We start from the raw sequence: 50,456 nt of genomic DNA on the forward strand, positions 1-50,456 counted from the left end.
ACGTTAGTCACTTGAATGCTGAAGCTTTGCTCTGCCGTTAAACCGTCCGTGTCGGTGACTTTCAGTGTCACCGCATGGCTGCCCACATCGGCATTGCTGGGCGTGCCGCTTAACAATCCAGTGGCAACATTGAAGCTCAACCAGCTTGGTTTAGTCACCGCGCTCAATGTCAGTACATCGCCCACATCGGTATCACTCGCCGCAAAGGTGTAGCTGTACGCCGCATCTTGAGTGGCAGCAGTGATAGCTGTTGAACTAATCGTCGGCGCATCGTTGACGTTGGTCACTTGAATGCTGAAGCTTTGCTCTGCCGTTAAGCCGTCCGTGTCGGTGACTTTCAGTGTCACCGCATGGCTGCCCACATCGGCATTACTTGGCGTGCCACTTAACAATCCAGTGGCCGCATTGAAGCTCAACCAGCTTGGTTTAGTCACCGCGCTCAATGTCAGTACATCGCCCACATCGGTATCACTCGCCGCAAAGCTATAGCTGTACGCCGCATCTTGAGTGGCAGTAGTGATGGCCGTTGAACTAATCGTCGGCGCATCGTTGACGTTGGTCACGGTAATACTGAAGCTTTGCTCTGCCGTTAAGCCGTCCGTGTCGGTGACTTTCAGTGTCACCGCATGGCTGCCCACATCGGCATTACTTGGCGTGCCACTTAACAATCCAGTGGCCGCATTGAAGCTCAACCAACTGGGTTTAGTCACCGCGCTCAACGTCAGTACATCGCCCACATCGGTATCACTCGCCGCAAAGGTGTAGCTGTACGCCGCATCTTGAGTGGCAGCAGTGATAGCTGTTGAACTAATCGTCGGCGCATCGTTGACGTTGGTCACCGTGAGATTGAAAGCTGGCAGGCTCGCACTGAGCACTCCATCACTCACACTGATCACTATTGCCGTCGTCACACCGACATCCGCATTCGTTGGCGTACCGCTTAATTCCCCTGTTGCCGTATTAAAGCTCGCCCATGCAGGTCGATTCGTAATGTCAAAGAGCAGGCTATTACCATCCGCATCTGCACCTGTTGGCACAAAGCTATAAGGTGCACCTTGAGCCACATTCGTCGCGGGTATTCCCAAAATAGTCGGAGCACTATTCACCACAACCTCGAAGGTTTGAGTACTAGTATTACCCGCACCATCTTCGAGCGTAAGGGTGATGGTACTGGTACCCGAGCCAAGCGCAGTCACAGTCACACTTCTATCGGCATTGCTTCCTGCTAATACAACATCCGCCAGTGGGACCACTGTGGTATCTGAACTCGCTGGCGTCACAAGAATATCCGTCACAGCGGTTACATCATCGGCAATAGTAAACGCGAGCGTAGATGAACTCTCGCCAGGTTGAATGTTTTGATTATCAATTACTGAGGAAGTGGGCGCACTCGTATCAATAGTCACAGATAGAGCGCTCGATGCGACACTGCTATTTCCTGCGATATCAGTAGCAACCGCTGTGATGCTATGGGTGCCCGCACTCACGTTGGTCGCACTAACGCTCCAATCACCACTGCCATCCGCATTGACAGTGCCAAGCTCACCATCAAGTTGGCTGCTAAGGACGACACTGGCACCAGCCTCTGCGGTCCCCGTCAACACGAGTGTTGTATTCTTGGTGATATTATCCGCGAAACTCGTCCCCGAATCGCTTGCTGCATCCAGATCTGGCGTAGATGGAGCAGCTGGCGCCGTTGAGTCTTGAGTAATAGTAGGGACATTCTGGGGTGCGGAAACATTGCTCGCTGCATCGCTGGCAATCACAACGAAATTATTGTCGCTGTCCGTCGATAATGAGGCACTCAGAGTCCAAGTGCCCGCGACCACTATAGTGTCATCCAGCACGGTCGCGTTATCGGCAACACCGTCATTATCCACATCGGCATAGAGGCTGATTGTCACCCCATCGTCAGGGTGCGTTCCGCTGATCAATGTCGTTGCCAGATTGGTACTTATAGTGCCAGCAGGCGCAGTAACAATAGGATCGACGGGAGCCGTCGTATCGACAATCACATCGACACTGCTCCACTGGCTGTAGCTTAAGTCGGCATCATTGCTACCCGCATCCCGCATAGTGTCGCCATTAAGTGCTATGCCATTGGTATCGACAATTAAACCACTCGCCCCCGTGTTATCACCCGCTTGGACTGTATATCTATAGGTCAGCACACCGCCGGTAGCAGACACGAATACCGCTTGACGAGCCACACCATCGATATCGAGCGACAGTGTAGAGAGTGTGCCAGAAACAGTCACATCCTCGGTCAAGGTGACAGTGATATCGATAGTGCTGCCGACACCATAATGCCCATCGCTAACGGCGACGACATCCACTGTAGGCACTGTGGCATCTTTCGATATGGTATCGGTCACGGCGGGGCTAGAAACATTACCCGCCGCATCTGTCAGGGTCAGGCTCACTGTCAAAGTACCATCCCCTAAGCCACTCACATCTATATTGATGGGCTGTTGTGACGCACTCACGACGGCAATAGTGCCAGTGACAGGCGTGCCTGAACTGCCGGTAATAGTGTAATTTGCGCTGGTTCCCACCTCCGCACTCGCTAAGGTCAGGCTAATCGCATTTTGATTTGCCTGAGTCACCGACGTCTGGTCAAAACTGACGCTCGAAATAGTTGGTGCATCCGTATCGACCGAGTGTGCGGTGCCGGCACTATAGGCACCGAGTGCATTACCCGCATCATCGACAATATCACTCGCAGTGTGGCCGACCTTCAGACTACCCGTACCCGATATGCCATTAACAGTGACGGCAATACCGGTTCCAGAGCTAGCGGAAACGCTCGAAATAGTACCAGATACGGTGCCTGTGCTCACCAGGGCAAAATCATCCGTCGTCAGGCTATTCACCGATTCGCTAAAGGCGAGGTTGAATATCACACTGGCATCCGCCGCGGCACCTCCTGCAGGGGCCGAGCTGGTTATCGAGGGAATTTGTGTATCGAGCGTAAGCGCAAGTGCCGTCGACACCGCGCCAGTATTGCCCGCAACATCGGTCGCAGTGGCCGTAATATTATGCGCTGAATTACTGGTTAATAGCGGCGTGGTAAACGACCAATTTCCAGAACCATCTGCCGTTGTTGTACCCAATACACCATCGATGCTGCTCGTGAGCGTCACAGTACTATTCGCCTCGGCGCTGCCTGTGACTGTCGGGGTGGTATCGCTGGTTAAATTATCTGTACTGATGATCCCGGAATCGGAAGCCGTGGCAAGATCCAGCCCCGAAGGTGCTAAAGGCGCATCGCGATCGACAGTATGACTTGCACCACCGGTATAAGCGGCGGTATAGCCGTTGGTTCCATTACCGTTACCGGAAGCATCTTGGATATTGGAATTCGCCTTGACATCGAGTCTCAGGCTACCCGTGCCGCTCACAGTATTCACAGTCACATCAACACTGTTTCCAGATGCCGCAGAAACGCTGGCAATACTGCCACTGGCCGAGCCTGTTGCCGTGAGCACAAAATCATCGGTAGATAGATTGCTCGCTATCTCATCAAAACTCACAGTGAACACTAGACTAGCCGCATTCGCTGCGGGCGATCCCGTCACGACAATCCCAGTCACCACCGGTGGTGTAACATCGGCAACGGTAAAGTTCCAATCGGTTTTATTGCTAATCCCAGCGTAAAGGTTACCCACCAAGTCGGTAATAGCCCCATTAGCGATTTGAATGTAATAACTGGTGTTTTCAACTAGATTCGCGGTTGGGTTAATAGTCAACATGCCACCAGCTGTACTTAACTGTCCCGCATGTGCAGTCACATCAATGGTCGCTACGGCCAGATCATCGGCGTCGTAGATCACTATATTGCCGGTACCGAGTTGAATATCTTCATTCATAGTCAGCACAAAATTGGCACTAACTGCCACCCCAATATCGCCATCTAGTGGGTTAACACTCTGTACTGTTGGCGTGGCTGTATCTATCGCATAGTTATTGGAATCCGTTGTGCCTGTGCCTGCATTACCAGCCGCATCGGCCACCCCAGTGTTATCCAATGTAATGATGTTGGTTGCATCCGTCACACTGGCGGTTGGCGTCAAAGTCGCCGTCCAGGTAATGCCCCCGTCACCGCTGCTGACCACAGTTAAAGTGCCGTTGGCAATAGTCAGATCCGCATTGGTAAAACCAGTCACTGCCTCATTAAAAGTGAAGGTCACCAGGGACGTTTCACCAACCGCTAATGCAGTGTCCGCGACGACTATTGTGGCCGTTGGGCGTGTTGTATCTATGGCATAGTTGTTGGAATCCGCTGTGCCTGTGCCTGCATTACCAGCCGCATCGGCCACCCCAGTGTTATCCAATGTAATGATGTTGGTTGCATCCGTCACACTGGCGGTTGGCGTCAAAGTCGCCGTCCAGGTAATGCCACCGTCACCGCTGCTGACCGCAGTTAAAGTGCCGTTGGCAATAGTCAGATCCGCATTGGTAAAACCAGTCACAGCTTCACTAAAAGTGAAGGTCACCAGGGACGTTTCACCAACCGCTAATGCAGTGTCCGCGACGACTATTGTGGCCGTTGGGCGTGTTGTATCTATGGCATAGTTGTTGGAATCCGTTGTGCCTGTGCCCGCATTACCAACCGCATCGGCCACTCCAGTGTTATCCAATGTAATGATGTTGGTTGCATCCGTCACACTGGCGGTTGGCGTCAAAGTCGCCGTCCAGGTAATGCCACCATCCGATGAACTCACCGCACTTAATGTTCCATTCGCGATGGTAAGGTCCGCATTGGTAAAGCCAGTCACTGCCTCACTGAAAGTAATGGTGACCAATGACGTTTCACCAGCACCCAAAGCTGTATCAGCAACAACCAGTGACGCGGTTGGCCTTGTACTGTCAATTGCATAATTGTTGGAATCAGTTGTGCCTGTTCCCGCGTTACCTGCTGCATCTGTGATGCCAGTATTATCCAATGTGATGACATTAGTAGCATCGGTAATACTGGCCGTCGGTGTTAAAGTTGCAGTCCAAGTAATACCACCATCACCAGAACTCACCGCGCTCAGTGTTCCATTGGCAATCGTTAAATCTGCGTTAGTAAATCCTGTCACCGCTTCACTGAAAGTAATAGTGACCAACGAGGTTTCACCAATCGCCAGTGCAGTACCGGCAACCACTATTGAGGCTGTGGGGCGAGCAGTATCAATTGCATAGTTATTGGAATCAGTCGTTCCGCTTCCTGTATTACCAGCAGCGTTTTGTACACCGGTATTAGCTAGAGTGATGACATTGCTGGTATCCGTAATACTGGCTGTGGGTGTGAAGGTGGCCGTCCAAGTAATGCCGCCATCACCAGAACTCACCGTACTTAAGCTTCCATTAGCAATGGTTAAATCAGCATTGCTAAATCCAGTCACCGCTTCGCTGAAGGTGATTGTGACTAACGAAGTTTCACCTGCTGCAAGAGCTGTATCAGCAACGACAATTGATGCCGTAGGGCGCACAGTGGATATGGCGTAATTGTTGGAATCAGTAGTACCCGTTCCTGCGTTGCCTGCAGTATCGGTCACACCAGTGTTATCAAGTGTGACCAGGTTAGTGGCATCCGCAATACTGGCTGTCGGCGTCAATGTCGCCGTCCAAGTGATGCCTCCATCGCCAGAACTCACCGCACTCAAAGTACCATTCGCAATCGTTAAATCGGCGTTAGTAAAACCTGTCACCGCTTCACTGAAGGTGATTGTCACCAGAGAGGTTTCACCGGCTAACAAACTTGTATCCGCCACAACCAGCGAAGCCGTTGGACGCAGGCTGTCAATTGCATAATTATTGGAATCAGTAGTTCCGCTTCCTGCGTTACCTGCTGCATCTGTTACACCGGTATTATCCAAAGTGATCAGGTTGGTGGCATCGGTAATACTGGCGGTAGGAGTCAATGTTGCCGTCCAGGTAATGCCGCCATCACCAGAGCTCAGCGCACTCAAAGTACCATTGGCAATGGTTAAGTCGGCGTTGGTAAAACCAGTCACCGCTTCACTGAATGTGACGGTGACCAATGAAGTTTCATCTACAGCCAGTGCGGTATCAGCAACCACTATTGAAGCAATGGGACGAACCGTATCGATTGCATAATTGTTGGAATTAGTAGTACCTGTTCCTGTATTGCCTGATGCATCGCTTACACCCGTGTTAGCAAGCGTGATGACATTGGTGGCATCAGTAGTACTGACCGTAGGTGTAAAGGTGGCTGTCCAGGTGACACCACCATCACCGGAACTCACCGTACTGAGTGTGCCGTTGGCGATGGTTAAATCTGCGTTAGTAAATCCTGTCACCGCTTCACTGAACGTAATGGTGACCAGCGGGGTTTCACCAATCGACAGCGCTGTATCAGCCACAACAATTGATGCTGTGGGGCGGGCGGTATCTACGGCGTAATTGTTGGAGTCTGTTGTACCCGTTCCAGCATTGCCTGCCGCATCGGTCATGCCAGTGTTGTCCAGTGTGATCAGGTTACTGGCATCAGTAGTACTGGCTGTGGGAGTCAATGTAGCCGTCCAGGTAATGCCTCCATCACCAGAACTCACTGCACTCAAAGTACCATTCGCAATCGTTAAATCCGCATTGGCAAATCCCGTCACCGCTTCACTGAAAGTGATGGTAACCAGCGAGGTTTCCCCAACCATCAAGGCGTTATCGGCAACTACAATTGTTGCTGTTGGTCGCGATGTATCAATAGTGAAATTACCGGAATTGGTGGTGCCGCTTCCTGGTGTTGATGTAGCAACGCTGCTGACGCCAGTCATGTTAACCGTAAATACGTTTGTTGCATCGGTAATACTAGCTGTTGGTGTGAAAGTTGCCGTCCAGGTAGTGCCACCATCACCAGAGCTTACAGCGCTCAGTGAACCATTTGGAATAGTGATATCAGCATTGGTAAAACCGGTAACCGCCGTTGAAAATGTAAAAGTGACTGTGGAGGTTTCGCCTGCTCTCAGTGCTGAATCCGATAAGTTAACGCTGCTGAGTGTTGGGGTAACAGCAGGCGGTGTATTAACAGCGCCTTGGATGGTAAAACTTCTGAACTCAAACTTGGCGACGTCAGCCGCTTGGGTACAGTTTGTACTGCAATCAAAATAGAGCTTAAAACCTGTCAGCTTAACCCCGGAAAATGCGGTTAGTTGCCCCGATTCGAAAGTAAAGGATTCACCGAAAGTACTAGTGCCATTTATTGTAGAAGAGTTGACCGTGCCCCCCCCCCGAACCATACCCACAATCCGCACATTGGTGAAGTTATGGGTATACTCTCCACTACTTAAGCCTGTGAGCTCAAACGCAGTAGTATTGGTTCCGTCTGCCTTTAAATAGAAATAGTGATTACTATTAATATTGGGAGCACCGGTCAAGATATAAGCAATGTCTCCATAAATTCCAACATTCCGTACACTATCATTTCCATCCGTTGCCGTTAATCTGAAATCGGTAGTACTAAGTTCTGTAGTGAGATTTCCTGACCAACCAGAAAATGTTTTTGTACCATTCGAAGCCGCTAATACACCCGAAAAATCCCTTAACGCCTTCTCAGAAAACGCCAACGTAGATTCAACATTTCCGCTTGTAACTTCTAAATCCCAGTCGCCCTGTAATTCGGCATTACCGGTTAAATTATTGGAGGCGGCAACATCCAAACCGGTGTTATTGCTGATGATATCCAACAGCGCTTCACCGGCTTCATTCGCGGCCAGATCGCAACCGTAAAATAATAAATCGCCACCTTCACGCACCGCGCCTTTTAGCGCGGCAAATGCGTGCACTTCATGCTGGATTGTCTCCGGGGTAATACGTGAATTACCGAGCAAAATAGCACCCGCTTGTGCGTGGGAGACCACATGAATAGCGGCGAGATTTTTGTGACCTTCAAGGGCATTAATGAATTGCGGTAATCCAGCGATAGAAGAATCTAACTCCACCAATTGCATGCCCGGTTTAAGGGCGCGACGCAATACCAATTTATCAGCCTCAGTCACTGCGCCATCAACAATCACCAGCTCACGCACCGGATGTGCACTCTGGATATCCAGTTGATCGCCAGATAAATCAATTAGATCCTGTGGTAGAGAGGTGTCTGAACGCAATGATAGATCGGTCGATGCACTTATCGATGCATTCAAATAGGATCGCTGATAACTCGGCGCTGCAATAGCACCAGCACCATAGAGTCCGAATGGTAATAACAGCGAGGAAAGCCCACTAAGCAGTGCGTGTCTCATGATAAGTGATTCCCTTCATTTTTTGCATTAGGTGCTACAGGTTTTCTTACTTGCCAGATTTTTACTTGCAATAATATTGGCTGCAGTGCCAGTACTATCCAGCCAGAAGTCCATCTCTTGATATTTCATAAATAAGTCAGGCGGTAAAATACTGCGCCGACTTTTGTATTCCACTTTCTGTTTAACGCTGTGCAAACCTTTGACCCCGAGATTGTGGTCAAACTCATTTTCAGCATAGTCGACATGATTAAAATCGTGCTCAAATTGCGGTTCGCCAATAAAACGATAGATTAATTCCAGCGTGCGTGCCGGATGCTGAGTAAGCAGGTCGTAATCCACTAATAGCAAGCGATCAGAAAACTCGCCGTAATAGGCTTCCTTGAGTGCCGTCCATGCACTCCCTACCGAACCACCAGCGTTGATTAATGACTCACAGCGGCTATACACAGTCTGACGCGAGGCCGCGTTAAACATGCGACTATAGTCAAATGGGTTTTTACGGTAAATCACTTCAAAACTATCCATAATCCAAGCCGGATTGCGCACACAACAAATCACTTTAAAATCATCAACCAGCTCTACCAATTGGTGCAAACGGGCAGTCCAGTGACGGTTGGTGTCGAAAATCACCGGATGGCTTTTATCTTGGTAATAAGCATCAATTAATGCCCGACAAATGACCTTACGTTTATGTTCATCGAAAAATGAATAGGACTCACTACCCGCCCCCATTTGTTCGAGGGCGCCATTCACAAGCCCTGCCACAGGGCTACTCATAGCCGCATGAAAGCGTGGATTTTGCCGAAGTATACCTGCGAGCAGCGTCGAGCCTGCACGCGGTAAACCTGAAATAAAATGTAATTTGTTTGGCATCAATGTGACTTACTAATTAAAAATATTTATTAAAAAAACTTCCCGACAAACATGCCGGGAATCATTCATCAATTAATTGCGTGCCGGAAATACACCATAAAGGGCAATGCAATAATTCAATGCCAGAAATGGCTGACGGTTTTCATGGGGTAGACCACCACCACTTATACCTAAAGTCTGTGTTGCCATAGCGGTATTTAATGTACCCGGCGCGGTCTGCATATAGTTGACGATACCACTGCCACCACGAATATCCTTGGCCAGATAGGTATTCGCTGCCGGAGAAGGCAAAGTCCCCTGATTATTCAAACCGGTCAGCGTGTGGTTGTGCGCTGGCATTTCAGTGGCAAGCAGCGTCACCCCATTTTCGCCAAACTGTTCGCCCCAATCCCAGGTTCTCAGCCCGGGCCCCTGACCTACGCCCGCAACGACCTGCCCCTGCAAATTAGGCAATTGGAACGTGGTTGTACCATTACCACCATAAGTAATTCCGATAATTGAAAACAACGCGGTATTACTTGCGATTGACAATGTTTGGCCATTACACAGCGCCCAATTGTGGGGAGCGAAGCTGAATGGCAACAAACGGATTTCACCAATAAATGGATCCATAATTTCGCTCCTTAATTACGCGATGGGAAAATGCCTTCAATACATATGATGTAATTTATCGCTGTAGTAGGCATGATGTTATTGTGTGGTTGTGTTCCCCCTGAGGCTTGCACACTGAGTGCATTCATAACTTGGAGATCGGCACCGCTAGATGGCAAAGGAGCATAAATATTATCGGTATTACTATGAGCAAAGACATTACCCGTAGGGCTGGGTGATGTGGAGGAACTTGCTGTGCTCGCCGACAAACTATGGCTGTGTGAAGGTATTTGCGGCGTTAATAAGGTAACGGATTCAACACCAAACTGCTGACCGATAACACGGGGAGTCCGACCTGGGCCATTACCCTGCCCAACCGGAAGGCGACCGCGCAAATCCGGCAATTGAAATGTTGTTACCCCATCACCGCCATAAGTGGTTCCGATAATTGCGAAAAGAGTGCTTTGCTCACTAATACTTAATAGCTGACCAGCGCACAACATCCAACCTCTAGGTGCAAAACTACCCGCAAAAAGACGGATATCACCGATATAAGGATCCATAGTGATTATCCTCTAGTTACGTGAAGGGTAAATGCCTTGAGTGGCAATGCAATAATTCATTATCAGTGAAGGCTGACAATTTTCATGGGCTTGATTGCCGCCGGTACTGGATACCGTTGCAGGGTCCAACGCTTGTAAACTTGCAGCGGCCCCATACAAATTGACCTCACCTGCTGCATTTTTGGCGGCGGCAATATTATTGCCTGCAAGCAACGTGGTATCGCCGACAGTAGAACTGGCCATCACAAGGTGATTGTGTACTGGCAGGTTGTTAGGTACTAGGGTTACATTTTCAACACCCGCCTTACTGCCCTGAGGCAAACCTGCACTAACATTAGGGTGAACTGGTACGCGACCACGTAAATCCGGCAACGCAAAAGTATTGATACCGTCGCCACCGTAGGTCGTACCCAAGAGTGAAAAAAGCGCTTGGTTGGTGTTGATTGGCAATAATTGCCCTGCACACAAAGTCCAATACTTAGGTGCCCAGTTGTATGGGAGAAGCTTAATTTCTCCGAGAAAAAAATCAGACATCCATGACTCCTTAATAAAAGTAAACCTATCTATACATCATCTGTTTGATTACACACGCTTTCCTCTTCCCTCAAACAACACTACCTATGGTGATGGCCACGATAGCCACTCTTGAGTTGGTGATATTTCAAAAGGTGAGAAACCCAAGCGAAGATATAACTGTTTCGCACGCATATTTTGTCGATCAACGCTTAGACTCACACTCGCCTCTTTTGCTTGGGCATAGGCTTTTACCGAGTCCAAAATGACTGAACCATAACCATAGTCACGAAATTGCGGTGCGATGACAAAGTCGACGATATGGACACCGTTAGCAGAGGGATTAAGTATGATTTTGCCAATAGAAATTGATTGATATTCAATGATTAGAGTCACCGCTTGAGGGTATTGGGCAGCGTAACTCGCTTGCTGTAAGCGGTATTGTTGTTGTACTAACAGCTCTCGTTGCTGTGGGGGAAGCGGTAATAGAGACAATTCCGTCCTTGCAGAACAAAATAGTGCAAATACAAAAGCATCGTCATTTTTATACGCATAACGCAATGAATAGGCTTTAGGTAATACTATGTCTTCTACCATCAAATACATTCCCTGTAATAAGTAACTCTAAACAGCGCTTTATAGTTCTTTAATTCGTCGTGGCAGCTCGGGATTAACGGGCAAAACTCAACAAATCGAATGACACAGGTTTAAAGAGTGGCTCAGGGGAATGCGTTCGCAGAATAAAACGGCTAACGGCTTGAAATGACATGATTGCATTTTCCATCCCTAGAATAAAAACGTTAACTTGCTGATATTTTTTAATATAGATAGTTGGCTAAAGCTAGTTCACATCACACAAAAATACAAGATTCATGTTAACTTTTAGTTTCAAAAAGGTGAGGATTAGACCAGTTACAATAACGGTGGATCTGTTCTTTTTGCTTAGCCGAAAAAAAACTTTGTTTAGATTGTGAATCTGCTACAAAGGGCTGCGTGGCTGTTTTAGCATGTATTAACTGACATTGTTCAACTTGGCTGCACTCTTCTTTAGAGAGAGCCAACGAAAACCAATTTGCGATTTTATTCGCTATCACGGGTAACAGCTCCTGATAATCCACGACCATCACTTGGCTACGCTGACTCATCTCTAACCCATACCCCAATAACAAGCGCAATACCTTACATTGATACTCCAGTATCGACTCCTCCTCTGGTACTGATAATTCACGGAATAAAGGTCGAGACGGTTGTCGCACCATATGATATCCAGCAGACTTTTGCTGTGAGGCTAAGATTTCGACGGGGTCCCTAAGTAGCAATAACACGGGAACTTGAGGATAAAGTGATAGGATCAACGGCCAAAACTGCAAATCCCACGCATTCCATTTAATCAATAAATGCTGTTCAGGATGAAACAACTGCCCTTGAGTATCAATGCAAAATGTTAAAGCCGCACGCCTTTCAGTGTCTGATAGGCTCCTGTCCAATAGCACTTGAGTCAGCAAAGGTGATTCAGATAACACCCTGCATTTAGATAACCCTGCAAAACTGCGCGACACGAGTGTGGAACCACAACGCGAGAGGTGAAAGATAAAACCTGCTGGCTGCACTTGCGCCGTAAACCCTGACAGATCCGGCAGCGGTAATAGAGGGGTTCTAGGCCTTATCAAGGCGGACAGCATCTGGCTTCGCACGGCAGAAATATGCTCCGAGTAGAATGGGTGAATCGGTTTTTCTGCGGCGGACATCCACTCTAATACTCTGCGTTTAGGGTCATAGTCTGCTGGCACCCAAAACTGGCATAAAAGGGAAAAATCTGGAGCTAAAGTTTGCCGATTCCCTGCCCACAAAATCGCCAGCAACGCCTCATCACCATAATCTGGCAAACACCAAAATCGCCGCAAATATTGGCAAAACCCAACCATAGTCGTCGCCTTGCCTAGCTCTCTCAAGGCTGCGGGGTTATGGACTAACGACCAATAGCATTGTTCTGGATTCATAAGGGATACATGTTTATGTACTGCACCATACGCGGTAGTTTAGCCCGATTCGGGCTTGCGCCATGGGGCAAGGCATGGTCCCAAATGATTAAATCACCTGCATTAGCGGCGATTGGTTTAACTGGCCAGCATGACCAATCCTGTTGCTGTAACTCTATACCAGACTTGCTCTGGCTACGCAGCCACTCCTCTATCTTGAGATGAAATCCGGGGACACAACAAAATGCACCTTGCTCGGCACTCGTATCAGTTAAATAAATTAACCCTTGCGTCGCAAACTTAACGGGTAGCTGTAGCGGCATATCCCAGTGCATATCTGGCCCAGGAAAACGCCAAGTTGGCGTTTCAGGTGGATTAAAGCTGACTCTATCGGTTGTCATGACTAAATCGGTTCGCTGCCATAATTGTTCAAACACTTGACGGATTTTGGGGACTTGTCGATTCGCGTCCAGTTGCGGATGGCGAAACAGTTGTAGCATTATTTTCTGCATAAACTCATGAGCTTGATACCAAGTGGCGGGATCTTGTTCATTGGCACCTAACTGCTGCCAAATAAAATCTCGAGCTGCGGCGCATTGCTCTGCCGTGAGTACTTGCGGGATCACTAAGTAGCCTTCACTACGCCAAAAATTGAGTTGTGACTCGCTGAGTACTACAGCCGGATTTGAGTCTTCAGCCTCTATTGAATTTAAATCATCGACTTCTGGCATTGTGAGCGAAAGCGTTAATCCATGGGAAATAGTGCTTAATTGCTGATTAATCACAGCAATATCCGCGACTGTCAGCTTGGCTATTTGCTGAATGTAAGCGATAAAGACTGACTGATGATCGTTTTGATATAAAGCTCTTAGACCCGGCTCTAGCCCTATTCCACAAAGATCCAGCAAGGTTTTATCTAAGTGCCATTCATTAGCCAGTTCAATGAATGACTCCCCCCGTTTGCGTAGCTGTATCTTTTGCCAAAGCCGCTGCAAATGATAAATGCCTAAGCAGCTCAGATCGTCACTCGACACAAGCACAGGTTTTTGCGCTATAACATCAAACACAAAATCGGGATGAGCGCCCTGCTCATACCGAAAACTGAGAGTTGAAAGAGGCTTAAGCCAATGCTCGCGTCGATATCGAGGTAACGTGAGTTGGGATTGGTTTTCGCTCAGCGTGGAATGACCATAGATTTGAATGGAAGTCGTGAACTTAAGCGTTACCGCACTCTGGCTGAAATCGGGGAGCAGTAAAGTACCAGCCAAGAAGCTACGATCTCCATCTGCAAGTAAGCGCGCAGTTTGCAGGTTGAGTGCAAACAAAGGCCCTAAATAATGCGTCTCCACAAAATCCTGCACAGTACGACACTCAAGCCAAGCGTCTAACTCAATGTTTTGCGGAATCAGCACGCCGCCATCCGCAAGATACGCCTGTAAGTGGCTGAATATCTGGACTTGAGGCTCCTGTTGCAACAAATGCTTCATGGTTTCGGAAATAATCACATCAAACTTTACGACTGTATTTGGCTGCCAAAGCGTGGCATCAGCGCAGACATACATTGCCACACGATCTGCTAAATCAAAGTGTTCAATAAGCTTAGTGACTTTATCTAACGAGGCAGGGTGAATGTCGAGCAAGGTGACTTGAATCTGACTGGCAGAAAACAGCGGCAGTAATGATAATAACAACCAGGCAAAAGGTCCTGTACCCGCATAAAAAATCTGTATTGGCCGTTGCGGATTTAGCGCCAACTTATCCTGTATGGCCTGATAAATTCCCTGAATAAACACTCGCCCCCGCTCAGGATCTTCAGCACACTGCGCCGCAGTAGTGAGCGACACAGCTTTACCAAAAGATGTAATACTCGCCTCAGTATCCAAAAAATACTCGGGGTGCAATTCCACCGCGGTTATTTGGCATAACTGCTCCAATATGGGATCGATTAGCCGTTTAGACTCCCCTGCCGAGGTTGACAGCAATAGCGCGTTAGCAAACTGAGTTAACGCGACGACATCCAAACTCTGTTCTAATTCACGCTCTGAACTTTGCAGCATTGATTAACTCCCTTAACCAAGTATTCACTTCGCAATCAATCACTAAGTTGATCCGCGCATTCTGCCCTTTATTTTCAACCCAATGGACTTGGTCGGCATTGATATACCAAAGATCGCCAGCCTGCATAGGTACACGTTTATCGTCCACGTAAAAATTGAGTTGTTCATTCGTTTGCAGTGGCAAATGCAGTCTGGCCTCACCTTGTTCTAGGCAGAGCCCTTGATCTCTATGGGGTTTGATTTCAGCCCCCGCATGTAAGCGCATCAAGCGCACGGATTTCACTGGGCAGCATAGGGATTGCAGAAAACGGCATAATGCAGGGCTCGATTCGAGACAAGGCAGATCTTGCCAGTGATCGGGTGTAGAGATTGAGAAGGCTTGTAAGACGGGATGCGCTGTTTGATACTCGGCGGCGCAGCGCAAAGGCAACACATCCCAACCGCCCTGATACCCTTCACGATAATCACGCTGATTTACGTGGGGTAGCCAGTCTTGCAGCAGCAAAGCATTCAGCTCTTGCTGTAAACTAAGGGAGTTTGGAACTTGAGCTAATAGGGCAAAAGAACAGATATCCATATCCAACCGCTTAATTTTCAGACTAAAAAATAATTAGTCATCCAAGACTAGCACAAAGATGTAAGCATACAAGTTACGGGAATAATCATCATAGCGACCACTGAGAATTATCCTGCTCATATGTCAATCGCAGGCGTTGTTCACCATGCAAAGAATAGGAAATACCCAATGTTTAACTGGAAGACTATCGACACGGTTCTGCTCGACATGGACGGCACGCTATTGGATTTGCACTTCGATAATCATTTTTGGCTGAGTTTAGTGCCACAGGAATTAAGCAGACAACGGGGGTTGAGCAGCAACGAAGCGCAACAGTTAGTTGTCAACGCCTATGAAAAAGTCGTCGGCACGCTCGATTGGTACTGTCTCGATTATTGGCAGGAGCAGCTACAACTCGACATTATGGGTTTGCATCGCACTTTAGTGGATCGCATTCAGCTGCGCCAAGACAGTATGCCGTTTTTAGCGGCCTTAGCCGCTGCGGGTAAACAGCGCATTCTGGTGACCAATGCGCATCCTAAGAGTCTCGCCCTAAAGCTTGAACATACCGAACTGGCAGCAGGACTCGATGCCATGATTTCCAGCCACGAGACGGGTTATCCCAAGGAGCATCCGCAATTTTGGCTAACCTTATTTGAAAAGTTTCAACTTGAGCCAAGTCGCTGTCTCTTTATCGATGATAGCGAACCCATACTCAAGGCCGCTAAACTTGCCGGCGTAGGCCATCAATTGGGGATTGCTAACCCAGACAGTAAAAAGCCAGTCAAAGTCTTTCAAGATTTCCCCGCGATTACCGATTATCACTCGCTGCTCAATGATTTAACACGATAAAAAGACAATAAAAAAGGCACCTAAGGTGCCTTCGTTTTCATTCATAGTGCAGATCTATCATCGCGCGCTGAAACAGCGCTATAGCCCAGGAATACGCCCCTGATATACCACAGGGAAATAACCGTCGCTGCCGCGTTTGCCTAGCATACCCAGTGACTTACGCATATCTTCTGGTTGCTCAGCCGTTTCTTTAATCTTAGCTGCTACTTTGACCATATTGCCTTCGTCTAACTGCAAGGTGCCGACGATGCCGAGCTGGTTTTTGGCTTCATCTGTGGCTAATTGCGCTTTGCCATCAACGCAACTCAGGCCGAGTTCGATATTGCCTAGTGGATAATTGCCAAACTGGTTTTTAACGTTGGTTTGATTCAAAAACAGCTTACCAGACAACTGCTCGCACCAAGGTTTACCTTGCTCTAACGTCTCGACTAATAGGCTAACTTCACCGGATATTTCGGTTTTAAAGGGCAGTTTTGCATTGCCGAGTAAAAAGCTATCTGGCGCTTCGAAACGTAAACCCTGCGCACTTAAGCCGCCCATGGACCAAGAGACTAATCCCTTAGCGCTGACAGGTGTGGCGCGGCTGCCCACTTGAAAATCAACTTTCACTTTACCTAACAACAAGGCCCAAGGACTGAGATCCCAACGCACTTGTTCTAACTGGCGTTGCGGCATACTTAAGGTTTCTATGTTGCCAGACCAAATACTGCCGCTCACACCCGAAACACTGATATTTGCAGGTAATGGCGCTAACGCTATCGCAATCTTAGCGGGAAATAGAACGACTAAAAATACTAAATAAATCAGTACGCCTATGATGACTTTTTTTATCAAACTCACAGCTACACCTTAATTTATTGCGACAGTTGGATACGTCTAACTTTGACATAGCCAGGGGCATCGGCCTCTGCCAAATCAACACTTTCGAGTGATAGTCCTTTTTTCTGCACTAACTCACTCAAATAACCCAACAAGGCATCAAAAGGAACATCATCCATCCACACTTGGATCTTATCGCCTTGGGGCTGCATACGAGTAATCACTAACCCATAATTGCCCGCAGTTTGGTTAACCACTGAACTTAAACTACCCGACATAGTCGGCTTAGCGCCGTTTTGCTTCAAACCCGAAATTTTATTCGCCGTTTGTTTTACATAGTTCAACGTCTGTTGCTGTGCAGTGAGGTTACGTAATGCATCGGCTTCGGCAGTGGCGATTGGCGTCCAAACACCCCAATAAAAAATACCAATGACTAAGAATACCGAACAAAAACCGACTAACTGCTGCTCGCGCGATGCGAGCCCTTGCCACCAAGTCCGCAAATTATCCATCTTATTTGCTCCTCAAGGTTAAGGTACTGGTGACTTGATCTTCACCGCTATTCATAGTGCCGCCATCGAGTTGGAAACGACGACCAACGATCTCTTTAAACTTCTCGATTTGCGCGTAGTTTTTCGCACTCACTTGCATGCGGATCTCGTTACGTGCGCTTTCGAATCTTAAGCTATTAGGTTTAAGTTCAGGCACTTGCTTAAAGGCATCCTGCAAACCATCGAGCATGGCAAAAAACTCGGCGCCACTGCCCTGTCCCTGCAATGCGCGTAATTGACTTTCCATCTGCGAACGCAGGTTAACAATGCGCGAATTCCCCGGTACCACTTGCTGATAAATGGATTCGCTCTGAGCTTTAAGATCGGCAATCTGACCATTGACTTGATGTATGGTCAGCCCTTTATTCACTAAGGCCAGCACACAAGCGATGGCGATAACGATGGCAGCGCTCTTCCACATCATCAACTGTTTGCTGTATTCACGCTTAGGCGTGTAAACGCCGCCCAGTAAGTTAACTGGCGCATGCAAAATACCGCGGGCTAACACTAACATAGGTAGCTCAAGTGACTGCGGCTTAAGCTCAACACCTTCGAGTTGCATATCGGTATAACTGGCGACAGACACTTCGCCCTGTGCGGGCCTAAGTTGCTCCAGCGCAATCGGTAACCAAGGCAAAGGTAAACTCTGGCCTGTGGCTAATCCGGTACGCAGTAATAGTTCATTACCAAAATTCATTGCCGCCCATTGGCACTCTTGCAATGGTAAGGCTAAGCAATCGGGTACGATGCGTTTCACTTTTAAACCCGCTTCGGTCAAACAACTCAGCCAAGTCTGCATTTGCTCATGGGCCACGGCGACCACGCTTAAGGCATCGCCATCACGCGGGCCGACGGTAAAATGCATGGCATCCACGTCCTCGGCTAAAGCTTCTTCGAGCATAAAGGGCAAGGCTTTCAAGGCTTGGCGTTGGCCTTTTTCGGGTAAATGCACGCTAGTGAGTGTCATTGCCGCGGCGGGCACTAACACATCGACGGGACGGTTACCCGCACGCTCAGTTAAGGTCGACAAACCTTGGGCATTGGCGAGCTCGCCAGAGGCGATAATTTCCTGTTCTTGCTCAGACCAAACGAGCCATGAGCATGCTTGCTCTGCTGTTCTGCCCAAGCGAATAAATAGCCGTTCACTCACAGTTTTTCTCCACCAGTCCCAGTCAAGAAAGCGTGACTGAGCTCGTTGCTATTATTTTTGTCCACCAGATTCTGCCGGGTGAGCACTTCCATTACTTCTGGCCACCAACATCAAACCCTGCCGGGTGAGCACTGCCATTATTTTTGTCCACCAAACTGACGGGTGAGCACTTCCATCTTGTTGCCGCCGCCCTTTTTGAGCACGCTTTCCATTCTAAACACGGCGTTATCGACTTTCGCCCCCGAGGCCAACAGAAAATATTGGCTATCGATGACAAAACTCGACTTCATGGCACCTTCCCACTTGATCGAGCCCATAGATGAGCTTTCATAAAAATCTTCGATTTTGGCAAAGCCATCGCCGGGGCGTTGGTTGATAATGCTTTCTGCTTCGCCGACCGAAATCTGATTATCGAGCATGCCAGCTAACAGCGCCGCTTGCTCAACTTCCACAGTATTGACGTTAAGCAATTGCCTATCATTGCCTGGGATCACACAAACATAGGGCAAGAGTTTCAGATAGATATCTTGGGTGTATCCCATCACAGCGCGTAACTCACTGCGATGATTCATCAGCGTATTGGCCGCACGGTAAGGCACATTACGCGATTCATATTCTGCATCTTCGGCGCCGTAGGGGCTGGCAGTTATGTCTTCGTCGATATAATCTTTTAAGGTCTGAGTCAGGCGATCCGCACTAAAGTCGTCCATCCCTAAACTCACCAACAAGGCCTTATATTGCTTCGCCGCCAAGGGCAGCTTCGGTTGACCGTTTTCCACCTCTTTCGTGGTCGCGGATAAGGCATTTAAGTTAAAACAGGCACGCATATCGGTGATCTTGCCCGCGATTTCACCGTATTCAGCAGGAAACACCACATCGGCCATGGCCCAATATTGTTGCCTGTGGACTCGACCTTCAGAGTCATCTAAATCTTGTTTTAAAATCTTCTTCGCCAATTCTTCGGCGGAAATCGCATACCAATAAGCTTGATCGTACTGGGCCAAGTTTAAGGTTCGGCGCATAGATAACTGATTACGGCCAGTGATGTTTGTCGCGATGATCACCACCATAGCCACAATCAAGAGCACGACGATCAGTGCAACGCCGCGCTGTTTAGACCGAGATTGGGTTCTCATTCGCGGCCCTCTGCGTCTGGATCACCGTCTCCGGAATCGCCAGAATCTGGATCACCGGAACCATTGCCGGTTCCACTGCCGTTACCTGAGCCGTTTTTATCTTTGTTGGCATCGTCTGGATTTTCGTCTTTATTGTCTTCATCCTTGGACTTGTCAGGTGCGGCAGCACCTAGCGGCAGCAAGAACTTACGTTGGATCTTGCCTAAGCCTTCAATCTCAATTTCCATGGCGATCGCTTTAGGCAACTTAGTCGCCTCGACTTTGCGCTCCCATTTGTCATCCATAAAGAAGGAATATTCCACCGACAATACTTTATCTATGACCACTGTCTTAATCGGCTCGGCACCAAATTCAGGCTCAGGATAAGGAAAATACCAACGCTCCAGGCGCCCTTCGTGCACCACATACGCCACAGACTGTAAGCTGCCCCGCGGTAATAAACCGTCGGGATTTAACCAACCTAAACGGTAAAACACTAAGGCTTCTGATTCCGAGTCTAAGATATCATTGCCCGTTTGGAAGACGGTCGAACCTCGACCCCCTTCGAGTAATCTGGGTGTACGCGCCACCATTTGGGCGAGATCACGCTCAATCGCACCAAAGCCTTGCTGCAGGGCTTTAAGCCGAGTAGAGAAAGTGCGCGTCACTTCATCGTTAGTCAGCACAGTGCTGAGCACGGCATTAGAAGCCAAACCTATCATGGCGAAAATCGCGATGGCGATCAGCATTTCTAGCAGGGTAAATCCCCGCTGCACACTAGTCAGTTTTAAGGACATAACTGCTCACTTGTGCTGCAATACGCTGATATCGTTCGTCTTCACTCACGCTTATGCGGATCATACGAAAATTATCGTCCGTGGTTTTCACCACTTCCTTACGCCAATACCAATCCTTTCCTGCAAGTTCGACTTGGCCTTCTTTTTTACCCACTTCAGGAAACTGCGGCTCGAGTCTGGTATCGACCATCTGATTGTCGGCCACCCACTGTGCCAAAGTGCGCGATTCCAGAATCGGCATGTTGGCCATCTGCTCGCCCAAACTTTTAGTGATCGACACGGCCGCAATCGAAAACACGGCAAGGGCCACAATCACTTCGAGTAACGTCATGCCCTTAGCGCGTTTCATCGGGGCGCCCTATAGTTAATCTGCCCAGCGCATCGCCGACCACTAACGCTTCGGCCTGCTGACCTTTGTCAGTTTTGGCGATAAACGTCAGCTCAAAAGCGCTCATTTCACCGCTCGGGAATAGCATGACCTGTGGCTCAGGATGTTTCTTCTTGTCATCGGCAGAGGGCTCAATTAGTGGTTCTTCAAACCAAGAGTCGTCTTCTTCATCGTCTTGTACCAAAGGCAAACCATCAAGCACTAAGTTCATCACGACACCCGGATCCATCTGCTTTTCAGACAAGAGCCTGTCTTTATCCAAAGGCTCCCACTTACCGTCTTTATAAAAAACAAACTGATAACTGGTTTTCTCAATCACAATACCAATAAATTGGCCACTCAAAACGGTCTCATCGAGCACCATTTCAGTGGCAGCGATAAACTGCCGCGCCGTTCTATCTAAGGCCTGTTGTGGGCCCGAATTGCCGATAGACATAGTCACGGCCGCTGCCGTGAGTCCCATCAACAAGATCACTAGCATCACCTCCATTAAGGTGAAACCAGCGTGGCGCAGCTTAAGCATCTTATTGGAAATTCTGTAAATTCCAGTTACCGATGTCATCTTCGGTACCTGGTTGACCATCTGGGCCTGCAGTGAATATATCTAGCTTGCCGTTTTCGCCAGGGCTTAACAGCAAGTACTTATTGCGCCATGGATCTTCTGGCAAACGTTTTACATAACCATCTTCACGGTAGTTACGTGGCTCAGGTGAAATCGTTGGCTTTTGCACTAAGGCTTCTAGACCTTGCTCGGTCGTCGGGTAGATGCCGTTATCTAACTTGTACATGTCTAAGGCATTTTCGAGTGCGACTATGTCAGATACCGCTTTTTGTTGGTCAGCTTTATCTTTGTTACCCATTAAGTTAGGCACCACCATAGAGGCTAAAATCCCTAAAATAACGATAACTACCATCACTTCGAGTAAGGTAAAACCTTGATGTTTCTTGTTCATTTGCATCGCCTACTTCTCCTAAAAAATCCTATGCCAATCGACTTGGTCATAATCCATAAATTCAAAAAATTAACCGCTAATCAAGTTATTCAAGGCTAAGATTGGCTGCAGAATCGCCATCACGATAAACAGCACCACACACGCCATACTCACCACCAGCATAGGTTCAAATACACCTAACGCTATATTGACGTTGCCCTCGAATTCCCTGTCTTGGTTATCGGCGGCGCGTTCTAACATTTGCTCAAGCTGACCACTCTTTTCGCCCGAGGCAATCATGTATAACATCATTGCCGGAAACAACTTAGTATTAGTCAATGCCGCACCTAAGCTAGTTCCTTCACGCACCCGCGCAGTCGCATCATCCACTGCAGCCCGCACACGCACATTCTGCAATACTTCACTGGCGATACGCATACCGTCGAGCAAAGGCACAGAGCTTGCGGATAAGATACTTAAGGTTCGCGCAAAACGTGCCGTATTTAAGCCCTTACTCACGCGGCCCACAACCGGCATGCTCAATAGAAAATTGTCGTACTTCATTCGAAACGCAGGCGACTTTAACATACGGCGAAAGAGTGCGAACAGCATCACTAGGGCGATGACGACAAACACACCATAGTTTTGTACAAAGTCAGAGGCCGAAATCAAGAAGCGTGTCGAAGCCGGTAACTCGGCGCCCATGTGTTCAAACTGTCCAACCACTTTCGGCACCACCGCCGCCAGCAGGATGGAAATCACCCCAATCGCTACTGTGGTCAATACCGCAGGATAAATCATGGCTTGAGTCAGCTTAGATTTAAGCTGTTGGCGTCGCTCTGTATAATCCGCCAGCCGATTGAGCACCACTTCTAAATGACCGGACTTTTCACCCGAGGCCACCATGGCACGGTATAAATCATCGAAAATGTGCGGAAATTCAGCCAAGGAATCGGCCAGACTGTAACCTTCAACCACCCGCGAACGTACCGCCATGATCATACTCGCAAGGCGATCTTTCTCGCATTGCTGACCAACGGCTTTAAGGGATTCTTCAATCGGTAAACCCGCGGCCACTAAGGTCGCGATTTGGCGGGTGATCAAGGCTAATTCAGCGACCGAGATACCCCGTTTGAAAAACGAAAAGCTGCTGCTCTTAGCTTTGGCTTCTTTTTCGGAAACAGGCAGAATTTCCAAGGGCATCATGCGCTGATCGCGCAACTGGCTGCGGGCGTGTCTGGCGGTATCCGCCTCGATTACGCCCTTAAGCTGCTTTCCCTTGGCATCCAGTGCCTTATATTCAAATGCTGGCATAAATTACTCCTCGCGAGTCACACGTAGCACTTCTTCGAGAGTGGTGATGCCCGCGAGCACTTTGCTCATGCCATCGTGACGAATGCTCGGCACAAACTGACGGATATACTTTTCGATAGCTAACTCACCGCGGCCACCATGGATCAATTCGCGGACATTGTCGTCAACCAGCAATAACTCATGAATACCCGTTCGACCACGGTAGCCATTGTTACCACAGGATTTACAGCCATTGGCACGAAAAATACGCCTGTCGTCATCGGCTGCTATGCCCAGTAACTCACGCTCACGCGCATCGGGCACGTGCTCGATTTTACATTTTGGACAAAGAGTACGGATCAAACGTTGCGCCAACACGCCCAGCAAACTCGATGATACGAGGAATGGCTCAACGCCCATGTCTTGCAGACGCGTTATCGCGCCAGACGCTGTGTTGGTATGCAGGGTTGAAATCACCATGTGACCAGTGAGTGATGCTTGCACCGCAATTTGTGCGGTTTCCAAGTCACGGATTTCACCTATCATCACCACATCGGGATCTTGACGCAAAATTGCGCGCAGACCACGGGCGAAGGTCATGTCAGCCTTAGTGTTAACTTGGGTTTGACCGATACCGTCTAGCTCGTATTCGATTGGGTCTTCCACGGTAAGAATGTTGGTGTCTTTTGAGTTGATCTCAGTCAGACCCGCATACAAGGTGGTACTTTTACCCGAACCCGTTGGGCCGGTGACCAGAATGATGCCGTGGGGGCGACGAATAAGATCTTCAAACTTAACCCGAATACCGTCGGTCATCCCCAATTGCTCTAAATCGAGGTTACCGGTATTTTTATCCAGCAGACGCAGCACAACACGCTCGCCGTGGCTCGATGGCATAGTCGATACCCGCACATCCACGGCACGACCTGCAATACGCAGTGAAATACGGCCATCCTGTGGCACACGTTTTTCGGCGATATCGAGGCGCGCCATCACCTTAATCCGCGACACTAATAGCGACGACAACTTACGGTTTGGCTTGAGGACTTCCTTGAGTACACCATCGATACGGAAACGCACGACGAGCTGTTTCTCGTAGGTTTCGATGTGGATATCCGAGGCTTCTTCTTTAATCGCTTCAGATAACAAGGCATTAATCAGTTTGATGATAGGCGCGTCATCATCACCTTCGAGCAAGTCTTCGGTCTGCGGCAGCTCTTCGGCAAGGGTGAATAAATCCATCTCGTTGCCGATATCTTCCATCAACTGCTGCGCTTCAGACGAGTTCGCCTGATACGCTTGAGTGAGTTTGGCCTCAAACTTCGCGACTTCGAGCTTAACCAAAGGCAAATCGACACCCGAATAGCGCCGTGCTTCGAGCATGGCCGTTAACGGTGTTTTGCTGGTATAAAACAAGCTCAACTCGCCCGTTTCACCCGGCGCAAGCACCACATCGTGGCGATGGGCAAAGGCAAAGGGTAAACGCTCTTTACTGCTCGAACGAAACACCTCATCACCTTCAGCTTCCAGACCTAGCTCATTGGAGACTTGGCTGAGGTCATCGACTTGGGATAATTGTATTTCACTCATTGGTTTTATCTTTATTCTTGTTTTCTTCCAGTGACTTTAAAGTCGGATCCGTTTGGCGCATCTGGGCATCTAAACCTTTGCCTTCTTTGTAACGCTCTAAAATCGCGTTAACTTCTGGCGGCAAATACTCTGATTGATTCCATTCTTCCAACACAGGCACTTTTGTATTTGGCATTAAGTTAACGCCACGCTCTTGCTGCTCAAGTTGTAATGCTCTGAAATAGTTATATTTACGCCCAGCAATCCCTTCCATTGTGATGCCATCACGGATAATGGTTGGTTTGATGAAGATCATCAGGTTTTTCTTGGTCTTTTTGCTCGAAGAAGATTTGAATAAATGTCCCAAAATAGGAATGTCACCCAAGAAAGGCACTTTTTGCACACTTTCTTGCACTTCTTCGTTGATCAAGCCCCCCAGAACCACAATTTGCCCTGAATCAGCCATAACGGTAGTGGTTAAACGGCGTGTCGCAAAGGAAATATCCACACCTGTATTACCGTTAACTCCTGATACTTCCTGCTCAATCGTCAGCTTAACCGCATTGCCTTCGTTGATCTGCGGCACCACTTTCAACTTAACCCCAACCTCTTTACGTTCAACGGTTTGGAATGGGTTGCTATTGTTAGAGCTGGCGGTAGAGCCCGTCAGAATAGGCACTTCATCACCGACGATGAAAGATGCTTCTTGGTTATCCAAGGTAGTAATAGAAGGTGTCGCCAGTACGTTTGAGTTAGTGTCACTGGATACGGCTTGGATCAGCGCACCAAAGTCACCCATGGCCACACCCCATGCCATACCGTTCACTTTACCTAAAGCTTGGGCAAGTAAGGTAACATCGCCCTTAGTACTCGGGTTTTGACCTATCACCTGACCAGTACTCGGGTTAGTGATGAATGTGCCTTCTTTATCTTGCGCCTGCCATACACCAGCGCCAATCTCACCAATGGTTGGGCCTAAGTTATTAAACTGAGTGCCACCACCCGCTTTCGCCGCCCATTGCACCCCAAAGCCGACACTGTCGCCTTCGGCAACTTCGACAATAATGGCCTCTACGAGTACCTGAGCACGGCGGATGTCGAGCTGATTAATCACGCTCTCAATGGTGCGCATTTGATCGGGTTCAGCACTGATCACTAAGGCATTGGTTTCAGTATGCGCCATGATATTGATTTCATTACGGCGTTTACCACCAGCAGCCTGAGCGCTTGGGTCTTTATCACCCTCTAATTTTTGGGCAAACCCTGTCAGCACTTCAACTAAATCTTCGGCCTTGGCATAACGTAAGTAACGCACCTTAGTGTTGCCCGTGCTGGCTTGCTCGGCATCGAGACGATGAATAAGTTCGACCACACGTTGGCGACTCTTTTCGTCGCCGCTAACAACCACAGCGTTGATACGTTCGTCGGCAACCACTTTTGGCGCTTGGCCAGGCAATTGAGCTTGGTTAGCCGTGGCACGGTAAAGAGTATCGATAATTCGCACCATTTCCCCCGCAGAAGCGTATTCGAGCGGCACGACTTGTACTGAAGTATCGCCCTGCTTATCTACGCGGCGGACAATTTCAACCAACTTATTCACCACGGCAGCACGGCCAGACAACATCAAGACGTTGGAGGGATCGTAGTTCACTACGTTACCGCCACCCGCGTTATCATTTAATTGGCGTAACAGCGGAGCTAATTGCTTGGCCTCAGTGTTATACAGCGCCACGATACGCGTGACCATCTCATCGCCTATCCCAGGTTCGGCATCATTAGCCACTCGGATTGCTGCAGTTTTGGCGTCTTTGTCTTTGATGACTTTGATGACGTTATTTTCCATCTCGACGATGGCATAACCGTAGACTTGTAAGACGTTGAGGAAGAACTGGTAATACTGTTCATCGTTCAGCAGATCATAACTGCGAACGTTGATTTTACCGCGGATCGTCGGGTCGACTATGATGGTCTTGTTCAGGTTTTTACCAACTATGTTGATAAACTCTTGAATATCCGTGCCCTTAAAGTTGGCCGCATACTGTTCAGACCAAGCGAATTGGGAGGAGAACATGGCTGCACCCGCAACAATCCCTGCAATCAGCTTGCGTCGAATCCTTTTGTTATTCATTCTTTTTCTTTCCTCTAACGCGTGTTATTGCGGCAAACTAAACATGATTTCAACCAATTGTCCTTCCCGTTCAACCATAATTGATACTTCGGTTAACTCGGGTAATTGGCTCATCATTTCTAACGCCTGACTCATTACGGTCAAGTCGTATCCATTAATCGATTTGGCTAAATCATTGGCTTTAAAACCCGCCTGCTTGAACAAATTGGCGTCTTTACCCGGATTCAAACGATAACCCGCCACAGAATCACCCTGTCTCACGGGTGAAATGGCAATGTAATCGGTGATCTTACTGGGGTCGGCTAACAATTCGGTGCGGGATTCGGCGAGTTCTTGGGAAATATCGGCATTGTTACGTTGATCAACACGGCTCACTGCCGAGCCAGCCTTATTACTTTTAGCTTGTTGTAATTGCTGATTAGCAGGGCTTTGGCTGGTATAGACTAAGCCATCGAGCATTAAGGTCTCGTAACGGCCAGCGTTAGTGATGATGATGCGGTCGGCATAAACTTCTTTGAGTGATGCAGAAGTGCCCTTGATCTTATCACCTAAACTGTAGGTTTCTTGGCTGCCACTAGATTCAATAATCGCTAAGCCTTTTTGGTCGGCCGTCGATGCGACAACCCCAGTCAGCTGAATTGAAAGTGTAGTCTTAGGTGCGTCGGTCACAGTCTCAACGACTTCGACTTTAGGTTTATCAGATGTCGCATCCGCCTTACCAAAGAGTCCAAGCTGCTGCAGACCTGCGAGATCAACCTGACCGGCACCTTTGCCATTCACGCTTACGGGCGTTGGGGACCAAGCACTGGCAGATGAGTGAGTAGGCACTAATTTCCATGTAATTTGCGCAGCTAACAACATGATCACAATAAAGCCCAACCAGAAGACAATCCGGCTTAGGAGTTTATGGGGCATGCCAATGGCTTTTGCGATAACTTTATCTAATAAATCCATATTTTATGTGGACCCTCGATACAGGTCTCTGTTCTGATTATAATAATTAGGCAATAACCGCCTCATGCTAACCTAGGCTGCATTTGGCAACAAGCCCATAACAGCATTCAAATTGGCGAAAATAGGCCAATTATGCTAACTTTGCCCGCCACAAAAGGGTGTGAAGCACGCCACCCTTTAACATAATAGAAATGCACTTCACGCATTTTCTTGCTCGGCATGTGAACTCATCGATCTTTTAGCTGGAGACACTATGACGCAAAGTCAAAGCGACAAAACAGACATTCGACTCGATAAGTGGCTTTGGGCTGCACGTTTCTATAAAACCCGTGCCATCGCCAAAGAAATGATTAACGGCGGCAAAGTACATTACAACGGCCAGCGCGCCAAATCTAGTAGGAATGCCGAGATAGGCGCCGTCCTTAAGATACGCCAAGGATATGACGATAAAGAGATCGTCATAAAAAAATTATCGCAATTACGCCAAAGTGGTGCGATTGCACAAGAATTGTACGAAGAAACCGCGACAAGTCTGGCTAAACGGGCCATAAATGCTGAGCAACGACGTCTCAACATGCTCAATAACCCGATACCCGATCAGAAACCAGATAAAAAGCAACGACGCCAGCTCATGCGCTTTAAAGACCTTTAACAGTGAGATACACGATGAACCAAGATACTTTACACCGCTACTTGTTCGACAATGCCGATGTGCGTGGTGAACTGGTGCAGTTACAAGACAGCTATCAACAAGTGATCAGCGCCCAAGAATATCCAGCCGTACTGCAAGTATTACTGGGTGAATTAATGGCGGCCACCTCACTATTAACGGCGACATTGAAATTTAGCGGCGATATCAGCGTACAGTTACAGGGCAATGGTCCTGTTTCTTTAGCGGTGATCAACGGTAACAATCTACAAGAGCTACGCGGCGTGGCTCGCTGGAATGCAGAACTGGCCGATGATGCCAGCCTTACCGATCTTTTTGGTCAGGGCTATATGGTCATCACCTTAACACCCGACGAAGGTGAACGCTACCAAGGTGTGGTCGCACTCGACAAGCCAACGCTAGCGGCCTGTGTTGAAGAATACTTCAATCAATCTGAACAGTTACCAACAGGCATTTGGTTATTTGCCGACGGCAAACAAGCGGCGGGCATGTTCCTACAAATTCTGCCAAGCAAAGAAGATCACAACCCTGACTTCGAACACTTGAGCCAACTGACGTCGACGATCAAGGCCGAAGAGCTGTTCACTCTCGACGCTGAAAGCGTGTTACATCGCCTATATCATCAGGAAGAAGTGCGCCTATTCGATCCTATCGATGTGAGCTTTAAGTGTACTTGTTCCCATGAACGCAGTGCCGGCGCGATCAAGACCTTAGATCAAGCGGAAATCGAAGCCATTCTCGCCGAAGACGGCAAGATCGAAATGGGCTGCGAATATTGCCACGCAAAATACATTTTTGATGCCATAGACGTAGCGGCATTATTTGCGAACGGTCAGACGTCAACGACCCAGCAATAATCGGTTAAACGAATCATCAAAGTTAAACAATATGGGCGACCGATTCGGCGCCCATTTTTTATTCATACCCACAATCCCCTCACACATTGCACTCGGCTTAGGCTACAATCGCCTCACTTTGTTACCTAGCAAAGCTTAGGTAATAAATAAAATAAAATCGGCAGACGATCGATAACAAAAATAACCTTACAAATCAAATGGAGACCTCACTATGGCGGATGGATTAAACCGCGTTCACTTTAACCCCTCAACAGCACAACTTGTCGAATTTGCCCTGCTACGCGGCGAAGGTGAATTGACAGCCAATGGCGCATTAGTCGCTAAAACAGGCGCTCGCAGTGGTCGCTCACCCGGCGATCGTTTTATCGTAAGAGAACCCAGTTCAGAAGCAGACATCGAATGGGGCCCAGTCAATCAAGCTTTCGATCCAGGTGCTTTTGAAGGTTTATGGGCACGGGTTGAAGCTTACCTAGCCGATAAAGAACTGTTTGTCTCTGACCTCGAAGTCGGTGCCGATACAGAGCATTACCAGCCAGTACGTGTGACCACGCAATACGCTTGGCACCAACTGTTCGCCCGCAATCTATTTATCATTCCTGAAGAATTTAATCGTAAAGACAAACCTGTGTGGCAGATCATCAATGCCCCTGACTTTGTTTGCGATCCAGCGCGTGATGGCACTAACTCAGATGCGACCGTGATTTTAAACTTCGCCGAACGTAAAGTGCTGCTCGCGGGCCTGAAATACGCTGGCGAAATGAAAAAGTCTATGTTCTCAGTGCAGAACTTCCTACTGCCAGCCCAAGGCGTGCTACCTATGCACTGCTCGGCCAACGTAGGTAAAGATGGCGACACTACGCTGTTTTTCGGTTTATCTGGCACAGGTAAAACCACACTATCTGCCGATCCAAAACGCTTCCTGATCGGTGACGATGAACACGGCTGGGCACCTGGCGGCGTATTCAATATTGAAGGCGGTTGCTACGCCAAATGTATTGACTTAAGCCAAAAGAATGAACCAGTTATTTGGGATGCGATTCGTTTCGGCACTGTACTTGAAAACGTCGTAATGGACGAACACCGCGTACCCAACTACAAAGACAGCAGCCTGACGGAAAACACCCGCGCGGCGTATCCGCTGGAGCACATCGCCCAACGTAAAGAAGACAACTGCGGCGCCGAGCCACATGCGGTTGTGTTCTTAACTTGCGACGTGTCTGGCGTATTACCACCGGTTTCTATCCTGACCAAAGAACAAGCGGCATACCACTTCTTGTCTGGCTACACAGCTAAAGTCGGTTCGACTGAAATCGGCTCAACTTCTGCGATTCAGTCAACCTTCTCTACCTGCTTCGGCGCACCTTTCTTCCCACGCCCTGCTGGCGTGTACGCAGAACTGTTGATGAAGCGTATCGAGTCCTTCGGCAGCCAAGTGTACTTAGTCAACACCGGCTGGACTGGCGGTCCACACGGTGTGGGTAAACGTTTTGACATCCCCACCACCCGCGCCATCGTCGATGCAATTGTCAGCGGTGAATTGAAAGATGTAGAAACCGTCCACTTAGACACGCTGAATCTGGCCGTTCCTGTGGCAGTCACAGGCGTAGACAGCAACTTACTCAATCCAATCAACACTTGGGGCGATAAAGCGCTATATGCCGAATACGCCCAAAAACTGGCCGAAGCTTTCACTAAAAACTTCGCTAAGTATCAAGTATCAGACGCTATCCGCAACGCTGGTCCAAAGGCATAAGCGCGTAGCGGATTCATTTAGATAATGTAATCAAACACATTGTTGAGTAAAAAAGCGCGGGGTCAGCGATGAACCCGCGCTTTTTATTTGCGGCTAAATTGATTTAGAGACGATGAAATCGGCCCACACGAAAGTCGCTGCGATAGATTTTTATATGTTTTATTTCTTATCGATTAGTTAAACCAAGCTTAAATTAATGCTGCGTTTTTATAATCGCCGATAACAATCATCATTTTTAGGAAGCGGCACCCAAATGGAAAACCATAAACCTGTCACTGGATTCCAGCGATTTCTCAATGGCGTCGAAGTCGTCGGCAATAAACTGCCCGATCCGGCGGTGTTATTTGCGATGTTTCTGGGCCTCGTCTGGCTGATCTCTTGGGGATTATCGGGTGTCAGTTTTGATGAAATCGACCCTCGTACTGGCAACCCCATTCAAGTCGTGAATATGCTAGAAGGCGGCGCACTGACGGCATTTACCTCGAACATAGTCTCCACCTTTGTGACTTTCCCACCGCTCGGTGTCGTGCTGGTTGCTATGCTGGGGCTTGGCGTGGCTGAGCATACCGGCTTTATTAATGCGGGCCTGCGGTCGATTTTGTCTGTGACCCCCAAGATGTTACTCACTCCGGTATTGATCGCCGTGGGTATTCTGAGCCATGTCGCGGTTGATGCGGGTTATGTACTCGTTATCCCACTCGGCGCGGTGATCTTCTATGCCGCGGGTCGTCATCCCCTAGCCGGTATTGCCGCCGCTTTCGCTGGCGTATCCGGTGGTTTTTCTGCGACCGTGGGTGTGCCATCGAGCCTTGACCCTATGTTAGCGGGCTTAACTCAGGCAGCGGCAAGATTATCAGCCGATCCCGCGGCCGCCACGTTAACAATTAACCCACTGAATAATATCTTCTTTACGTCGGCTTCTGCCATTTTAATTATCTTAGTTGGCTGGTTCTTAACGGATAAAGTGATTGAGCCGCGCCTAAAAAACACAGCTGTGAATAGCGATCCCAGCACGCTCCCAACCCTAGATGAACTACAACCCCATGAGCGCCGCGGACTCAAATTCGCCATGGGCGCCATGTTGTTATGTGCCCTAGGGCTGGTGTTTAGCGCCTATGGTGACAACTCTGCCTGGCGTGGTACCGATGGCGCGCTAACCAGCGCCTCGGCTCCTTTAATGCGCTCCATTGTGGCGATTATTTTTGTATTCTTCCTCGTGCCAGGCATAGTCTATGGCTATGTTGCGGGCACGGTGAATAACCACAGAGCCATTATTCAAGGCATGAGTAAGTCCATGAGCGGCATGGGTTATTACATCGTCATGGCCTTCTTCTGCGCCCAGTTTATTTATGCCTTTGGTCAATCCAATTTAGGCGCATTAATGGCGATTAAAGGCGCGTTGGCGTTAAAAGAATTGGCCCTTCCTATGGGTGTAACTTTGGTGGGGATTGTATTTCTCACCGCGTTCGTCAATCTATTGGTCGGCTCGGCGTCGGCCAAATGGGCCTTGATTGGTGCCATCATGGTGCCCATGTTGATGGAGCTGGGTGTATCGCCCGATCTGACTCAAGCCGCTTACCGCGTGGGCGACTCGTCGACCAATATCATTACCCCGCTGATGCCTTACTTTCCGTTGATTGTGGTGTTTTGCCAAAAATACGTTAAGGAATCAGGCATTGGCACCCTAGTGGCGCTGATGTTGCCGTTTTCAATCAGTTTTCTCCTGCTTTGGAGCGGTTTCTTACTCGCTTACTGGGCCCTAGGTCTGCCATTAGGAATTGGCAGTTCACTCTCCTTCCCTGCACTATCTTAGCCTTAGCCTGAATATCGCTTGGCAGAGACGTCGGCTGAGCTATCACAGGTAAACAAAAATGGCGCCAACTCGACAAGAGCTGACGCCATTTTTTATATCTATTGAATCAATCTATTGTGTTTACTTAGTATCCGATCTCAGCACTAACTCCACTCGACGATTCTGTTGTTGCCCCGCCTCATCACTGTTGCTCGCAACGGGAGCATGTTCACCAATACCCACAGCTTCAAGCTGTTGAGCTTTAATACCATGACTCGTGGTCAATAACTTCACAATCGCCACCGCGCGGCGTTGGGATAGACCTTGGTTATAGGCTTGATTACCTTTGTCATCGGTATGACCCACCACATAAAATGCACGCTTAGGATTTGCCTTTAAGTAACTCGCAAGCACCTCGACAACGGGCTGCGCCTCGGGCAGCAACTTGTCGCTATCGTACTCGAATAGCAGCCCTTCTAAGGCAACATGCCCCTTGGCTTCGATTTGGTCGGTCAGCGCCTCAAGATTGATCCCCACGCGGTCATCCTTAAGCTCAGTCTCCTCCAACACCCGCAGGTCGGTCCATAACCCGCCGATATAACCAATGGTATAAGTGCTCACATGCACATTCCCCTCGGGGCGCGTTAAGGTATACCAAGCATAAAACTGGCTGTCTTCGTTGCCAATGTTCACTAGAGAATCGATGGCTTTGATAAACCTATCCTCCCTACCACAGGTCTTTCCCTGACACTCAAATTGCGTCTCGAATCCGAGTTTAGTCAATGCCACCTTGTAGTTAGTGAACACCTCGTAACCCGAATATTCCTTTGGTATTGAATAGCCATTTTGAGTCAACTTACCCTCACGCTCCACCAGCACAGGCTTATTGCTTGCATCCATTGAAGACACAAAGGCAGTGCTCGCAAAGCCTTGGCGTTTAAAGTCCTGGATATAGCTTCCCTTTAGGCGGCTGATAAGCGGATGATCCTCGGCGCCGTTGGTATCCTTCTTTTGATTATCTTTAAACTCGATTTGCTTAGGCGCCTGCTGTAAAAATGCGGCATTAACCGTGACTAAATCTAACGGCTCGGGGATCACCTCGAGCGTCGTAATATGAAGACCCGCAGAATCATCCATAACTGCTGCTTGTATGGCGGAATAAAACTCTTTTTGCTCATTCTTAACTCGAGCAAACAAGTAACCACTTTCAACACCAATAACACCATCTAACAGCGCAATTTTCTCTCGTAATAAGCGAGAATCACCACAAGCCTCAAGCAGACACTCGAATAGGACTTCGCCACCAAGCTTTTTAATCTGCTCACGGTAATTATCGAGAATATGCGCAGGGCTATATTCGGGCGCTAATTTGTATTTTTGCTGATGGACCTGACCGAAGATAGGCTTAAAACGATAGTCAGATCTTTGTTCACCCGCGCTGATAATAAAGGGATATTCGGCATAATGGCGCGTCAATTCATCCTTTAATTTCGCCGTAGGAAAAGGCGTAAATAATCCCTCATCCGCCGCCATTAACGACAAAGGCATTAGGCTCGTCGAAATTGCCAACAACCCCGCTAAATAACTCCGCTTAGAAACACGCATCAATATTTACCCTCCATAGAAAAACTGCTGCGAAAAGTAACACTAAACGGATTGCGCAATAACAAATATGAAACAAGTTAATACTTTAGCGTGATTGAGGAGATGGGTTGTACAGGCAAAAATAGCTGTCGAAGAAACGACAGACTGATATAGATGTCAATCACTTAACCTGTCTTTTCGCCGAGATTCACTTTCATCACAAGGACGTTTATTTTGCCATCTTCCCACACAGCTCGGATCCTATCCATAATCGCCCTTTTATTTATGCCGCTATGTGTGCAAGCAGTAAATCAAAAATTAGACGATGAATTAACCCAACGCTGCTTAGGCACTTTCGATTTTATTAAGACCCAAGACCTAGCGACCTTTATCGCTCTTATGCCGTACGCACCAACTAAAAAAGAACAGGAATATGCTGGCGAGATTTTGCAACGCTCCCACAAGCGCTGGTATGTTGACCGAACCATGGATGAAATTACTCCCAAAGGGGTGAGCTATAGCACAGCAGACGAATTTAAACGGCAAAAAGGCGCTATCCAAGAAGCAAGAGTTAAACTGCTGATCACCAGCCCCAATAAACAAGCCTCGGTCAGTTGCAAATTTGTCGAAACACCAAAAGGTTGGTTCCTCTCCAAATTGCCGTAAGTGATCTAAAACAGCCAACGACATAAAGGCAAGGTAGTAATGCAGTATTCGCAATTATCTAAAAAGGCCCAAAGGTTTATCAATCCTGATGGATTGCATGAACAGCTTCGTCTTGCAACTAAGAGCCATTATGTTCGTCGAGGGTTAGCATTATTGGGACTATTGCCACTTTCGGCATCTCTTATCATGGCGATCACCCTCGACGGCGGTGAGCAGATTTTTTACCAGTTTGTCGTGGCATTGTTGCTACCTCTAGTACTCATTCTCTGGGCGTTCAAGCAGCATTTGGTACTTGATAATCCAAGTCAGCAACGTTTCGTACAATCACAATTTTTGGGTTATCACTTCAAAAAAGCCTACCTAGCACCACTGAAATCTACCGAGTTACTATTGCGCCACGATAGTTATAACAGAAACAAATATGAGCTTAAGTTGCATAATCTTGTGTACCCAATCGGCAGTTTAACCGATACCACTCAAGCTATGATGTTCTTTGCACAGACATTTAATCTCTCTGCCAAAGAGCAAATCACCCAATTCCCCAATATCCGTGAGCTAGATTTACTCTCATCAAATGAACAACTTATCGCGTCACTCTCGCTAAATTGTCAGGATAAACCTATCGCGCAAGAGGTCGGCACCATCAACACAGTCGATGGATATAGCGCACAGGCGACTGACGTTAAAGAGAATGGCAACCTTGCTCATCGTCCGCTTTCGGCAGATATCGAACCACTGTGGTCCCCTAAGTTAATACTTAAACTGTTTTATCCGCTGCCATTTATTATGGCGTTTGGCTTTGCGATGAAGTTTATTGGAAGCCTATAGCGATGCGCTTTAAACAACTCTCACCGACCATAGCAATCATGGCTAAAACTCGAACACAAACCATTGGGCGCTGGATTTTTGCAAGCCTAGTCGCTTCACTCACCTTATTTAACACGCTAGGTTTTGAGCATTGGTCCTATGCCGAAGTGATTATCTGGTCGTTCATTGCACTTCTTAGTTGGCATCTACTATTTGCTCGTAGGCGTATTCAGTTTGATCTCGAACGACAACTAATCACCATTAACGTCAGTTCGCTCTATCCGCTAACCCAACAAGTCATCCCCATCAACCACATTGCAGCATTTCAAATACAGCAACGTCTCGGCCAGCCCCATGGGTATGATTTGTTGATAGTGATGGATACTCAAATTGAACCATTGAAATTTCAATATGGTGACTTGCACCAAATACAGGCGATAGGTAAGCAATTATCAACATTTTGCAATGTTCCCCTGCTTAGCTAACTGGAACCTACTATGTATGTTTTTAAAATAATCTGAAAATTGAAGCTAAACGGATATTGATACTTATGGAAAAGATAAGAATTATTGCACTGTGTAGTTTACTTGCCTGCAGTATTTTTCCTGCGAGCGCCGCACAGGATAGAGATCAGGCTTTAGCGACTTTTGACCGCCAAACAGCACCACTCATAGAGCAAGCCATTGCATTAGGGGAAACAGCACCAGAGGACAGAATTGACGATGCGTTAGATCGCCACCAAGGTGATGCACTTGCCGTTATAAGGGAAGGCATTCCTCAACGTCTGGCGATTAAGGCAAAGCAACAACTTACGTTAGCGAATGAGTACCTTAGGTATTTTAAAGAATTACAGCAGCAAGTTCCGCATGCGAGTCAATGCCATCAACCGCAGCTGATGGCTGATTTTAACTCGCAAATCAAAGAACTAACTGCCTATGCAGATAGACTTAACACTTACTCTAATATCCAAAATCTAGGCGATGCCTTCCCAGCGTTAATGGACATGAATATCAGCCAGGCACGGGTCAATACCCTAACGAGTCTATTTCATCGATTTCGGATCTGTGTTTTAGGCGATGATTCACCAGCCTTGGTCGAGGGGCTCAGCGGCGAGAAAGGAGATGCAATAGCCAATGCCTTTATCAGTACATTTGCAGCCAAACAGGGAGTGATTCCGCCTACTGCACCCGAATATATATCAGAGAATGATACTGAAGATATTTCCCAATTCAGTGAGATAGACGAGCCTGGGCTTATCCAAGAAAAACCAGAGCAAGATTATGGCACCTTTGATGGGCCTCAAACAGAGGCCACAAGTGAGATTTCACAGCCCATTTCAGCCCTAAAATTTAGCAACAAGCCACTGGGTGACTGTATTCAACAACAGGCGAAACTGCTCGCGATTCAACAAAGCCAAGAACTCAGCTTACTGAATTGTCAGTTTAATCCCACCGATATGGTGGCATTAGACGACCTCAACGCCTTTAGTCATCTTGACACCCTTAGCTTGAAAGGTGGCACGCTCACTTCACTTTCTAATCTGAATAACAAGAATCTGAAAACACTAATGTTAAACAATATGAAGGTTACTGATTTTAAATCGAAAAACCTACAGCTAGATAGTTTGCTAATCAGCCAAGTGAATTCTAACAATTGGTCAAGCTTGCTCTCCCTTAACGCCCAGACAATTAGTATTGATAACACCGTTGATTGCAATCAACTCAAGCCTCTATTGAGATCGGAAAAGCTGATCCCTATTCATCCAGGACTTAGCCCAACAGAAATGGCCGAACGTATGCAACAAGCAGAAGCTAATGGCATACCACTGTTAATGCTCGAATGTGCAATCTAAAAATGTATTTAACCGACATAAGCCGCTAAGAGCCCTTATCATACCTTTGTATAGTTGTATGATTTTTAAACAAAAAGGAAAATATAAGCGCTACTAACTACAGCAATTTTACTCCGCTGTGTTACGACAGGAAGGATGCCAAACGTTGTCGTGAAAGGGATATCTCCAATATGCAGGGCGCGTTAGCGCACATGCTGCCAATTTATATCCCTCAGACTGATACTTACCAACCTTCTTAGCAACAGAAACTCAAGTTAACACCATTTGGCTTGGTAGTGATTAACGCTGTAACACTTTGAATAAGCAAAGTGATCAGATGGCTTCACCCTCAATAAGCACAATGGAAATTGCCGAATTAATGTAAGGACACAAGATGTTTAAACCTAAACTGCTCTCTTTGCTAATCGCCACCAGTTTGCTGACGGCATGTTCTGGCTCAGACGATAAAGATGACACCACCACGACGCCAGAGCCGACGCCTCCTACAGAATACGCACATAAAGTCACAGGTCAGGTCACTTATATCGGCGCTATCGCCGGGGCCAACGTGTGCGTCGATCTCAACCAGGACTTAAGCTGCTCTGAGGGCGAACCTAGCACAACGACGGATACCGATGGTAAATATCAAATAGATTGGAAAAGCGAGACCGAAAAACCGAACTATTACCTGCTGGCAAATTGGGTTGATAGCGCGCCGTCATCTGCACGCTCAGCATTGGCGATGAGCTCCGCCGCAGCTAACACCAGTGCCACCACTGGCGGCATGAATATCGTTGCCCTGCCCGATCATGCGGGTCATATCAACGCGCTGACCAATATTGAGTTTTCACGCTATCGCAAGATGATTGAGGCCGACTTAACGCCACAGCAAGTGATTGAGTTCCGCGCCAAACTCAAAAACCTATACGCCACTGGATTTAAACAAGTCGAAGCCGATTTATTTAGTCTTTCGCCCGAAATCACTCTGCAACCCACATTTCTCGACACCCTGCTGTTACACGATTACCTGCTAAACCTCACCAATGAGCGCACAGTGGAAATTTTGGCGGCCATCGAAGTGTTAATCGCCGCATTTGAAGCCTTCGAGAATTTAATCCTAGGGTATGGTTTTGGCACTGAGGCCTACCTGCAAACTAATCCTGTCGCCGTCACCAATAAGGTGGAGAGCACCTTAGTGTCCTTCGGTTATATGGAAGCGCCGGTTGATGACAAGGCGATGAACAGCACTGACTGGGATACAGTGTTTAGCAGCATGCTCAATCAAACCGACGCATCTCATGTGCTCAATATCGCAACCGTTCGTAACAGCCATTTTGTCAGCTTAGATTATGGTAATGCTGACCAAACTCTTACTGGGGTATTTTCAGGTGACGCTGTGATGATCTTCGACAACACATCGGGAGAGGAGGTCCCTACAGAATGCTGGAATGAGCCGATGAAGAAATGGATCAATGCCTCGCGTAACGACCAAGGGTATGTCCTTAAAGAACCTGTGATTGAAGGCAATCAATTAAAAACCGTTTATGCCGGCACTGAAGTTCCTGTCGAAATAAATTTCCATAAGTATCAAAACACGGCCGCTGACTGGCAAGATTTGCTGGCAAACCTCCCGAGCGACCTCAAACTGGCGTCACTCAGCTGGCCTTCACAAATATATCGCATGGATATTAAGCAAACGGCCGACGTGTTATGCCGCGAAGAAGATCCCACCACCTATGAAACGGGCGTAGAAACCGCGAGCGAGCTTTCTACTGGCTTGATCGTGGAGCTATTGTGGCCCTTCGCTTACCCCGAGAGTTACGTTGAGGACTCAACGAATAAGTTCACCATTCTCGATAGCTTCGGTCAGCCTGAAAGCCAACATGAATGGAGCATTAGCACCAGTCAAAATGGCGGCAAGCTGCTAACTATCACTGAAATTGTGGAGGATCCGATTGCTAGCCAGATGGTGCAACCGAGCTACTACCTTGTGACCTCAAACTTGCTGACTGAAGTTGAGCTAAACACGGCATTTGATACGACTGACAATAAACAGTTATATCGCTTTACCTACGACCAAAGCTTCAGCAATACCCTGCACAACCACTTTAAGTCGCTAGCAAAGTAAAGCTTACTCCATCCGCGCCCCTGAGTTGATTCCTCGGGGGCGCTTGTCTCAGCTTAAGTCGCGACGCCCCACAAAGAACCCATCAGAGGCTGATAAACGCATCTCGCTCATAGTAAAAGATAATAGCTTCAAGTAGTTCCTGTTCACTGGGCTGAGCTTTTTGCTGCTTAAGATTATCGATTACATCTTCGATTTGATCCATATTGAGCAGATAGCAATAACCATTGTTTATCAGACTATCTTCAAACTCATCGATTTCTTCATTAGACCAATCCCTCATATCATCGACAATTGGCAGTAGCCGCGTGGTCAGTTGGAGAATTTCATTTTCCGCAGTATCTTGATAAACAAGCCAATATTGTAAGCCTCGCTGAGTAATACACTTATTAACCCAGCTTTTTAACGGCTCTGATTCGCCAAGGAATGATCCTATATCCACCAATGTCTCCTTCATATTAACGTCAGAGTGACATGTTAACTTGCTTAAAAAATATAAGTCTATGGCTTTGAGTTAATCTGCTCCTTCCAATCACTTGCAGTCAGTTCATCCATAAATAATGGAAAAAACGGGTTGTATACCACAGAAAAAACTACGCAAAGGTTAAAATTGATACTTTCAACAGTCGTTATATCTACCCAACGCGACTGTGCAACCTAACGAAAAATCACAATTCATCAATCTGGCAACTAAAATCGCACCATTAAATAAACTTTATTCATTTTTAAGCCGCTAAATTTAAGTATTATTCATTTAATGTTGGCGTGATTTAGACTTTGGTTATTTTGAAACCAAGGTTGGTGATGTTTCACAATCCCCTGCTATGCAATTGTGGTACTTTAGCCGGACAAAAAAAGTGTCGGGCATTGGCTTTTAGCCTAGAGTAGGCCTTAATCACTAAGGTTTACGGCGTCTAGATTCAAATCGCCTACATCACACAAAATGCTGCGGCAACTGGGGAGTTTCGCAAGAATGAAGAGCAAGAGTTTATTAGGCAACATTGGTGTGCAAGTGGTTATTGCCATGATTATCGGCGCGCTAGTCGGTTTTATCATGGGCGAGAGTGCAAGCGTGTTTGCACCACTCGGAACCATTTTTATCCATTTAATCAAAATGCTAGTGATACCACTGGTGTTAGTTTCTATCATCAGCGGCGCGGCAAGCTTAGGCGATAGCCCATCGGCAGGTAAGATAGGCATTGGCACTTTTGGCTTCTTTATCGTGACATCAGGCATCGCCGTAGTACTGGCGTTGGTGATGGGCAATCTGTTCCAACCGGGCGCGGGGGTCGATTTCACTGCCCATAGCAGCCCAGATTTGATGGAAGTGACTAAGGAACACGGCGCATTGCCAGGGGTAATGGATACCTTTATCGGCATGATCCCAACCAATGTGTTCGAATCGCTGAACGGCGGTAACATCTTACAAATCTTAGTCTTTAGTATCTTCTTCGGTATCGCGCTGACCAAGGTTAAAGGCGATGGCGCTAAGCCAATTTTAGCCGCACTCAACACTGTTGTTGACGCCTTTGTGTGGATGATCAACTGCGTGATGATCATTGCGCCTATCGGTGTATTTGGTTTGATGGCCGATTCTGTCGGCACCTTCGGTTTCGATGCCTTAGAAGTCGTATTTAAGTTATTCGCCGTGTTTGTGGCCGCGATTCTGATTTACGGTTTTATCTTCTTCCCATTGGTGGTGCAGCTCTTCTCGAGAGCCTCGGCACGCCAGTTTATTTCGGCGATGAAAAAACCTCAGGTGATGGCATTATCGACCGCCTCTTCAATGGCGACACTGCCGGTGAATATGGAAACCTGCGAAGAAGATCTTAAAGTCTCTAAGGCAACCACAGCCTTCGTGCTGCCGTTAGGCGCCACGATCAATATGAGCGGCAATGCGATTTATTATGGTTTAGTGGCCATGTTCTTCGCCCAAATGTATAACGTCGATTTGTCGATGACAGCCTATGCAGCCATCATCTTCACCTCAACCTTAGGCGCAATTGGCCAAGCGGGTGTGCCCGGTCCATCATTCTTAGTGGTGGCAGTGTTGTTAGCGGCTGGCATCCCTATCGATGGCTTACCTTTGCTGTTTGCCTTAGACAGAGTGTTTGACATGATCCGCACCGCACTTAATATTACTGGCGATGCGGCTTGTGCCTTGATCATGGATAAATACACAGAAGTTAACGTTAAAGCGGATAGCGAGCGCAGCTTAAGCTAGCGAAACAGTCACTCAAGGCTTCAAATATCGGCTTGAATAGGCAAGGCTTATTCAAGCCTTTTTTATGCCCGCTGTTAGATATACCGAACTCTATCCTACTGATTTATTATCACTTAATTGAAATTAATGTGATCTTGGCGGCGCCTTGGACTAAGCTCAAACGGCGCTGCCTCGCAATTCGTATTTCTTTATCTGCCAAGCCACACGGACGCGACGTCTTTCTGCGATAATAGTTTGGCTATCATCAGCCCAAAGGAGTGTTGCATTATGTCCGTATTTGCCCCTGCAAGCCCTTTTGCCGACTTTATCTATCGCCATTTCCGCGCCATTCATGCCCTTAAACTTGGCCTCGCCTTGCTGATTGCCGTCACCATTAATGCCATTTGGTCGCCGCCACATTTTATTTGGAGCATGGTGACGATCGTGATCATTATGATGAGCCTGCCACAGGTGGGTGGTGCGATTGAAAAGTCCCTGCAAAGGGCGGTAGGCACTTGTTTAGGTTCTGCTTATGGCGTGATGTTAGTCGCCACTATCGACAGTTATTGGCTGATTATGGGGCTACTGATCTTAGCCGTCAGCTTGATTTGTTTTATCTCGGCGGGACGCTACAGCTACGCCTATCTCGTGGCAGGATTTACCATCATCATAGTGGTCGGCGATGCTAACCATGATACTTCTGAAGCGCTGTGGCGCACAGCCAACATACTCTCAGGCTGCGTGATTGCTATTTTAGTCTCGCTATTTATTTTCCCAATCAAGGCCAAACAAGACTGGCGCAGCCAGCTCGCCAATGCCATCGACAATATGGCAAAGGTGCTCACCCAACATTTACACGCTCCCGCTAACCATGATTTAGATTTTCGCGCCGAACTCGAAGCGGCCATGAAAGCGGTATTAACCCAAAAGAAGCTGTTTTTCTCCCTAGAGTGGGAAAGCCAAACCTTAAAAAAACATAAAATACTGCTGGCGGAATTGGTCAATAAACAGGTTCGGCTGATCACCCTACTCGAATTGTTGCCTTTGAGTCGCTGGCAGGAAGCCGACAAAGAGGCATACCACCAAATCAATCGCGTCGCCGCCGAGCTTACCGCCCATCTTCAAAGGCTGAGTGAATTTGTCGCAGGTAAAACCGCATCTTTACCCACGCTGCCCACCGCCCTAGGGCAAGAGTTGCAACTCAGATTACAACTCAGCTTGGCCGCCCAGACGCCGAATTCAGCCCCTTTGACAAATGAAGTCGCGCAGGGATTTGCCCTCACGGGATACGGCTGGCTTATCTATCAACTCGCCATCGCCGTCGAAGCCCTCTACGCCGATATCGAGATTATCGAAATCGCCTATAGCGGACAAACCGTGTTACACAAAACTGCCAAGCGTTCATAAGCCGTTACCACGGGGAATCACAGCTAAAAATCACTCTCGCGAACCAAGATAACCCCTTGACCGCCCTTGCGTTAACGGGGCGTTTAATGAAAAGATACCGTCCTAATAAAAATTCGATATATGGACTCTTTTCATGCGCTTATTTTCCCTTTCCGTTATCGCTATTGCCTGCCTTTCTGCGGGCAGTCTCTACACTGTCGATGCTGTTGCCAACGATGCAAAAACCTTAGCTCAAGCATCTACTGATTTGCCAACCTCAACGCCAGTCGCTGCGGCGCAAACCGTCACCGACAAAACGCCAGTTGAAACCCCAGTAGCAACAGCGCCACAAGATGTAAGTCCAGCTGCGAATACCCAAGCAACCGAACCCGCTGCGGCTGTCGCAACCGATGCCACCACTGTAGCGCCAGAGCCCGCGCCTAGCCCTGAGCGAGCCAACACCTTTGTCAACGATGCCATTTTACCGCCGAGTATCACTTGGCATGGCGCCAGCGAATCGCTCATGTTGAGTGTCGATAACGAGTGGGCTACGCCCTTTGAGCAAAGTAGTGGCATTGAAAGTCCGAGCTACGATGCCACTATCGCTTGGCTCGACAAACTTGCGGGCGAGTCAGATAAATTACAAAAGGTTAGCTTAGGTAAGAGCCCACAGGGCCGCGATATTTGGATGTATATCGCCAGCAGTGAAGGCATTAATGAGTCGGCGCGCCTCAAGCAAAACACTAAGCCAACGGTTTTAGTGCAAGCAGGGATTCATGCAGGAGAAATCGACGGTAAAGATGCCGGCATGATGCTGCTACGCGACATCATCAAGGGCGATAAAAGCGCCCTGCTGGATAAAACCAACCTCTTGTTTGTGCCTATGTTTAGTGTCGATGCCCATGAGCGCAGCGGCGAATTTAATCGCGTGAATCAACGTGGCCCAGTGAATATGGGCTGGCGCACTACCGCAAATAATCTCAACCTTAACCGCGATTATGCCAAGGCCGACAGCTTAGAAATGCAGCACATGCTGCGCGCAATCAACGTGTGGCAGCCAGACTTGTATATCGACGTGCATGTCACCGACGGCATCGATTACCAATACGATGTCACCTTTGGTTATAACCTTGCCCAAGGGTTAAGCCCAGCCAGTTACCGCTGGCTCGAAAACAGCTACAGACCCGCAGTTGAAGCGGCATTAACCGAGCAAGGCCATATTCCCGGCCCGCTGATTTTTGCCGTGGATAACGCCGATATCACCAAAGGCATGTCGCTGTGGAATCCAAGTCCGCGCTTCTCTAACGGTTATGGTGATGCGCGCCATTTACCGACTATTTTGATTGAAAACCACAGCTTAAAATCCTTTAAACAAAGAGTGCTCGGCACCTATGTGATGTTAGCGCAAACCCTCAAAACCGTGGGTGAACAGGCGACGAAACTTAAGAGTGCGATTCAAGAAGATAAATACCGCGCCTCACCGCTAATCACCCTTACTTGGAAATTAGCACCATTAGAAAAAGGCTGGGATTTTAAAGGCATAGATTATCTACTTGAAAAGAGCCCCATCAGTGGCGCTGAAGTTGTGCGCTGGACAGGTGAACCAAAAATTTACCCTAACTTGCCTGTGATGGCTGAAACAGTGCCCGACATTAAGGTCACTCGTCCGAGTGCTTACTATATTCCAGCGCAATGGACTCAAGTGATTGATCGTCTTAACGTGCATGGCATTCGCATGACGCGCCTGACCAAACCGACAGAGCTTAAATTACAGCAATACAAACTCAGTAACCCAGTGTTTAACACTAAGGATTTTGAGGGCCATCAAACGGTCAAAGCCGAGTCAGAGTTGACGAAAGTCAGCACCACTCTGCCCGCTGGCACCATTAAAATCAGCACAGATCAACCGCTGGGCGATCTGGCGGTTTTACTGCTGGAGCCGCAATCACCAGATTCCTTGCTGCAATGGGGTTTCTTTAATCCTATCTTCACCCGCACTGAATACATTGAAGATTATGCGGTTGAGCCGCTGGCGGCCAAGATGCTAAAAGATGATCCTAAGCTGCAAGCTGAGTTCGACAAAGCACTGACCAACGCCGAATTTGCCGCCGATCCCGAGGCACGCCTGCGCTGGTTCTATGAACGCAGCCCTTACTACGATAACCGTTACCTTAAGTATCCGGTTTACCGTAGTCGTTAATCCTCGCCATCACAAACCGCAAGCTTTACGCAGGTTTACGAGCGCTGATGCTATACACTAAGGGCACATTCTGCCCTTGGTGTGTTAACACATAACGACCATCGGTTTGCGCTTCGAGCCCTTCGAAACAGTTGTACGGGCTAAAATCGAATTCGTGGAAGAACTCCAACACTAAGCCCGCCTGCAATAACGCATTGATCACTTCCGATAGACTGTGTGACCAACACATTAAGGTTTGCTGTTCATCATCGGCATTTTCGGTATAAGTGCCTTCCTGCTCTATGTCTGGCTCACCCCGATTAAAATAGCTATAACCATCGAACAACTGCTGCACCGGATGAAATTCAGCCATATAGAACTGTCCGCCCGGCTTTAAACAGTCGGCAACCGTCTGCGCCCACAGGGTTAAATCCGGCAACCACACAATGGCACCATAGGACGTAAACACAATATCTTGCGGCTCAACCTTACCCGCCACACTGTAGACATCGCTACAGATAAACTCGGCGGACAACTGTGTCTGCTGCGCCAGCTTTTTTGCTTCTTCAATCGCCACTTCAGACAAATCGACACCCAGTACTTTAGCGCCCATGCGCGCCCACGACAGGGTATCTAAGCCAAAATGACATTGCAGATGCAGCAAGCTTTTACCTGCCACATCCAGCTCGCTCAGCTCGATTTCCCGTAATGAACTATTCCCACGCAGGAAGCCCGCCACATCGTAAAAATCCGAGGTTAAATGTACCCGAGTGCGCGCATCCCAAGCCGTCTTGTTGGTTGTTAAATAATCCATCTGCATCCCTTCTTATGTTTTTTGTATTTTTTGTATGTTTGCCCAGTCAGACCTATGAGGCTCAAGCTAACTCAATAAATGAGCAATTTCACTAATCTATGAGTAAATCCCTCATTCGGCGGACATGTCCGCACAGCCAAACGCGGACACTTTAAGTTTAAACTATTGATTATAAATGAAACTTAAAATTGGCATGGGCTGTGCAATGTCATATCCATCGCAAGACGACTCAGCACTCCCCCGAAAAAACGAGTGCCAGATAAACAAGGAAGCTAACATGTCACTACGCCCATTTATATTCACCCTAGCTTTTATATTGGTGTTTACCGCAGGGGTATCGCTCACTGGCTGCATTATTAATGTCAACGCTGCTGGCATGCCCGATTTAGACCACCAGCAACGCGAACTCACACTCGATAGCCAAGACTTGCAAGGCCTGATTGCCGAGACTGGCGCAGGCAGCCTCGAAATTATCGGTGTCGAAGGGCTAACCCAAATTAAACTCGTCGCCGACATCTATAGCAATAAGGACGGCAACGACGACAGCAAAGTCATTCTCACCCTTGAGAAAAAGGCCAACAAGGCCAAGCTCAAGGCCGATTTTGAACAAAGCGGTTTTAATAATTACTCGCCCTACATCGATCTAAAACTGCAAGTGCCTGCGAATTTAGCACTGGATATCGATGACGGCTCAGGTGCCATTTTGATCAGTAAGATGACAGCAGATATCAATGTCAAAGACGGTTCAGGTGAACTCATCATTAACGGCGGTAACAATGTCAGCATTGATGATGGTTCAGGGGACATTGAAGTCAGTCAAATTAACGGTAACCTCAAGATTGACGATGGCTCTGGCGCAATCAAGGTGACTGATATTCGCGGCAATATCGCCATCGATGATGGTTCAGGTAACATCGAAGTCGCCAATGTGCAAAGTCCAGTGACCATCACAGATGGCTCAGGCGACATTAATGTCTTTAACACTAAGGGATTAACGATTCTTGCGGCAGGTTCTGGTGATGTGAAATTTAACAAAATCGACGGCCCAGTAAGCATGGAATAACGCGCCATTTACTACCCTACACCCAAAGATTTTACCTACTTCCCGGCGTAGAGACTGATGTTGCAACGGTTCCCAGCCAAGATGTCAGTCTTCTACCCACCCTTTTAAGCTTGTTCCCGACTTATGCATTTATGCCACTAACCCCTTGTAGTGGCATTTTTTTGTCTGAGACTTTCTCAGACTCAATTCAGGTAAGCCTTTGGTAACGTTTTACCTATTTGTCCTTTCTGAGCAAAGTTTGACTATGGATGTCTCGATAAACTCGCTCGGTGAGCCAGTACTAGTTTCGGTAATGGTTCGAGGGGCTAATCGGCGGCAACATGGCTTCTTGCAGTTGTATTCCCTAATTGCCTGCCGCAGGCTTGCGCACTGTTACACCAGTGACTCGCCGTAAATACGTCCCTGTAGGCTCTACTAAAACATCCATGTTTTAGAAGGTCACTGGCGCAACAATGCTGGATTGGGTGTAACCATTGATAACTGAGTAATGCCGGACCTACCTTTCAATGTTTCGTAGCCGAATTTAACAATGGGGGTCTCATTAAACTGCCCGATTCCTACTTCTCCAATCACAATGCAGGCCATCTTTGGTGGTGCCCAAAGCTTAACTACCTAATTTATAATAGAAGTTAATCGACAAGCCATTAAGCACTATCATTCCTGTGGCTCACCGCCCTTTTGTTTAACAAGAAGTGTCCCTATAAGCTCTACGGCGGCATCTGCTGCATACGGAAGTGCAAATGCCGCGATCACATGGATGTGAAAGAACGGCCATGCCACCAACGGTCACTTCCATGACAGTGCTTAATTCCTTTAATCCACTCACACCTTAATGTCCGAATTTTACATACATAAATACAAAAACTTTAATCGTGAGTAACTCATTTAATTTTTGCGCCGAAGGTGTTCGCTTGAATGACTGGCTAGGAGCCATTCTCCAGCTTAGAAAGCAAATATTCACGACGCTTTGCAAGACGCTCTGAGCTCTTTACAAAGATGCTTGGGGCATGTGGCAAGGCAGCAATTGTGGCAGCCTCTTGAGGGCTTAATGCAGAAAGAGGCTTATTGAATATTACCTGAGCGGTAGAGGAAAAGCCCTTTAAGTCTTTGCCAGTATGCACTTGAGCCAAATAAAGAGTTAATTGCTCTTGCTCTGTAAGGTGAATCCTGACCAACTGTAGCCACAGAAATGACTCAATATGCCAGCCAACCAATGACTCGGGTTTATGGCTGATATTTAAATTATCAATAATTAACCTTGTAACCAGCCAATCAAGATTCTCGTCTGCGGATGCACGAACGAGCTGCACGATTAAAGCTGGAGGCTCACTTTCTTCTGTAGTAGCCACTTGGATGAATCGAGTTATTTCCCCACGGTGAGGCTGAAAGCAAAAAATATCATAAATTGCAAAACTTACAGACAGCAGCATCACAACGATAGCTATCGCCCAAGAAGAGATTTTAAGGCTTAGTCTCATTGTGGCTCCTAAAATAAATCCTACTAATTTAAAACAACAAATCTTAGTTGGAGGCTAACGATTGGACTATTAAGGTTGGATGCCGAATGTCTTGTTATTGCTTACCAACAACTGCTGAATAGTATGTTGCGATATTAGCTTCTTCACCAAGATAAATCCGCTTACTCACATTTGTAACTGGCCAGATTATTGGTTTGTTTTCTTTTGTACCTAGTGCGAAATGTTGCCGCCCATCAATTTCAACGCCACCCCATACAACATCTGCGTGATTTTTACGGTAAACCTCGCCAATATAAAAACCAAATATTTTTGCATAATCATTTACCTGCTCCGCAGGCATATTGCTCGCACGTGCATAATTGCTTAAGTTTGCAAGAATTGGCTCTAATTTAAAGATACTTTCATCTGACCAATCTAATATTAAGTTGAATTTCCGCCCAACAAAATCAACACAATCTAGTGAAAAAGCCTCTGCAAGCTTGGATACATTTGGATCTGGGGTAAAATTTAAATTCATATCCTTTGCCTGAATAGAAGTAACAAAAAGTAATGTTGTAATTACGGTCATAAATTTTTTAAACACATGGCTTCCTTAATAAATATAACGCCACTTAATCGGCTGGCTTGGAGTGCCAGCGGAAAACAAGTCTAATTAGCATATGCTAATCAGATATAGCAGACTTGTACATGACCTAAGCGCTCCCTGACTTTAAAAATATCTTTGCCTATAACAAAGACCCTGTACCTTAGGTCATTGGCCATTTTGTAGGCAGAAATATCATTTCTTATCGATTTGATGCTAATTGAAACAAGCTTATCTTCTAATGCAATTGCATCAGATTCATATTTGAAAAAGCCGACTATGTGCCAATGTTTTTGCTTTAACACATAGTTGAAAAAATATCCGCAAGCTTCTTCTTCGTTTTCTGATATAAAGATAGGCTCAGAATCACAACCTCTCTCAGAATAGAAAATGGCCCATTTAGCACCTTTTTTATCTAAGCAGAAAGCGCCATCACCTCTGCCCAAGATGGTAAAGTTACTTGCATTGCAACCTTCGGCGAGCAATTTTTCTTTTAACTCTAATGCTTTCATAATTAATGCCTAACGCGAAAATTCAGTGGCGCGATTGAGCACGTTCTGTGGAGACCAGAAGGTCTGGAACGAACTGGAATGCCTTGTTATGTAATGCCTGCGCAGATGGCACCTCTGTCTCGGCAATGGACACAGGATTATGATCTGGCTGACAGGATACTCTATGATTAACTGGATTAAGCACTGTCATGGAAGTGACCGTCCGTGACATGGATGTCACGATCGAGCAT

41 protein-coding genes are annotated in these 50,456 nt (G+C 47.6%); 14 read left to right on the forward strand and 27 right to left on the reverse strand.

The features are described from left to right. The 9 genes from Q4Q52_RS19750 to Q4Q52_RS19790 form a co-directional block, all read right to left on the reverse strand. A partial coding sequence (locus Q4Q52_RS19750) for an Ig-like domain-containing protein (RefSeq protein WP_311991426.1) occupies positions 1–8,243 on the reverse strand: 8,243 nt, incomplete at its 3' end. Between the two features lie 27 nt (positions 8,244–8,270). Then, positions 8,271–9,116: a sulfotransferase gene (locus tag Q4Q52_RS19755; protein WP_311991427.1), complete on the reverse strand. Its 846-nt coding sequence runs from the start codon at positions 9,114–9,116 to the stop codon at positions 8,271–8,273. Positions 9,117–9,188: 72 nt separating this feature from the next. Continuing rightward, the gene (locus tag Q4Q52_RS19760; protein WP_263185007.1) at positions 9,189–9,728 is read right to left on the reverse strand and encodes a phage tail protein; all 540 of its coding nucleotides are present in this window, start codon (positions 9,726–9,728) and stop codon (positions 9,189–9,191) included. A gap of 11 nt (positions 9,729–9,739) precedes the next feature. Next, the gene (locus Q4Q52_RS19765; protein ID WP_311991428.1) at positions 9,740–10,270 is read right to left on the reverse strand and encodes a tail fiber protein; all 531 of its coding nucleotides are present in this window, start codon (positions 10,268–10,270) and stop codon (positions 9,740–9,742) included. A 12-nt stretch (positions 10,271–10,282) separates the two neighbouring features. Next, on the reverse strand, positions 10,283–10,804 hold the full coding sequence (locus Q4Q52_RS19770; protein WP_311991429.1) for a tail fiber protein: 522 nt from the start codon (positions 10,802–10,804) through the stop codon (positions 10,283–10,285). A gap of 84 nt (positions 10,805–10,888) precedes the next feature. Beyond that, positions 10,889–11,380 carry a GNAT family N-acetyltransferase gene (locus tag Q4Q52_RS19775; protein ID WP_159074993.1) on the reverse strand — a complete coding sequence of 164 codons (492 nt, stop codon included), beginning with the start codon at positions 11,378–11,380 and terminating at the stop codon, positions 10,889–10,891. Between the two features lie 278 nt (positions 11,381–11,658). Continuing rightward, positions 11,659–12,783, reverse strand: coding sequence for a sulfotransferase family protein (locus Q4Q52_RS19780; protein ID WP_311991430.1), 1,125 nt, complete (start codon positions 12,781–12,783; stop codon positions 11,659–11,661). Then, the gene (locus tag Q4Q52_RS19785) at positions 12,780–14,819 is read right to left on the reverse strand and encodes a phytanoyl-CoA dioxygenase family protein (RefSeq protein WP_311991431.1); all 2,040 of its coding nucleotides are present in this window, start codon (positions 14,817–14,819) and stop codon (positions 12,780–12,782) included. Before Q4Q52_RS19785 ends, Q4Q52_RS19780 begins: the two co-directional genes overlap by 4 nt. Continuing rightward, positions 14,797–15,396, reverse strand: a complete 600-nt coding sequence (locus tag Q4Q52_RS19790) for an aspartyl/asparaginyl beta-hydroxylase domain-containing protein (RefSeq protein ID WP_311991432.1) — start codon at positions 15,394–15,396, stop codon at positions 14,797–14,799. Before Q4Q52_RS19790 ends, Q4Q52_RS19785 begins: the two co-directional genes overlap by 23 nt. Before the next feature lie 168 nt (positions 15,397–15,564). On the opposite strand from Q4Q52_RS19790, the gene yrfG reads away from it, so the two are divergent. Continuing rightward, positions 15,565–16,227, forward strand: coding sequence for a GMP/IMP nucleotidase (gene yrfG / locus Q4Q52_RS19795; protein WP_311991433.1), 663 nt, complete (start codon positions 15,565–15,567; stop codon positions 16,225–16,227). A 78-nt stretch (positions 16,228–16,305) separates the two neighbouring features. Here the strand turns inward: yrfG and Q4Q52_RS19800 are convergent, their stop codons facing one another. The 12 genes from Q4Q52_RS19800 to gspC form a co-directional block, all read right to left on the reverse strand. Continuing rightward, positions 16,306–17,067 carry a type II secretion system protein N gene (locus tag Q4Q52_RS19800; protein WP_006084937.1) on the reverse strand — a complete coding sequence of 254 codons (762 nt, stop codon included), beginning with the start codon at positions 17,065–17,067 and terminating at the stop codon, positions 16,306–16,308. A gap of 14 nt (positions 17,068–17,081) precedes the next feature. Continuing rightward, positions 17,082–17,558 carry a type II secretion system protein M gene (locus tag Q4Q52_RS19805; protein ID WP_311899476.1) on the reverse strand — a complete coding sequence of 159 codons (477 nt, stop codon included), beginning with the start codon at positions 17,556–17,558 and terminating at the stop codon, positions 17,082–17,084. Between the two features lies 1 nt (position 17,559). After that, positions 17,560–18,747, reverse strand: a complete 1,188-nt coding sequence (gspL, locus tag Q4Q52_RS19810; protein WP_261271939.1) for a type II secretion system protein GspL — start codon at positions 18,745–18,747, stop codon at positions 17,560–17,562. Between the two features lie 137 nt (positions 18,748–18,884). Next, positions 18,885–19,883: a type II secretion system minor pseudopilin GspK gene (gene gspK / locus Q4Q52_RS19815; protein WP_311991434.1), complete on the reverse strand. Its 999-nt coding sequence runs from the start codon at positions 19,881–19,883 to the stop codon at positions 18,885–18,887. Continuing rightward, entirely contained in the window at positions 19,880–20,659 is a 780-nt protein-coding gene (gene gspJ, locus Q4Q52_RS19820; RefSeq protein ID WP_259561356.1) for a type II secretion system minor pseudopilin GspJ, read from the reverse strand. The genes gspK and gspJ overlap by 4 nt, the downstream gene beginning before the upstream one ends. Then, a complete protein-coding gene (gene gspI / locus Q4Q52_RS19825) occupies positions 20,640–21,008 on the reverse strand; it encodes a type II secretion system minor pseudopilin GspI (protein ID WP_311991435.1) in 369 nt (122 codons plus the stop codon). The genes gspJ and gspI overlap by 20 nt, the downstream gene beginning before the upstream one ends. Further along, positions 20,995–21,570 (reverse strand): type II secretion system minor pseudopilin GspH, encoded by a 576-nt coding sequence (gspH, locus tag Q4Q52_RS19830; protein ID WP_107403225.1) that lies wholly within the window; start codon positions 21,568–21,570, stop codon positions 20,995–20,997. Before gspH ends, gspI begins: the two co-directional genes overlap by 14 nt. 1 nt (position 21,571) lies before the next feature. After that, a complete protein-coding gene (gene gspG, locus Q4Q52_RS19835) occupies positions 21,572–22,006 on the reverse strand; it encodes a type II secretion system major pseudopilin GspG (protein ID WP_006083645.1) in 435 nt (144 codons plus the stop codon). Positions 22,007–22,069: 63 nt separating this feature from the next. After that, on the reverse strand, positions 22,070–23,293 hold the full coding sequence (gspF, locus tag Q4Q52_RS19840) for a type II secretion system inner membrane protein GspF (protein ID WP_006084929.1): 1,224 nt from the start codon (positions 23,291–23,293) through the stop codon (positions 22,070–22,072). A gap of 3 nt (positions 23,294–23,296) precedes the next feature. Next, positions 23,297–24,862: a type II secretion system ATPase GspE gene (gspE, locus tag Q4Q52_RS19845; protein WP_006083647.1), complete on the reverse strand. Its 1,566-nt coding sequence runs from the start codon at positions 24,860–24,862 to the stop codon at positions 23,297–23,299. After that, the gene (gene gspD, locus Q4Q52_RS19850; RefSeq protein ID WP_107946233.1) at positions 24,855–26,969 is read right to left on the reverse strand and encodes a type II secretion system secretin GspD; all 2,115 of its coding nucleotides are present in this window, start codon (positions 26,967–26,969) and stop codon (positions 24,855–24,857) included. Before gspD ends, gspE begins: the two co-directional genes overlap by 8 nt. 24 nt (positions 26,970–26,993) lie before the next feature. Beyond that, positions 26,994–27,923, reverse strand: coding sequence for a type II secretion system protein GspC (gene gspC, locus Q4Q52_RS19855; protein WP_311991436.1), 930 nt, complete (start codon positions 27,921–27,923; stop codon positions 26,994–26,996). 253 nt (positions 27,924–28,176) lie between these two features. Here gspC and hslR point away from each other — a divergent pair, with 253 nt between their 5' ends. The 4 genes from hslR to Q4Q52_RS19875 all read left to right on the forward strand — a co-directional run bounded on the left by hslR (position 28,177) and on the right by Q4Q52_RS19875 (position 33,016). Beyond that, entirely contained in the window at positions 28,177–28,575 is a 399-nt protein-coding gene (gene hslR, locus Q4Q52_RS19860) for a ribosome-associated heat shock protein Hsp15 (protein ID WP_259483934.1), read from the forward strand. A 14-nt stretch (positions 28,576–28,589) separates the two neighbouring features. Next, the gene (gene hslO, locus Q4Q52_RS19865; protein WP_006084926.1) at positions 28,590–29,450 is read left to right on the forward strand and encodes an Hsp33 family molecular chaperone HslO; all 861 of its coding nucleotides are present in this window, start codon (positions 28,590–28,592) and stop codon (positions 29,448–29,450) included. A gap of 211 nt (positions 29,451–29,661) precedes the next feature. Continuing rightward, positions 29,662–31,203, forward strand: coding sequence for a phosphoenolpyruvate carboxykinase (locus Q4Q52_RS19870; RefSeq protein WP_268650081.1), 1,542 nt, complete (start codon positions 29,662–29,664; stop codon positions 31,201–31,203). Positions 31,204–31,456: 253 nt separating this feature from the next. After that, a complete protein-coding gene (locus Q4Q52_RS19875; RefSeq protein ID WP_311991437.1) occupies positions 31,457–33,016 on the forward strand; it encodes an AbgT family transporter in 1,560 nt (519 codons plus the stop codon). Positions 33,017–33,136: 120 nt separating this feature from the next. Here Q4Q52_RS19875 and Q4Q52_RS19880 read toward each other — a convergent pair whose 3' ends face one another. After that, positions 33,137–34,600, reverse strand: coding sequence for a DUF4892 domain-containing protein (locus Q4Q52_RS19880; RefSeq protein ID WP_311991438.1), 1,464 nt, complete (start codon positions 34,598–34,600; stop codon positions 33,137–33,139). 276 nt (positions 34,601–34,876) lie between these two features. On the opposite strand from Q4Q52_RS19880, the gene Q4Q52_RS19885 reads away from it, so the two are divergent. The 5 genes from Q4Q52_RS19885 (at position 34,877) to Q4Q52_RS19905 (ending at position 40,011) form a co-directional block, all read left to right on the forward strand. Beyond that, the gene (locus tag Q4Q52_RS19885; protein WP_311890568.1) at positions 34,877–35,245 is read left to right on the forward strand and encodes a hypothetical protein; all 369 of its coding nucleotides are present in this window, start codon (positions 34,877–34,879) and stop codon (positions 35,243–35,245) included. A gap of 39 nt (positions 35,246–35,284) precedes the next feature. Then, on the forward strand, positions 35,285–36,073 hold the full coding sequence (locus Q4Q52_RS19890) for a hypothetical protein (protein WP_311890567.1): 789 nt from the start codon (positions 35,285–35,287) through the stop codon (positions 36,071–36,073). 2 nt (positions 36,074–36,075) lie between these two features. Continuing rightward, positions 36,076–36,537 (forward strand): hypothetical protein, encoded by a 462-nt coding sequence (locus Q4Q52_RS19895; protein ID WP_311991439.1) that lies wholly within the window; start codon positions 36,076–36,078, stop codon positions 36,535–36,537. A gap of 65 nt (positions 36,538–36,602) precedes the next feature. Next, positions 36,603–37,904 carry a hypothetical protein gene (locus Q4Q52_RS19900; RefSeq protein ID WP_311991440.1) on the forward strand — a complete coding sequence of 434 codons (1,302 nt, stop codon included), beginning with the start codon at positions 36,603–36,605 and terminating at the stop codon, positions 37,902–37,904. Between the two features lie 373 nt (positions 37,905–38,277). Next, positions 38,278–40,011 (forward strand): hypothetical protein, encoded by a 1,734-nt coding sequence (locus tag Q4Q52_RS19905; RefSeq protein WP_311905793.1) that lies wholly within the window; start codon positions 38,278–38,280, stop codon positions 40,009–40,011. 82 nt (positions 40,012–40,093) lie between these two features. Here Q4Q52_RS19905 and Q4Q52_RS19910 read toward each other — a convergent pair whose 3' ends face one another. Beyond that, positions 40,094–40,450 (reverse strand): hypothetical protein, encoded by a 357-nt coding sequence (locus Q4Q52_RS19910; RefSeq protein ID WP_300479586.1) that lies wholly within the window; start codon positions 40,448–40,450, stop codon positions 40,094–40,096. Positions 40,451–40,981: 531 nt separating this feature from the next. On the opposite strand from Q4Q52_RS19910, the gene Q4Q52_RS19915 reads away from it, so the two are divergent. From Q4Q52_RS19915 to Q4Q52_RS19925, 3 genes are all read left to right on the forward strand, one after another. Continuing rightward, positions 40,982–42,232: a dicarboxylate/amino acid:cation symporter gene (locus tag Q4Q52_RS19915; protein ID WP_311899454.1), complete on the forward strand. Its 1,251-nt coding sequence runs from the start codon at positions 40,982–40,984 to the stop codon at positions 42,230–42,232. A gap of 267 nt (positions 42,233–42,499) precedes the next feature. After that, complete coding sequence (locus tag Q4Q52_RS19920) at positions 42,500–43,618, forward strand: FUSC family protein (RefSeq protein WP_311905792.1); 1,119 nt, start codon at positions 42,500–42,502, stop codon at positions 43,616–43,618. Between the two features lie 133 nt (positions 43,619–43,751). Then, the gene (locus tag Q4Q52_RS19925; protein ID WP_311991441.1) at positions 43,752–45,797 is read left to right on the forward strand and encodes a M14 family zinc carboxypeptidase; all 2,046 of its coding nucleotides are present in this window, start codon (positions 43,752–43,754) and stop codon (positions 45,795–45,797) included. Positions 45,798–45,822: 25 nt separating this feature from the next. Here Q4Q52_RS19925 and Q4Q52_RS19930 read toward each other — a convergent pair whose 3' ends face one another. After that, positions 45,823–46,590 carry a class I SAM-dependent methyltransferase gene (locus tag Q4Q52_RS19930; RefSeq protein WP_311991442.1) on the reverse strand — a complete coding sequence of 256 codons (768 nt, stop codon included), beginning with the start codon at positions 46,588–46,590 and terminating at the stop codon, positions 45,823–45,825. Between the two features lie 277 nt (positions 46,591–46,867). On the opposite strand from Q4Q52_RS19930, the gene Q4Q52_RS19935 reads away from it, so the two are divergent. Beyond that, positions 46,868–47,653 (forward strand): hypothetical protein, encoded by a 786-nt coding sequence (locus tag Q4Q52_RS19935; protein WP_311991443.1) that lies wholly within the window; start codon positions 46,868–46,870, stop codon positions 47,651–47,653. 923 nt (positions 47,654–48,576) lie between these two features. Here Q4Q52_RS19935 and Q4Q52_RS19940 read toward each other — a convergent pair. From Q4Q52_RS19940 to Q4Q52_RS19950, 3 genes are all read right to left on the reverse strand, one after another. Then, complete coding sequence (locus Q4Q52_RS19940; protein ID WP_311991444.1) at positions 48,577–49,131, reverse strand: transglycosylase domain-containing protein; 555 nt, start codon at positions 49,129–49,131, stop codon at positions 48,577–48,579. A gap of 94 nt (positions 49,132–49,225) precedes the next feature. Beyond that, on the reverse strand, positions 49,226–49,714 hold the full coding sequence (locus Q4Q52_RS19945; protein WP_011982082.1) for a DUF3806 domain-containing protein: 489 nt from the start codon (positions 49,712–49,714) through the stop codon (positions 49,226–49,228). A gap of 83 nt (positions 49,715–49,797) precedes the next feature. Next, positions 49,798–50,226, reverse strand: a complete 429-nt coding sequence (locus Q4Q52_RS19950) for an SPOR domain-containing protein (RefSeq protein ID WP_311991445.1) — start codon at positions 50,224–50,226, stop codon at positions 49,798–49,800. Between the last annotated feature and the right edge of the window lie 230 nt (positions 50,227–50,456).

The organism is Shewanella sp. SP1S2-4 (assembly GCF_031932075.1).
GTDB classification, from domain to species: domain Bacteria; phylum Pseudomonadota; class Gammaproteobacteria; order Enterobacterales; family Shewanellaceae; genus Shewanella; species Shewanella baltica.

Bases quoted from the DNA above. Each gene is read 5' to 3' on its own strand.
- Q4Q52_RS19920 (WP_311905792.1), top strand. From the start codon at position 42,500: ATGTCCGTATTTGCCCCTGCAAGCCCTTTTGCCGACTTTATCTATCGC.
- Q4Q52_RS19770 (WP_311991429.1), bottom strand. From the start codon at position 10,804: ATGTCTGATTTTTTTCTCGGAGAAATTAAGCTTCTCCCATACAACTGG.
- hslR (WP_259483934.1), top strand. From the start codon at position 28,177: ATGACGCAAAGTCAAAGCGACAAAACAGACATTCGACTCGATAAGTGG.
- Q4Q52_RS19900 (WP_311991440.1), top strand. From the start codon at position 36,603: ATGGAAAAGATAAGAATTATTGCACTGTGTAGTTTACTTGCCTGCAGT.
- Q4Q52_RS19870 (WP_268650081.1), top strand. From the start codon at position 29,662: ATGGCGGATGGATTAAACCGCGTTCACTTTAACCCCTCAACAGCACAA.
- gspG (WP_006083645.1), bottom strand. From the start codon at position 22,006: ATGCAAATGAACAAGAAACATCAAGGTTTTACCTTACTCGAAGTGATG.
- hslO (WP_006084926.1), top strand. From the start codon at position 28,590: ATGAACCAAGATACTTTACACCGCTACTTGTTCGACAATGCCGATGTG.
- Q4Q52_RS19760 (WP_263185007.1), bottom strand. From the start codon at position 9,728: ATGGATCCATTTATTGGTGAAATCCGTTTGTTGCCATTCAGCTTCGCT.
- Q4Q52_RS19780 (WP_311991430.1), bottom strand. From the start codon at position 12,783: ATGAATCCAGAACAATGCTATTGGTCGTTAGTCCATAACCCCGCAGCC.
- Q4Q52_RS19940 (WP_311991444.1), bottom strand. From the start codon at position 49,131: ATGAGACTAAGCCTTAAAATCTCTTCTTGGGCGATAGCTATCGTTGTG.
- yrfG (WP_311991433.1), top strand. From the start codon at position 15,565: ATGTTTAACTGGAAGACTATCGACACGGTTCTGCTCGACATGGACGGC.
- gspF (WP_006084929.1), bottom strand. From the start codon at position 23,293: ATGCCAGCATTTGAATATAAGGCACTGGATGCCAAGGGAAAGCAGCTT.
- Q4Q52_RS19915 (WP_311899454.1), top strand. From the start codon at position 40,982: ATGAAGAGCAAGAGTTTATTAGGCAACATTGGTGTGCAAGTGGTTATT.
- Q4Q52_RS19875 (WP_311991437.1), top strand. From the start codon at position 31,457: ATGGAAAACCATAAACCTGTCACTGGATTCCAGCGATTTCTCAATGGC.
- gspK (WP_311991434.1), bottom strand. From the start codon at position 19,883: ATGAGAACCCAATCTCGGTCTAAACAGCGCGGCGTTGCACTGATCGTC.
- Q4Q52_RS19895 (WP_311991439.1), top strand. From the start codon at position 36,076: ATGCGCTTTAAACAACTCTCACCGACCATAGCAATCATGGCTAAAACT.
- gspJ (WP_259561356.1), bottom strand. From the start codon at position 20,659: ATGTCCTTAAAACTGACTAGTGTGCAGCGGGGATTTACCCTGCTAGAA.
- Q4Q52_RS19790 (WP_311991432.1), bottom strand. From the start codon at position 15,396: ATGGATATCTGTTCTTTTGCCCTATTAGCTCAAGTTCCAAACTCCCTT.
- gspE (WP_006083647.1), bottom strand. From the start codon at position 24,862: ATGAGTGAAATACAATTATCCCAAGTCGATGACCTCAGCCAAGTCTCC.
- Q4Q52_RS19905 (WP_311905793.1), top strand. From the start codon at position 38,278: ATGTTTAAACCTAAACTGCTCTCTTTGCTAATCGCCACCAGTTTGCTG.
- Q4Q52_RS19805 (WP_311899476.1), bottom strand. From the start codon at position 17,558: ATGGATAATTTGCGGACTTGGTGGCAAGGGCTCGCATCGCGCGAGCAG.
- Q4Q52_RS19950 (WP_311991445.1), bottom strand. From the start codon at position 50,226: ATGAAAGCATTAGAGTTAAAAGAAAAATTGCTCGCCGAAGGTTGCAAT.
- Q4Q52_RS19880 (WP_311991438.1), bottom strand. From the start codon at position 34,600: ATGCGTGTTTCTAAGCGGAGTTATTTAGCGGGGTTGTTGGCAATTTCG.
- Q4Q52_RS19775 (WP_159074993.1), bottom strand. From the start codon at position 11,380: ATGGTAGAAGACATAGTATTACCTAAAGCCTATTCATTGCGTTATGCG.
- Q4Q52_RS19765 (WP_311991428.1), bottom strand. From the start codon at position 10,270: ATGGATCCTTATATCGGTGATATCCGTCTTTTTGCGGGTAGTTTTGCA.
- gspC (WP_311991436.1), bottom strand. From the start codon at position 27,923: ATGGATTTATTAGATAAAGTTATCGCAAAAGCCATTGGCATGCCCCAT.
- gspD (WP_107946233.1), bottom strand. From the start codon at position 26,969: ATGAATAACAAAAGGATTCGACGCAAGCTGATTGCAGGGATTGTTGCG.
- gspH (WP_107403225.1), bottom strand. From the start codon at position 21,570: ATGCTTAAGCTGCGCCACGCTGGTTTCACCTTAATGGAGGTGATGCTA.
- Q4Q52_RS19785 (WP_311991431.1), bottom strand. From the start codon at position 14,819: ATGCTGCAAAGTTCAGAGCGTGAATTAGAACAGAGTTTGGATGTCGTC.
- Q4Q52_RS19930 (WP_311991442.1), bottom strand. From the start codon at position 46,590: ATGGATTATTTAACAACCAACAAGACGGCTTGGGATGCGCGCACTCGG.
- Q4Q52_RS19755 (WP_311991427.1), bottom strand. From the start codon at position 9,116: ATGCCAAACAAATTACATTTTATTTCAGGTTTACCGCGTGCAGGCTCG.
- Q4Q52_RS19935 (WP_311991443.1), top strand. From the start codon at position 46,868: ATGTCACTACGCCCATTTATATTCACCCTAGCTTTTATATTGGTGTTT.
- Q4Q52_RS19890 (WP_311890567.1), top strand. From the start codon at position 35,285: ATGCAGTATTCGCAATTATCTAAAAAGGCCCAAAGGTTTATCAATCCT.
- Q4Q52_RS19925 (WP_311991441.1), top strand. From the start codon at position 43,752: ATGCGCTTATTTTCCCTTTCCGTTATCGCTATTGCCTGCCTTTCTGCG.
- gspI (WP_311991435.1), bottom strand. From the start codon at position 21,008: ATGAAACGCGCTAAGGGCATGACGTTACTCGAAGTGATTGTGGCCCTT.